This is a genomic window from Streptomyces sp. NPDC002057 (assembly GCF_040296665.1).
Taxonomy (GTDB): Bacteria; Actinomycetota; Actinomycetes; order Streptomycetales; family Streptomycetaceae; genus Streptomyces.
The window spans coordinates 57,037-114,000 of the sequence record NZ_JBEOXR010000001.1 but is presented as its reverse complement, the minus strand read 5'-3'; the positions used below and the strand labels follow the sequence as shown (position 1 = coordinate 114,000).

Annotated in this window: 53 protein-coding genes (2 of these 53 cut by a window edge); 26 read left to right on the top strand and 27 right to left on the bottom strand. The window is 69.6% G+C overall.

What is annotated here, in order from left to right:
• The 5 genes from ABT129_RS00515 to ABT129_RS00495 form a co-directional block, all read left to right on the top strand.
• Positions 1–200, top strand: partial view of a Jag family protein gene (locus ABT129_RS00515; protein ID WP_351894748.1) — the end only. The gene continues 313 nt to the left of window position 1, outside the view; 200 of the gene's 513 nt are visible here — the last part of the coding sequence; its start codon lies off the left edge, out of view; the stop codon is at positions 198–200.
• A 117-nt stretch (positions 201–317) separates the two neighbouring features.
• Positions 318–1,034: a 16S rRNA (guanine(527)-N(7))-methyltransferase RsmG gene (rsmG, locus tag ABT129_RS00510; protein WP_351894746.1), complete on the top strand. Its 717-nt coding sequence runs from the start codon at positions 318–320 to the stop codon at positions 1,032–1,034.
• A 236-nt stretch (positions 1,035–1,270) separates the two neighbouring features.
• Positions 1,271–2,353, top strand: a complete 1,083-nt coding sequence (locus ABT129_RS00505; protein WP_351894743.1) for a ParA family protein — start codon at positions 1,271–1,273, stop codon at positions 2,351–2,353.
• Complete coding sequence (locus ABT129_RS00500) at positions 2,350–3,444, top strand: ParB/RepB/Spo0J family partition protein (RefSeq protein ID WP_351894741.1); 1,095 nt, start codon at positions 2,350–2,352, stop codon at positions 3,442–3,444. Before ABT129_RS00505 ends, ABT129_RS00500 begins: the two co-directional genes overlap by 4 nt.
• Before the next feature lie 159 nt (positions 3,445–3,603).
• Positions 3,604–4,221 carry a GNAT family N-acetyltransferase gene (locus ABT129_RS00495; RefSeq protein ID WP_351894739.1) on the top strand — a complete coding sequence of 206 codons (618 nt, stop codon included), beginning with the start codon at positions 3,604–3,606 and terminating at the stop codon, positions 4,219–4,221.
• A gap of 97 nt (positions 4,222–4,318) precedes the next feature.
• Here the strand turns inward: ABT129_RS00495 and trxA are convergent, their stop codons facing one another.
• The 7 genes from trxA to ABT129_RS00460 all read right to left on the bottom strand — a co-directional run bounded on the left by trxA (position 4,319) and on the right by ABT129_RS00460 (position 14,050).
• The gene (gene trxA, locus ABT129_RS00490; protein WP_351894736.1) at positions 4,319–4,651 is read right to left on the bottom strand and encodes a thioredoxin; all 333 of its coding nucleotides are present in this window, start codon (positions 4,649–4,651) and stop codon (positions 4,319–4,321) included.
• Positions 4,652–4,700: 49 nt separating this feature from the next.
• Complete coding sequence (trxB, locus tag ABT129_RS00485; RefSeq protein WP_351894734.1) at positions 4,701–5,666, bottom strand: thioredoxin-disulfide reductase; 966 nt, start codon at positions 5,664–5,666, stop codon at positions 4,701–4,703.
• 139 nt (positions 5,667–5,805) lie between these two features.
• Entirely contained in the window at positions 5,806–6,744 is a 939-nt protein-coding gene (locus tag ABT129_RS00480; RefSeq protein ID WP_351894732.1) for an RsmA family anti-sigma factor, read from the bottom strand.
• Positions 6,741–7,451, bottom strand: coding sequence for an RNA polymerase sigma factor SigM (gene sigM / locus ABT129_RS00475; RefSeq protein ID WP_351894730.1), 711 nt, complete (start codon positions 7,449–7,451; stop codon positions 6,741–6,743). The genes ABT129_RS00480 and sigM overlap by 4 nt, the downstream gene beginning before the upstream one ends.
• A 109-nt stretch (positions 7,452–7,560) precedes the next feature.
• Positions 7,561–9,285, bottom strand: a complete 1,725-nt coding sequence (locus ABT129_RS00470; RefSeq protein ID WP_351894728.1) for a protein kinase family protein — start codon at positions 9,283–9,285, stop codon at positions 7,561–7,563.
• Between the two features lie 118 nt (positions 9,286–9,403).
• Positions 9,404–11,641 (bottom strand): murein biosynthesis integral membrane protein MurJ, encoded by a 2,238-nt coding sequence (gene murJ, locus ABT129_RS00465; protein ID WP_351894725.1) that lies wholly within the window; start codon positions 11,639–11,641, stop codon positions 9,404–9,406.
• Between the two features lie 45 nt (positions 11,642–11,686).
• Entirely contained in the window at positions 11,687–14,050 is a 2,364-nt protein-coding gene (locus tag ABT129_RS00460) for a DUF6049 family protein (protein WP_351894723.1), read from the bottom strand.
• Between the two features lie 213 nt (positions 14,051–14,263).
• On the opposite strand from ABT129_RS00460, the gene ABT129_RS00455 reads away from it, so the two are divergent.
• The gene (locus ABT129_RS00455) at positions 14,264–15,730 is read left to right on the top strand and encodes a CCA tRNA nucleotidyltransferase (protein WP_351894721.1); all 1,467 of its coding nucleotides are present in this window, start codon (positions 14,264–14,266) and stop codon (positions 15,728–15,730) included.
• A gap of 81 nt (positions 15,731–15,811) precedes the next feature.
• On the opposite strand, the gene ABT129_RS00450 is transcribed toward ABT129_RS00455, so the two are convergent.
• The 3 genes from ABT129_RS00450 to ABT129_RS00440 form a co-directional block, all read right to left on the bottom strand.
• A complete protein-coding gene (locus tag ABT129_RS00450; RefSeq protein ID WP_351894719.1) occupies positions 15,812–17,071 on the bottom strand; it encodes an MFS transporter in 1,260 nt (419 codons plus the stop codon).
• A 75-nt stretch (positions 17,072–17,146) separates the two neighbouring features.
• Positions 17,147–18,229: an inositol-3-phosphate synthase gene (locus tag ABT129_RS00445; protein ID WP_351894717.1), complete on the bottom strand. Its 1,083-nt coding sequence runs from the start codon at positions 18,227–18,229 to the stop codon at positions 17,147–17,149.
• Positions 18,230–18,277: 48 nt separating this feature from the next.
• Positions 18,278–18,958 carry a PadR family transcriptional regulator gene (locus ABT129_RS00440; protein WP_189804943.1) on the bottom strand — a complete coding sequence of 227 codons (681 nt, stop codon included), beginning with the start codon at positions 18,956–18,958 and terminating at the stop codon, positions 18,278–18,280.
• A 372-nt stretch (positions 18,959–19,330) separates the two neighbouring features.
• Here ABT129_RS00440 and ABT129_RS00435 point away from each other — a divergent pair, with 372 nt between their 5' ends.
• Positions 19,331–22,096, top strand: coding sequence for a transglycosylase domain-containing protein (locus ABT129_RS00435; RefSeq protein WP_351894714.1), 2,766 nt, complete (start codon positions 19,331–19,333; stop codon positions 22,094–22,096).
• A 111-nt stretch (positions 22,097–22,207) separates the two neighbouring features.
• The gene (locus ABT129_RS00430) at positions 22,208–23,722 is read left to right on the top strand and encodes a glycosyltransferase family 87 protein (RefSeq protein ID WP_351894712.1); all 1,515 of its coding nucleotides are present in this window, start codon (positions 22,208–22,210) and stop codon (positions 23,720–23,722) included.
• A 16-nt stretch (positions 23,723–23,738) separates the two neighbouring features.
• Here the strand turns inward: ABT129_RS00430 and ABT129_RS00425 are convergent, their stop codons facing one another.
• From ABT129_RS00425 to ABT129_RS00415, 3 genes are all read right to left on the bottom strand, one after another.
• Complete coding sequence (locus tag ABT129_RS00425) at positions 23,739–24,770, bottom strand: alanine racemase (protein ID WP_351894710.1); 1,032 nt, start codon at positions 24,768–24,770, stop codon at positions 23,739–23,741.
• Positions 24,771–24,852: 82 nt separating this feature from the next.
• Positions 24,853–25,971 (bottom strand): lipid II:glycine glycyltransferase FemX, encoded by a 1,119-nt coding sequence (locus ABT129_RS00420; RefSeq protein WP_351894708.1) that lies wholly within the window; start codon positions 25,969–25,971, stop codon positions 24,853–24,855.
• Positions 25,972–26,112: 141 nt separating this feature from the next.
• Positions 26,113–26,430, bottom strand: a complete 318-nt coding sequence (locus ABT129_RS00415; RefSeq protein WP_351894706.1) for a hypothetical protein — start codon at positions 26,428–26,430, stop codon at positions 26,113–26,115.
• Positions 26,431–26,714: 284 nt separating this feature from the next.
• Between ABT129_RS00415 and rpsF the strand changes: the two genes are divergently transcribed.
• The 4 genes from rpsF to rplI all read left to right on the top strand — a co-directional run bounded on the left by rpsF (position 26,715) and on the right by rplI (position 28,439).
• Positions 26,715–27,005 carry a 30S ribosomal protein S6 gene (rpsF, locus tag ABT129_RS00410; RefSeq protein WP_015034882.1) on the top strand — a complete coding sequence of 97 codons (291 nt, stop codon included), beginning with the start codon at positions 26,715–26,717 and terminating at the stop codon, positions 27,003–27,005.
• Between the two features lie 74 nt (positions 27,006–27,079).
• Entirely contained in the window at positions 27,080–27,679 is a 600-nt protein-coding gene (locus ABT129_RS00405) for a single-stranded DNA-binding protein (protein WP_351894703.1), read from the top strand.
• 58 nt (positions 27,680–27,737) lie between these two features.
• Complete coding sequence (gene rpsR / locus ABT129_RS00400; protein WP_003956534.1) at positions 27,738–27,974, top strand: 30S ribosomal protein S18; 237 nt, start codon at positions 27,738–27,740, stop codon at positions 27,972–27,974.
• 18 nt (positions 27,975–27,992) lie between these two features.
• Positions 27,993–28,439, top strand: a complete 447-nt coding sequence (rplI, locus tag ABT129_RS00395; protein WP_351894701.1) for a 50S ribosomal protein L9 — start codon at positions 27,993–27,995, stop codon at positions 28,437–28,439.
• 113 nt (positions 28,440–28,552) lie between these two features.
• On the opposite strand, the gene ABT129_RS00390 is transcribed toward rplI, so the two are convergent.
• Entirely contained in the window at positions 28,553–29,890 is a 1,338-nt protein-coding gene (locus ABT129_RS00390; protein WP_351894699.1) for an MATE family efflux transporter, read from the bottom strand.
• Between the two features lie 423 nt (positions 29,891–30,313).
• Here ABT129_RS00390 and dnaB point away from each other — a divergent pair, with 423 nt between their 5' ends.
• The gene (dnaB, locus tag ABT129_RS00385; RefSeq protein ID WP_116159964.1) at positions 30,314–31,795 is read left to right on the top strand and encodes a replicative DNA helicase; all 1,482 of its coding nucleotides are present in this window, start codon (positions 30,314–30,316) and stop codon (positions 31,793–31,795) included.
• 27 nt (positions 31,796–31,822) lie between these two features.
• On the opposite strand, the gene ABT129_RS00380 is transcribed toward dnaB, so the two are convergent.
• Positions 31,823–32,386: a dihydrofolate reductase family protein gene (locus tag ABT129_RS00380; protein ID WP_351894695.1), complete on the bottom strand. Its 564-nt coding sequence runs from the start codon at positions 32,384–32,386 to the stop codon at positions 31,823–31,825.
• Positions 32,387–32,561: 175 nt separating this feature from the next.
• Between ABT129_RS00380 and ABT129_RS00375 the strand changes: the two genes are divergently transcribed.
• Both ABT129_RS00375 and ABT129_RS00370 read left to right on the top strand, forming a co-directional pair.
• Positions 32,562–33,362 (top strand): SDR family oxidoreductase, encoded by an 801-nt coding sequence (locus tag ABT129_RS00375; protein WP_351894694.1) that lies wholly within the window; start codon positions 32,562–32,564, stop codon positions 33,360–33,362.
• Positions 33,363–33,421: 59 nt separating this feature from the next.
• Entirely contained in the window at positions 33,422–34,804 is a 1,383-nt protein-coding gene (locus ABT129_RS00370) for a serine hydrolase domain-containing protein (protein WP_351894692.1), read from the top strand.
• A gap of 65 nt (positions 34,805–34,869) precedes the next feature.
• Here ABT129_RS00370 and ABT129_RS00365 read toward each other — a convergent pair whose 3' ends face one another.
• The 3 genes from ABT129_RS00365 to ABT129_RS00355 all read right to left on the bottom strand — a co-directional run bounded on the left by ABT129_RS00365 (position 34,870) and on the right by ABT129_RS00355 (position 36,806).
• Positions 34,870–35,322 carry a GNAT family N-acetyltransferase gene (locus ABT129_RS00365; protein WP_351894690.1) on the bottom strand — a complete coding sequence of 151 codons (453 nt, stop codon included), beginning with the start codon at positions 35,320–35,322 and terminating at the stop codon, positions 34,870–34,872.
• A gap of 37 nt (positions 35,323–35,359) precedes the next feature.
• On the bottom strand, positions 35,360–35,824 hold the full coding sequence (locus ABT129_RS00360) for a MarR family winged helix-turn-helix transcriptional regulator (RefSeq protein ID WP_351894688.1): 465 nt from the start codon (positions 35,822–35,824) through the stop codon (positions 35,360–35,362).
• 118 nt (positions 35,825–35,942) lie between these two features.
• The gene (locus ABT129_RS00355; RefSeq protein WP_351894685.1) at positions 35,943–36,806 is read right to left on the bottom strand and encodes a GNAT family N-acetyltransferase; all 864 of its coding nucleotides are present in this window, start codon (positions 36,804–36,806) and stop codon (positions 35,943–35,945) included.
• Between the two features lie 99 nt (positions 36,807–36,905).
• Here ABT129_RS00355 and ABT129_RS00350 point away from each other — a divergent pair, with 99 nt between their 5' ends.
• A complete protein-coding gene (locus ABT129_RS00350) occupies positions 36,906–37,559 on the top strand; it encodes an HAD family hydrolase (RefSeq protein ID WP_351894682.1) in 654 nt (217 codons plus the stop codon).
• Between the two features lie 105 nt (positions 37,560–37,664).
• Positions 37,665–38,903, top strand: a complete 1,239-nt coding sequence (locus tag ABT129_RS00345; RefSeq protein ID WP_502981594.1) for a globin domain-containing protein — start codon at positions 37,665–37,667, stop codon at positions 38,901–38,903.
• Here ABT129_RS00345 and ABT129_RS00340 read toward each other — a convergent pair.
• From ABT129_RS00340 to ABT129_RS00320, 5 genes are all read right to left on the bottom strand, one after another.
• Complete coding sequence (locus ABT129_RS00340) at positions 38,846–39,325, bottom strand: NUDIX domain-containing protein (protein ID WP_351895267.1); 480 nt, start codon at positions 39,323–39,325, stop codon at positions 38,846–38,848. The two genes, ABT129_RS00345 and ABT129_RS00340, sit on opposite strands and share 58 nt — an antisense overlap.
• Before the next feature lie 111 nt (positions 39,326–39,436).
• Entirely contained in the window at positions 39,437–40,333 is an 897-nt protein-coding gene (locus ABT129_RS00335) for a LysR family transcriptional regulator (RefSeq protein ID WP_351894679.1), read from the bottom strand.
• 234 nt (positions 40,334–40,567) lie between these two features.
• Entirely contained in the window at positions 40,568–41,776 is a 1,209-nt protein-coding gene (locus ABT129_RS00330) for a cystathionine gamma-lyase (protein ID WP_351894677.1), read from the bottom strand.
• Positions 41,698–42,189 carry a low molecular weight protein-tyrosine-phosphatase gene (locus ABT129_RS00325; protein WP_351895265.1) on the bottom strand — a complete coding sequence of 164 codons (492 nt, stop codon included), beginning with the start codon at positions 42,187–42,189 and terminating at the stop codon, positions 41,698–41,700. Before ABT129_RS00325 ends, ABT129_RS00330 begins: the two co-directional genes overlap by 79 nt.
• Positions 42,190–42,198: 9 nt before the next feature.
• Positions 42,199–42,576: a phage holin family protein gene (locus ABT129_RS00320; protein ID WP_351894676.1), complete on the bottom strand. Its 378-nt coding sequence runs from the start codon at positions 42,574–42,576 to the stop codon at positions 42,199–42,201.
• A 51-nt stretch (positions 42,577–42,627) separates the two neighbouring features.
• On the opposite strand from ABT129_RS00320, the gene ABT129_RS00315 reads away from it, so the two are divergent.
• The 4 genes from ABT129_RS00315 to ABT129_RS00300 all read left to right on the top strand — a co-directional run bounded on the left by ABT129_RS00315 (position 42,628) and on the right by ABT129_RS00300 (position 44,888).
• A complete protein-coding gene (locus ABT129_RS00315; RefSeq protein ID WP_351894673.1) occupies positions 42,628–42,945 on the top strand; it encodes a cupin domain-containing protein in 318 nt (105 codons plus the stop codon).
• A 134-nt stretch (positions 42,946–43,079) separates the two neighbouring features.
• Positions 43,080–43,298: a DUF5326 family protein gene (locus ABT129_RS00310; protein WP_351894671.1), complete on the top strand. Its 219-nt coding sequence runs from the start codon at positions 43,080–43,082 to the stop codon at positions 43,296–43,298.
• 237 nt (positions 43,299–43,535) lie between these two features.
• Positions 43,536–44,306, top strand: coding sequence for an IclR family transcriptional regulator (locus tag ABT129_RS00305; protein WP_351894669.1), 771 nt, complete (start codon positions 43,536–43,538; stop codon positions 44,304–44,306).
• 138 nt (positions 44,307–44,444) lie between these two features.
• On the top strand, positions 44,445–44,888 hold the full coding sequence (locus ABT129_RS00300; protein WP_030317990.1) for an SsgA family sporulation/cell division regulator: 444 nt from the start codon (positions 44,445–44,447) through the stop codon (positions 44,886–44,888).
• Positions 44,889–45,191: 303 nt separating this feature from the next.
• On the opposite strand, the gene ABT129_RS00295 is transcribed toward ABT129_RS00300, so the two are convergent.
• Positions 45,192–46,565: a YibE/F family protein gene (locus ABT129_RS00295; protein ID WP_351894667.1), complete on the bottom strand. Its 1,374-nt coding sequence runs from the start codon at positions 46,563–46,565 to the stop codon at positions 45,192–45,194.
• Between the two features lie 211 nt (positions 46,566–46,776).
• Between ABT129_RS00295 and thiC the strand changes: the two genes are divergently transcribed.
• Positions 46,777–48,594, top strand: a complete 1,818-nt coding sequence (thiC, locus tag ABT129_RS00290) for a phosphomethylpyrimidine synthase ThiC (RefSeq protein WP_351894664.1) — start codon at positions 46,777–46,779, stop codon at positions 48,592–48,594.
• A 146-nt stretch (positions 48,595–48,740) separates the two neighbouring features.
• On the opposite strand, the gene ABT129_RS00285 is transcribed toward thiC, so the two are convergent.
• The 3 genes from ABT129_RS00285 to ABT129_RS00275 form a co-directional block, all read right to left on the bottom strand.
• Complete coding sequence (locus ABT129_RS00285) at positions 48,741–49,466, bottom strand: hypothetical protein (RefSeq protein ID WP_351894662.1); 726 nt, start codon at positions 49,464–49,466, stop codon at positions 48,741–48,743.
• A gap of 160 nt (positions 49,467–49,626) precedes the next feature.
• The gene (locus ABT129_RS00280) at positions 49,627–50,913 is read right to left on the bottom strand and encodes a metallophosphoesterase (RefSeq protein WP_502981617.1); all 1,287 of its coding nucleotides are present in this window, start codon (positions 50,911–50,913) and stop codon (positions 49,627–49,629) included.
• Between the two features lie 565 nt (positions 50,914–51,478).
• Positions 51,479–52,585 carry a LacI family DNA-binding transcriptional regulator gene (locus tag ABT129_RS00275; protein WP_351894659.1) on the bottom strand — a complete coding sequence of 369 codons (1,107 nt, stop codon included), beginning with the start codon at positions 52,583–52,585 and terminating at the stop codon, positions 51,479–51,481.
• 391 nt (positions 52,586–52,976) lie between these two features.
• Here ABT129_RS00275 and hisC point away from each other — a divergent pair, with 391 nt between their 5' ends.
• The 4 genes from hisC to cydD all read left to right on the top strand — a co-directional run.
• A complete protein-coding gene (hisC, locus tag ABT129_RS00270; RefSeq protein WP_351894657.1) occupies positions 52,977–54,074 on the top strand; it encodes a histidinol-phosphate transaminase in 1,098 nt (365 codons plus the stop codon).
• 249 nt (positions 54,075–54,323) lie between these two features.
• Positions 54,324–55,832, top strand: coding sequence for a cytochrome ubiquinol oxidase subunit I (locus ABT129_RS00265; RefSeq protein ID WP_351894655.1), 1,509 nt, complete (start codon positions 54,324–54,326; stop codon positions 55,830–55,832).
• Positions 55,833–55,850: 18 nt separating this feature from the next.
• Complete coding sequence (cydB, locus tag ABT129_RS00260; RefSeq protein WP_351894652.1) at positions 55,851–56,852, top strand: cytochrome d ubiquinol oxidase subunit II; 1,002 nt, start codon at positions 55,851–55,853, stop codon at positions 56,850–56,852.
• A 29-nt stretch (positions 56,853–56,881) separates the two neighbouring features.
• Positions 56,882–56,964: the beginning of a thiol reductant ABC exporter subunit CydD gene (gene cydD / locus ABT129_RS00255; protein ID WP_351894650.1), read on the top strand. It continues 3,616 nt past the right edge of the window; the window shows 83 of its 3,699 coding nt (coding positions 1–83); the start codon lies at positions 56,882–56,884; the stop codon falls past the right edge of the window.

The following is a 56,964-nucleotide window of genomic DNA, read 5'->3' as shown; positions in this document are numbered from 1 at the left end:
GTGCCCAGAAGCGCACCGAGCTCGCCGAGCTGGGCGCCAAGGCCGCGGTCGAGGTGAAGTCCACCGGCCAGCCGGTCAAGCTGGACCCGATGACGCCGTTCGAGCGCAAGGTCGTGCACGACGCGATCGCCGCCGCCGGTCTGCGCAGCGAGTCCGAGGGCGAGGAGCCGCAGCGCTTCGTCGTCGTGCTCCCGGCCTGAAGCCTCACGTAGTGTCGGCCCCGTCTGTTCGCAGGCGGGGCCGATCTTTGTCAGCCTGATAGTCAGCCACCACAGTGCGCTTGCACGCGACGCGTGCGGTACGGAAGGACGGTTCCCGTGACGGAGGCAGCGGAGCTCCCCGAAGCTCCGGAGCAGGCGCGGACAGTCTTCGGTGAGTACTTCCCGGAGGCCGTGCGGTACGCCGAGCTCCTCGCGGACGCGGGTGTGAAGCGTGGCCTGATCGGCCCGCGCGAGGTCCCGCGACTGTGGGAGCGCCACCTGCTGAACTGTGCCGTCCTCTCGGAGGTCGTCCCCGAGGGCGTCACCGTCTGCGACGTGGGCTCGGGCGCCGGTCTTCCCGGTATCCCCCTGGCCCTGGTCAGGCGCGATCTGAAGATCACGCTCCTGGAGCCGCTTCTCCGCCGGACGAACTTCCTCCAGGAGGTCGTCGAACTGCTCGGCCTCGACCATGTGACCGTCGTCCGTGGACGCGCCGAGGAGATGCTCGGCAAGATCACGCCCGTGCATGTGGTCACCGCTCGCGCGGTGGCACCGCTCGACCGGCTGGCGGGCTGGGGAGTCCCCCTGCTCCGTCCGTACGGAGAGATGCTGGCGCTCAAGGGCGACACCGCGGAGGAGGAGATCACCGGTGCTCGCGCCGCGCTCTCCCGGCTCGGTGTGGTGGAGACCTCGGTGCTGCAGGTGGGCGAGGGGATCGTCGACCCGCTGTCCACCGTCGTACGGGTGGAGGTCGGTGAGAGCCCGGGTGGCGTGCGGTTCGCCGCCAAGCGAGCCAAGGCCGCCCGGACGAGCAAGACCCGTCGACGCCGCTGAGCGTCGCATACGTACCATTTCGGAGTGTCGAACGGTCCCGGCCGGGCGGCGGGGGCATGGTGTTTCACGTGAAACGTCGCTCACTGCTGCAGGGGATCATCAGCCGCGGTCGCGCGGCTGCCACGCCCCGGGACCGTCGACCCCGTGTGAATCCACCCGCGAGGGTTACGGAGATGTCCACAGAGGTGGATTCACCCACAGAACCACCGGCCTCGCTGGTTCGCGACCCTGAAAGCATGGCAGGCTCTCCCCATCGCGAGCCTGAAGCCGAGGAGAGTGAATCCTTGCGGTCCGACGCCAACATCGCGGGACCGATGACCGATCCGGTCCCCGGTCCCCGAACCGAATCGGTCGGGGAGGATGTTTCACGTGAAACACCGCCCCCGATGGACGACACCCCCATGGGTCGTGCTGCCCAGCTGGCAGTAGAGGCCCTGGGTCGTGCCGGTGAGGGACTTCCCCGCCCGGCTCAGACTCGCGTGATGGTGGTCGCCAATCAGAAGGGCGGCGTGGGCAAGACGACCACGACGGTCAACCTTGCCGCCTCCCTCGCCCTGCACGGTGCCCGAGTCCTGGTCATCGACCTGGACCCGCAGGGCAACGCCTCCACGGCGCTCGGCATCGACCACCACGCCGAGGTCCCCTCGATCTACGACGTCCTCGTGGACAGCCGGCCGCTCTCCGAAGTGGTGCAGCCTGTCATGGACGTCGAGGGCCTCTTCTGCGCCCCCGCCACCATCGACCTCGCCGGTGCGGAGATCGAGCTTGTCTCGCTGGTGGCCCGTGAGAGCCGCCTGCAGCGCGCGATCCAGGCCTACGAGCAGCCGCTCGACTACATCCTGATCGACTGCCCGCCCTCTCTGGGTCTCCTCACGGTCAACGCCATGGTGGCCGGAGCCGAGGTACTGATCCCGATCCAGTGCGAGTACTACGCGCTGGAGGGGCTCGGACAGCTCCTGCGGAACGTCGACCTGGTACGGGGGCACCTCAACCCCGCGCTCCACGTCTCGACGATCCTGCTCACCATGTACGACGGACGGACGAGGCTCGCCTCCCAGGTCGCCGACGAGGTGCGCACCCACTTCGCCGAGGAGGTGCTGCGGACCAGCATCCCGAGGTCCGTCCGTATCTCCGAGGCGCCCAGCTACGGGCAGACGGTCCTCACCTACGACCCGGGCTCCAGCGGTGCCCTGTCGTATCTCGAAGCGGCCCGAGAGATCGCCCTGCGGGGGGCCGCCGTGCACTACGACCCGCAGCACGCCCATGTAGGGCACCCGAACAACCAGCACCAGCGCAGCATGTCGGAGGGGACCCAATGAGCGAGCGACGTAGGGGACTGGGGCGTGGGCTCGGTGCGCTGATCCCCGCTGCGCCCCAGGAACGGCAGGCCTCGGCGGTCGGCGTAGGGGCGGGCTCGGCCTCTTCCGGCGCGGTGCCTCCCATGGGCTCCGACCGTGGGGTGGCCGCGGCGAAGCTGGCGACGCTCCCACAGAGCGCGCAGTCCCCGGAGTCCGCGCCGTCGCGGACCGAGGCCGCGATCCTGCCGGAGCCCCCGGTCGGGGCGTATTTCACGGAGCTTCCGCTCGCGGCCATCGTGCCCAACCGGCACCAGCCCCGAGAGATCTTCGACGAGGACGCCCTGGCGGAGCTCGTCGCCTCGATCAAGGAGGTCGGCCTGCTCCAGCCCGTGGTGGTGCGCAAGATCGATGACGAGCGCTACGAGCTCGTCATGGGCGAGCGTCGCCTGCGGGCCTCCAAGGAGGCGGAGCTCCAGCGGATCCCCGCGATCGTCCGGGAGACGGACGACGAGAAGATGCTCCTGGACGCGCTCCTGGAGAACCTCCACCGTGCCCAGCTGAACGCGATCGAAGAGGCTCACGCCTACGAGCAGCTGCTCAAGGACTTCGGCTGCACCCATGACCAGCTCGCGGAGCGGATCGGGCGCTCCCGCCCGCAGATCACCAACACGCTGCGTCTCCTGCACCTCTCGCCGTCCGTGCAGCAGCGGGTCGCCGCCGGAGTGCTGTCCGCCGGCCACGCCCGGGCCCTGCTCGGTGTGGACGACTCGGAGGCTCAGGACAAGCTGGCCTACCGGATCGTCTCGGAAGGCCTCTCGGTGCGTTCCGTCGAGGAGATCGTGAGGCTCATGGGCTCCGAGGAGCCCGCCGGTGCGGTCAAGCCGAAGGGCCCGCGTGCGGGCGGACGTGTCTCGCCCGCGCTCACGGACCTCGCTTCCCGGCTCTCCGACCGCTTCGAGACCCGGGTGAAGGTGGACCTGGGGCAGAAGAAGGGCAAGATCGTCGTCGAGTTCGCCTCGATGGAAGATCTGGAGCGGATCCTCTCGACCCTGGCGCCCGGCGAGGGACGGGTCATGGACCAGAAGAACGCTGAAGAGGACACGGAAGTCTGACCCCTTCCGCTCCTGAGGCCGCCGAGGGCGGGCCGTGCTCCGGTCTTCACCGGAACGCGGTCCGCCCTTTGCCTGTGAGCGGTGTCGTCCCGATGGGCCGATCGATACGATTCCATGAGGCGTATCCGTGCTCGGTGGCGAGGGAAGTGAGGAGCGGCTGTGGGGCGTCGGCTCGTACCGCTCACGCTGGACAACCTGCCGGACCTGCCCAAGCGGTGTCGCTCCTGTGTCTTCTGGGAGCTGGACCCGGTCAGCGGGGAAGCGGCGGTGAAGGCAGGGCGTTCGGAGCCGGAGAAGGAGGCCTGGATCTCGGGCGTCCTGCTGGAGTGGGGTTCGTGCGGCCGCGTGGTCTATGTGGACGACGTGCCGGTCGGCTATGTCCTCTACGCTCCCCCGGCCTATGTACCGCGCTCGACGGCCTTCCCGACGAGCCCCGTGGCCGCCGATGCCGCGCAGTTGATGACGGCGTGGATCATGCCCGGCTATCAGGGGCAGGGGCTCGGCCGGATGGTCGTGCAGACCGTCGCCAAGGACTTGCTGCGGAGAGGGTTCAAGGCCATCGAAGCGTTCGGAGACGCCCGGTGGAAGGAGCCGGCCTGTGTGCTGCCGGCCGACCATCTGCTCGCGGTGGGCTTCAAGACGGTGCGTCCGCACCCGGCTTATCCGCGGCTGCGCCTTGAGCTCCGGACGACGCTCTCCTGGAAGGAGGACGTCGAGCTGGCCCTGGACCGGCTCCTCGGTGCTGTGCAGAAGGAGCCCGCCCTGCGGCCGCTCTGATGTCCGGACACAAGAACGGCCCGCCCCGTGGAGGGGCGGGCCGTTTCTGTTTCACGTGAAACGCTGCTGCTGTTTCACGTGAAACATGAGGGGATCGTCAGGCCTTGGTCGGCTCGACGAAGCCCTCCAGGTCGCGGAGGATGGCGGCCTTCGGCTTGGCACCGACGATCGTCTTCACGACCTCGCCGCCCTGGTAGACGTTCAGCGTCGGGATGGACATGACGCCGTACTTGGCAGCCGTGGCCGGGTTCTCGTCGATGTTGAGCTTCACGACCTCGATCTCGCCGTGCTCCGCGGCGATGGCCTCGAGCGACGGGGCGATCTGGCGGCACGGGCCGCACCACGCCGCCCAGAAGTCCACCAGGACGGGCTTGTCGCTCTTGAGGACGTCGTCTTCGAAGGAAGCGTCGGTCACAGTCTTCAGGGCCACAGCGGCCTCCTTGATCTCGCGGGGTGTGTGGGGTGAGGAGAGACGTGGGTCAGACCGCGGGGGTCTCGGCCAGCTTCTCGCTGTCGGCGAGGGCGGCCAGGAAGCGCTCGGCGTCGAGCGCGGCGGAGCAGCCGGTACCGGCGGCCGTGATGGCCTGGCGGTAGGTGTGGTCGACGACGTCGCCGGCGCCGAAGACACCCGTGAGGTTGGTGCGCGTCGACGGGGCGGCCACCTGGAGGTAGCCCTCCTCGTCGAGGTCCAGCTGTCCCTTGAAGAGCTCGGTCCGCGGGTCGTGGCCCACGGCGATGAAGAGGCCGGTGACGGGCAGCTGACGGGTCTCGCCGGTCTTCGTGTCGCGCAGGGTCAGGCCGCTGAGCTTCTGCTCACCGTGGATCTCGGTGACCTCGCTGTCCCAGGCGAAGGAGATCTTCGGGTCGGCGAAGGCGCGCTCCTGCATGGCCTTCGAGGCGCGCAGGCTGTCCCGGCGGTGGACGATCGTGACGGACTTCGCGAAGCGCGAGAGGAAGGTGGCCTCCTCGATCGCGGTGTCGCCGCCGCCGACGACGGCGATGTCCTGGTCCTTGAAGAAGAACCCGTCGCAGGTGGCGCACCAGGAGACGCCGCGGCCGGAGAGCGTGTCCTCGTTCGGGAGGCCGAGCTTGCGGTGCTGGGAGCCCGTGGTGACGATGACGGCCTTGGCGCGGTGCACGGTGCCGGCGGTGTCGGTGACGGTCTTGATGTCACCGGTCAGGTCGACCGAGATGATGTCGTCGGGGACCAGCTCGGCGCCGAAGCGCTCCGCCTGGGCACGCATGTTGTCCATCAGGTCCGGGCCCATGATGCCGTCACGGAAGCCGGGGAAGTTCTCGACCTCGGTCGTGTTCATCAGGGCGCCACCGGCGGTGACGGCACCCTCGAAGACCAGGGGGTTCAGCGACGCTCGGGCGGTGTAGAGCGCAGCGGTGTAACCCGCGGGCCCGGAGCCGATGATGATCACGTTACGGACGTCGCTCACGGGTTACTTCCTCGTCTCTGCAGACTGCCACTGCCTACGGGGGCGGTCGTCTCGGTCACTCTCACCCCACCCAACGGATCCTAAGGGGCGTACATTCCCGAAACCGCCGCGCGGCGCCGTGACCGGACGGGGAGAGGGGTCAGGAGCGTGGGTAGGTCTCACTGAACAGGAGAGTGGCGGCCGGGCTTCCGCTGCCCGTGCCCTTGTCCGCGCAGGAGGCGTCGAGCACATAGGCCTGGACCCGGGTGGCGTCCGCCGGATCGGTCAGGACGAGCAGAAAGGCGGGCGTTCCCCGGTACTCGCCGCGCTCGTGAGCGAGCACCGCGTCGGTGCGGCCCGTACCGGCGAGGACACAGCTGGGGACGGCGGCAGCGTCTCTGTTCCGCTGGGTGGGCGTGCTCGCCTCGGCGGACATCGACTCCGGTCCGATTCCCTGGGGCGTTCTGGCGGTGCCTCCCTCGGTGAGGAGGGCCTGGACCCGGTCCTCGACCGGTGCACCGGAGAAGGGGCTGAGGGCCGCCCCGGCGGCGGTGTCGGCCTTCTGGACATCGGCAGTGCCACCGTCTGTGGTCAGGATCCCCGCCTGGCTCAGGTAGAGGCTCGTTCCGAGCACCACCGCGCCGAAGGCGGCACCGAGAGTGGAGAGCAGAGCGATCCTGCGGCGGCGAGGCCTCCGGGCCCGACCGGGGCCCGAAGCGGCGCTGGACCGACCGGCAGGGCGATCCGCGACCGGCTTGGGAGGGGTGCTGAGAGTCTTTTCGGACGGGGTGCGCGATGTTTCACGTGAAACAGGGGTGTCGCTCTCCGGCGTGGTGGCGGCGAGGAGGGCTTCGGCGGCGAGAGCGGCGTCGATCCGGCCGGCGATCTCCGTGGGCATGCGGGGCGGCCCGGGGAGGGTGCCGAGGAGGCCACGGATCTCCTCCAGCGAGGACCGGACGTCCGCGCAGAGGGAACAGCCGTCCACGTGCCGACGGACGTCGGCGGAGCGGGTCGGCGAGAGGAGCCCCTCGGTCAGATCGGAGATTTCCGAGACGTCCGGGTGCTGTGTGGTGTTGGCCTTGCCGGCCGTGGAAGTCACGTGCGCCCACCTCCGCCCTTCACAGCAGCTGGATCAGTCGGTCCGGTATCCGTCGGTCCCGGCACCGGTGGGACGGATGCCCCCGGCGTCCGGTTCCTTCCCCCATCGGAGCCCTCGTTACCCACGGTGTCGGCGCGCAGATGAGTGACCATCGGAAGCAGTCGCGCCCGCCCGCGCGCGCAGCGGCTCTTCACGGTGCCGGTGGGAACGCCGAGGATACGGGCCGCCTCCGCGACCCGGTATCCCTGCATGTCCACCAGGACGAGGGCGGCGCGCTGATCGGCGGGGATCTCGGCGAGGGCGGCGAGGACCTCGCGGTGGAGGTCCTGGCGCTCCACGGGTGCTTCGGCCGACTCGTGGGGATCGAGGAGCTGCTCGAAGCGGTCGTTGTCATCGACGGGCGAGGTCCTGCGGGAGGCCGTCTTGCGCGCACGGTCGAGGCAGGCGTTCACCGTGATGCGGTGGAGCCAGGTTGTGACGGCCGACTGGCCGCGGAAGGTGTGGGCAGCCCGGAAGGCCGAGATGAGGGCGTCCTGGACGGCGTCAGCGGCTTCCTCGCGGTCCCCCAGCGTTCGCAGGGCGACGGCCCAGAGCCGGTCGCGGTGTCGCCGCACGAGCTCACCGAAGGCGTCCGGGTCCCCGGCGACATGACGGGCCAGAAGGTCGTCGTCCGTCGCGGTCCGGGGATCGTCAGCCGCTGGTGCCACGGTTCCCCTCCTCGCTAGGCAGCCGTGCAGGCATTCAATCCGGTCCGTGCCCGGAAGTAAATGAGCGCCGAGCTGGGCTCGGCGCTCATCAAGGGGGTGTGCGCAGGCGCTAGGGGGTGGTCCCCTGGAACGACAGGTTCGTGATCGCCTGCTTGAAGCCGGCCCCGAAGTACTGGTCACCGTTGGAGTACGGCACCGAGGTCATCCAGAGGAGCACGTAGCGGGTCTTGACCGGTGTCGTGGTCTCCGGCTTCGCCGTGGAGCCCGAGGTCTCGACCGTGGCGATCTTCTTCATGGAGTCCAGGCCACCGGAGGGCGACAACGAGTCCGCCGCGTACAGGGTGATCGCGGTGTTCGGCCCGCTGTAGCGGAGCCCTATGGAGGCGGACGAGACGTTCTGCTCGCTCCCGAGGTCGTAGACGATCCCGACACCCTGCTTGTACGGCGCCAGGACGGGGCCGCCGACGAAGGTCTTGGTGCGCCAGTACGAGGCGCTGTCGCTGTCGTAGGTGTTGCCGACACCGTCGGGGTTCTGCGGCAGACCGTCGGGGGCGTACTCCTCGGCGGACCGGATCGTGAGCGGCTTGGGCGGCTCGGGCTTCTCGTCGTCGACCGTCGGCGCGATGTCGGTCGGCTTGGTCGTGTTGTCCTTGCCGAGAAGACGGTCCGCGATCTGCCAGCTGCCGAGGCCGAGGGCGGCGATGAGCAGGGCCGAGACGGTCCACTTCAGCACCTTGCCGGTGCGGCTCTGCAGCGGAGGCGGCGGGACGACCACCGGCTGGGTGACCGCCGGGCGCGGCTGGGGACGCCCGTACGTGCCCTGCTGGTAGGTCGTGCGCTGGTACTCGGGCGGCGCGGCGAACTCCGGCTCGGGCGGCTTCACCCGGGGCATCGCGGCCACGGCCTTGGCCAGCTCGTCGGGAGTGGTGCAGGGCGGCTCCTGGCGCGAGGCGGTGGCCCCGTCGTTCGCCAGGGCGCGCATGGCGATCTCCGAGAGGCCCCGGTGGACGCCGGCTCGTACCTGGTCGGGCGGGAGCAGCCCGACTCCCTTGGGGAGCCCGGAGAGGCCGTAGGCGTCGCTGTCGTACGGCCAGCGCTGGGTGAGCGAGGCGTACAGGAGTGCGCCGATGGCCTCGGTGTCGCTGCGCTGCGGACGTTCGGCGGTGATGCCGCGCAGGGCGGCGTTCACGGCCAGGCCGCGGATCCGGTACTGGCCGGTGGAGCTGCGCAGGACGGCGCTCGGCGTGAGCCGGAGGTGGGCGAGGCCTTCGCGGTGCGCGGCGGCCATGGCCTGGGAGACCTGGCTGACGAGCTGATAGGCGTCGTGGGGCTCCAGCGGACCGGCCGCGAGCAGCGTGGTCAGTTCGGTGGAGTCGGGCAGCCACTCGTGCACGACGTACACGAGGTCGTTCTCCTCGACGGCATCGAGGACCTGCACGAAGCGCGGGTCACCGAGGAGTGCCGAGGAGCGCGCCGCGGCCAGGACCGAACGGGCCCTGGGATGGTCGGCGGGCAGCAGGTGGACCCCGACGGCACGCCGAAGTTTCTCGTCGACGGCCCGCCAGCTGCTGAAGCCGTCCAGACGGGTGACGCACTCCTCCAGCCGGTACCGCCTGGCCAGCTTGTGACCGCTGTGCAGCTCCGGAGCCGTGATGGAGGGCTGTTCGCCGCTCTGTCGTTCGACCGCCTTCTTCTCCGTGGCCTCGGCGGACGTGTCCGCCGCCTTCTGCTTGTCCGCCACCCCGTCGGTCGCGGCCGTGTCCGCCTTGGCGGTCAGCGGGTCGTCACCGCTGTTGTCGGCCACGTCGACGGCAGCCGTGCTACGTTCCGCCACCGTCGTTCCTGCCTCCCCATCCGTTGCGCCACATCCAACAGCCAAGCCAATTGTGCCCACAGTCGGACGCTATGCACGACACGCGGTTCCCCCCGATGGTTGTGCGGGGTCCGTCGGTTCAGCGTCCCAGACGTCCGCGCACCATGCCGACCAGGGTGTTCAGCTCCGTGATCCGCATGCGCTTGGCCGCGACGAAGAAGACACCGAGGAGGACCGCTCCGCCGACGAGCAGGGCGACGAGCGAGCCCAACGCCCCCTCGCCGAGGAGCTTCAGCAGGCCGAAGCCGACCGCGCCGGAGACGATCGCTGCGGGCACGGAGGCCATGCAGAGGCGCGCGTAGGTCCGCAGGACGTGGGTGCCGTCCAGGTCGCCGCCCAGCACCTTGCGGAGGCGGCGCCACGCGATGCCGACCCCGACGGCGTAGGCGAGCCCGTACGAGGCGGCCATGCCGACGACGGCCCACTGGGCGGGCAGGACGACGTAACAGATCGTCGAGGCGGCCGCGTTGACGGCGGCGACGATGACGGTGTTGTAGAAGGGCGTCCGGGTGTCCTCGTAGGCGTAGAAGCCGCGGAGGACGACGTACTGGACGGAGTAGGGGATCAGTCCGAGGCCGAAGGCCATCAGGATGAAGCCCATGCCCTGGGCTGCTTCGATGCCGCTGGAGGCGTAGAGCAGGGTGCACATCGGGACGCCGAGCGCCAGGAAGGCGAAGGAGACCGGGACGATCGCGACCGCCGAGTTGCGCAGCCCCTGCGAGATGTCGTCCCGGACGGCGCCCGGGTCGTTGTCGTGGGCGGCGCGGGAGATCCGCGGCAGCAGCGCGGCCATGACGGAGACCGTGATGATGGCCTGCGGCATGCCCCAGATCAGCTGGGCGTTCGAGTAGGCGAGGAAGCCGGCACCGTTCTTCCCGGACTCCTCACCGGCGGCCGTGGCGAGCTGGGTGACGACCAGGACGCCCGCCTGGTTGGCGAGGACGAAGAGCACGGTCCACTTGGCGAGCTTGACCGTCTTGCCGAGCCCGTGGCCCTTCCAGTCGAAGCGGGGGCGGAAGCGGAAGCCGGTCTCACGCAGGTACGGGATCATCGCCAGGGCCTGGACGACGAGTCCGAGCAGGGTGCCGATGCCGAGCAGGCGGATGCCGTCCTCCGGGATGGTCTGCACACCCATCTGGGACTCGGCGGAGGTGCCGTAGACCCAGATGAACAGGCCGAAGGTGACGATCATGACGATGTTGTTGAGGACCGGGGTCCACATCATCGCGCCGAACTTGCCGCGGGCGTTGAGGATCTGACCCATCACCACGTGCACACCCATGAAGAAGATCGTGGGCAGGCAGTAGCGGGCGAAGGTGACGGCCACGCTGTTGGCCGCGGCGTCGTCGGCGATGGTGTTCGACATCAGCCGGATCAGCACGGGCGCCGCGAAGACGGCGAGGACCACGATCGCGCCGAGCGCCACCATGACCAGGGTGAGCAGACGGTTGGCGTAGGCCTCGCCGCCGTCCTCGTCGTTCTTCATCGAGCGGACGAGCTGCGGCACGAAGACCGAGTTGAGACCGCCGCCGACGGTGAGGATGTAGATCATCGTCGGCAGGGTGTAGGCGATGGTGAAGGTGTCACCGAGCAGCGCCGCGCCGAGGGCGCCGGTGATCACCAGGCTGCGGACGAAGCCGGTGAGCCGGGAGACCAGGGTGCCGGCCGCCATCACCGCGCTCGACTTCAGCAGCCCGGAGGCGCGGCCGGACTTCTTCGGGGCGGGGGCGGGCATCGGGTCCGGCTCCGGGGCGGGCGGGGGTACCTGGCCGGGCGTCTGCTGGTCCCGGTACAGGTGGGCGAAGGCGTCCGTCTCGGGCTGCTCCTCGCCGGCGCGGGTGACGAGGTCGTCGACGCCGGTGAACTGGACCGTGCGCGCGTCGTCGCCGTACGGCAGGTGGCGCGAGGGGCCGTCGGGCTCCGGCGCCGGGGTCTGGGCCCACACCCGCGGGTCGGGAGCGTGCTGGGGCGTCGCGGGCTGCTGGTAGAGCGGCTGCGGGTCCGGGTAGGTGCCGGGCGGGGGCGGCGGGTGCGCGGCGCGGTCGTAGAGCGCCTCGGTCACCGGGTCCTGCGCGGAGAGGTCCTGGGCCCGGTACGGGTCATGGGTGTAGGCGTCCTGGACGTAGGGGTCCTGGGCGTACGGGTTCTGCGTGTAGGGGTCCTGGGCGTAGGGGGCCTGCCCGTGCGGACCTGGGGCGCCCTGCTGCGGGGGCGGCACCGGCGGGTAGCCGGAGCCGGAGGGTGCCGCGGGCGTCCCACCGGGCGGGGCGGTGCCGCCCGCGCCCTGGCCGCGGTCACCGTCGTACGGCGCGTTCATGGTTACCCCACCTCATCGTCCCCGGCCGACCGGCCACGACATCGCTCAACGGTCCACTTTCTCACCCGCGCCCGACGGGTCGCCGCTTTCGGGCCCGGTGTCCGGTGTCGGGTCACTCGGCTGCTCGGGTTCGCCGCCGTCGGGCTCCTCCGTGGGCACCCCGGCCTCCGTCCCCGGCTCCGCGTCCGTCTCCGTCTCGTCCGCCTCGGTCTCCGCCTCCGCCGCCTCGGCCTCGGCGTTCCGGGCGGCCACCCGCTTGCGAGCGCTGTACATCCGCACACCGGCCAGGACGAGGAGGAGGACTCCGCCCGCGATCACGAGCATCACCGTGGCGGTGATCTCGGAGACCTTCACGGTGAAGGTCATCGGCTGACCGTACGGGGTGCCGTCCTCGGTGTAGAGCTGGGCCGTCATCGGCACCTGGCCGTTGACGGTGGCGGAGGCGTTGAACTTCACCGACTGGCTGTGGCCGCCGCTGATCTTCACGGGCAGCTCGGCGCTCGCCTCGTCGTTCAGGTTCAGCCGGCTCTTGTTGCTGGAGGTGAGCCGCAGCACGAGGTGCACGTCCTGCAGCAGCTTGTTCTGGACGGTCACGGGGATCGTCGCGCTGCGGCCGGAGAGCGTGAGGTCGGACTTGTCGACCAGCTGGACGCCCTCGGTGAGGGTCTGCAGGTACTCCAGGACGTTGATCCGGTAGAGCGCGGCGGCTCTGGCCTGCCCCCGCCACGAGGTCGACATCTCGCGGTTGATCGCGTTGCCGAACGGGGTGACGACCCGGTCCTCGGAGGAGAGGATGACCTTGAAGTCGTCCAGCTCGTCCCGGGTGGTCTTCATGTCACGGAAGGCCTGGACCGGAAGCTCCCGGTCGCGCAGCTTCTTCGGGTAGCGCGAGCTGCTGGGCACCGCGGTGGAGGCGTCCGGGTCCGGCTTGGCCTTGGCGGCCGCCAGGAGGTCGATCGGCTGGCTCCAGCGGCGTCCGGAGAGGCCGTGCAGGGCGGCCGCCATGGTCTGCGCCTGGGCGACCGTGGGCACCCGCTGGGGAGCCACCACGATGCTGCGCTGGTCCTCGGGCTGCTCCAGGGTGACCGCGAGGGACTGCGAGAGGAACTCCTGGACCGCGAGCGTCGAGTTCTCCGCACGGACCATGTCGCCCTCGAAGGCGGTGGACAGGAGCGCGTCGCTCACCACGGCCGTGGTGTTGCCGTTCCCCAGCGGACGTGCCGCCGTGGGCGTGTAGGCGAGGTCGTCGCGGACGCTGTCGCTGCGGGCGATCACCTTGTCGGCGCCGGCCGAGGTCGCCACCGCCACGATGGAGGGGTCGACGGCCCCGTCGGCGGGCCAGGCGAAGTCGGTGGCGGGCTGGACGTGCAGGACGGTCTCGACCGTCATCGCGGCGAGGGCGGTCGCCGACTGGAGGTGTCCGAGCGAGCCGGGCACGTCCTTGCCGCGGTGGGCCAGGGAGGCGACGTCGGGGTCCGCGAAGGGCAGGGCCACGATCTTGCGGCCCTCGATCGCCTTCATCAGCGAGTTCAGCCAGTTCTCGGCGACGACCTGGTTCGGTCCGGGGACGTGCAGGGTGCCGTCCTTGACGCGGTAGCCGTTCGCCATGGCGTCGACGGAGGCGAGCAGATCCGGGTCGACCACCCAGGTCACCGGAAGGTCCTTGCCCAGCGAGACCATCTGGTCGAGCCGTCCGCCCGGCTTCAGCTCGGCCGCCAGGGCGTCGTCCTCGAAGACCGGGGTCTGCTGGTCGTCGGTCGCCGTCTCCGCCGAGATGTGCGACGAGGAGATCAGCGGCCAGAGGTAGGTGAGCTGGGTCTTCTTCTCGGTGGCCTCGGGCTGGTACGGCACGAAGGTGCGCTCGATGCCGAGCACCCGGTCGTAGCGCCGGTCCGAGGTCTGCCCGGTCAGGGAGACGCCCAGCTGGTAGACGCCCGCCTCGTCGAGTCCGAGTTCGGAGACCGGTACGGAGAGGGAGAAGTCGGCACTGAGGCCGGCGCCGAGCCGGGGGATCTCGACGGCCGGCGCCTCGTCGAGGGGCGCCGGGTCGCTGTCGCTCCGGTAGCCGGAGCGGCCCGTCACCTGCTCGATCTCGCTGCGGCTCGTCATCCGCGGCCCGACGCGCAGATCCACGGTCGCGTCGGTGATGGTCTTCTTGCCGCGGTTGGTCACCGTCCCGGTGACGGTGACGGTGTCCCCCTCGACCGGTGCGCTCGGAGCCAGCGTGTCGAGAGACACATCGACGGTCTTCGATCCGGTGGCGTCCTCGGCGGCCGACGCCGGGGACGTGGCCGGGGCCTGGAGCAGCCCGGCGAGGAGCGGCGCGCCGACGGCGATGGTGATCGTGCGCCGCAGCCATCGGCGGGCAGGTGAGGGACCGGTTCCCTGGATGTCTGCCGCCTCGGCCACGCGTTCGCCCGTCCTCGTCGTTGTCGGTGATACCAGCGGGGTGGGTGCTTCCCGGTTGCTGTGTCCAGGCATGGTAACGAGGCACGCTGGGAGCAAGTGCCGGGGACTGCTCCAGGCGATCTTCGACCGGTGGTCGTATGGCGGCTCCCGACGCCCGGCCCACGGGAAAAACGGGGACGTCGCCGCGAGCCGGGGCACGTACCCTTTTCTGTTGTGCCGAACGCCAACGAAGACACCCCGACTGCACTGAGCCAGGTGCAACGCCGCGCGGTCAGTGAACTGCTGCGCGTGTCCCCTGTCGCCGACGACCTCGCCCGCCGTTTCCAGGAGGCCGGGTTCAGCCTTGCGCTGGTCGGTGGCTCGGTGCGGGACGCCTTGCTCGGCCGGCTCGGCAACGACCTGGACTTCACCACCGACGCCCGCCCCGAGGACGTTCTGAAGATCGTCCGTCCGTGGGCCGACGCCGTGTGGGAGGTCGGCATCGCCTTCGGAACGGTCGGCTGCCAGAAGGACGCCCGCGTCGGAGACGTCGATCAGCGCTTCCAGGTCGAGGTCACCACGTACCGCTCGGAGGCGTACGACCGGACCTCTCGCAAGCCCGAGGTCTCCTACGGCGACTCCATCGACCAGGACCTCGTCCGGCGCGACTTCACCGTCAACGCCATGGCCGTGGCGCTCCCCGAGAAGGAGTTCATCGACCCGTACGGCGGTCTTGAAGACCTCGCCGCCCGGGTGCTGCGCACGCCGGGTACGCCGGAGGAGTCCTTCTCGGACGACCCGCTGCGCATGATGCGCGCCGCGCGTTTCGCCGCTCAGCTGGACTTCGAGGTCGCCCCCGAGGTCGTCACGGCGATGAAGGAGATGTCCGGGCGGATCGAGATCGTCTCCGCGGAGCGGGTCCGTGACGAGCTCAACAAGCTGCTGCTCTCGGCCCACCCGCGGAAGGGCCTCGGGCTCCTCGTGGACACCGGTCTCGCCGATCACGTGCTCCCCGAGCTGCCCGCGCTGCGCCTGGAGAGTGACGAGCACCACCGCCACAAGGACGTCTACGAGCACTCGCTGACCGTGCTCGACCAGGCGATCGACCTGGAGGAGGACGGCCCGGACCTGGTTCTGCGCATCGCCGCCCTGCTCCATGACATCGGCAAGCCGCGGACCCGCCGCTTCGAGAAGGACGGCCGGGTCTCCTTCCACCATCACGAGGTGGTGGGCGCGAAGATGACCAAGAAGCGCATGACCGCGCTCAAGTACTCCAACGAGATGATCAAGGACGTCTCGCAGCTCGTGGAACTGCACCTCCGCTTCCACGGCTACGGGACCGGGGAGTGGACCGATTCGGCCGTGCGCCGCTACGTCCGCGACGCCGGGCCGATGCTCTCGCGTCTGCACAAGCTGACCCGCTCCGACTGCACCACGCGCAACAAGCGCAAGGCGAGCGCGCTCTCCCGTGCCTACGACGGGCTGGAGGACCGCATCGCCCAGCTCCAGGAGCAGGAGGAGCTGGACTCGATCCGTCCCGACCTCGACGGCAACCAGATCCAGGAGATCCTGGGCATCGGTCCCGGCCCTGCTATCGGACAGGCGTACAAGTTCCTGCTGGAGCTCCGGCTGGAGAACGGGCCGATGGAGCACGACCAGGCCGTGGGCGCGCTCAAGGAGTGGTGGGACGCGCAGAGCTGAGCCGGTTCCGGGCGCGGCGGTGTTTCACGTGAAACACCGGTGCCCGCGACAGCGACGAGGGGTGGTGTTTCACGTGAAACATCACCCCTCGGTGCGTTCGCCTCGCAGTGCCAGCGCGATCCCCGCGTAGATCACGGCGACCAGCACGATCAGCAGGGCGGAGCGACCGTCGGGCGGCAGCATCAGCGCCGCGACCCCCGCCGCGGCCACGAAGGCGACGTTGAACAGCACGTCGTAGAGCGCGAAGACCCGGCCTCGGTAGGCATCGTCCACGGACGTCTGCACCACGGTGTCGGTCGCGATCTTGGCCCCCTGGGTGGTGAGGCCGAGGACGAAGGCGGCGACGAGGAAGGGCGTGGGGGCGAAGGTCAGCCCGAGTGTCGGTTCGAGCACGGCCGCGGTGGCCGCGCACACCGTCATCCAGCCGAAGGGGCCGAACCGCGCCACCGCCCAGGGGGAGAGCAGGGCCGCGGCGAAGAAGCCCGCGCCCGAGGCGGCGACGGCGAGCCCGAGGAGCCCGAGGCCTTCGGACTCCGTGGAGCTCCAGGCGTAGCGGCAGAGCATGAGCACGGTGACGAGCAGAGCGCCGTAACAGAAGCGCATGAGGCCCACGACGGCGAGAGCGCGGGCTGCGGGCCGTCGCTCGGCGAGGTGGCGCACTCCTGAGGCCAGGCCCCGAGCCGTGGAGGCCAGGGCTGAGCGGAGGCGCTGCGGCACGAGTTCCGGGTCGGGCCCGAGGAGCTCTCGGGACATCCGCAGCGAGGCGAGGGCGGCGCAGAGGTAGAGCACGGCACCGAAGGCCACCACGGCCGCGTCGGACGAGCCGACGATCAGCTGGATGCCGAACGCGAGGCCCCCGCCCAGGGTCGCGGCGAGGGTGCCTGCGGTGGGGGAGAGCGAGTTCGCCACGACGAGCCGCTCGGCGTCGACGACCCGTGGGAGCGAGGCGGAGAGCCCCGCGAGGACGAAGCGGTTGACGGCGGTGACGGAGAGCGCGGAGGCGTAGAAGAGCCACTCGGGGACGGAGGCGAGGACGAGCAGGGCGGTCCCGCCGGCGAGCAGGGCGCGCAGGAGGTTGCCGTACAGGAAGACCTGGCGTCGCTGCCATCGGTCCAGCAGCACGCCGGCGAACGGCCCGACGAGCGAGTACGGGAGCAGGAGGACCGCCATGGCGGAGGCGATGGCGGTGGGCGAGGTCTGTTTCTCGGGGGAGAAGACGACGTACGTGGCGAGGGCCACCTGGTAGACGCCGTCGGCGCACTGCGACAGCAGCCGCACGGCGAGCAGGCGGCGGAAGTTCGTCAGGCGCAGGAGTACGCGCAGATCACGTACGACGGACATGCCCGCAAGACTCACATACGAAGAGGGCCCCCGGGCAGCGGCTCGGGGACCCTCGATCGACAAGCGTGGTGAGCTTTAGCGCTCGACCTCACCCTTGATGAACTTCTCGACGTTGGCCAGGGCCTCGTCGTCGAAGTACTGCACCGGCGGGGACTTCATGAAGTACGAGGACGCGGAGAGGATCGGGCCGCCGATGCCGCGGTCCTTGGCGATCTTCGCGGCGCGCAGGGCGTCGATGATGACACCCGCCGAGTTCGGGGAGTCCCACACCTCGAGCTTGTACTCCAGGTTCAGCGGAACGTCGCCGAAGGCGCGGCCCTCGAGGCGCACGTACGCCCACTTGCGGTCGTCCAGCCAGGCCACGTAGTCCGACGGACCGATGTGGACGTTCTTCTCGCCCAGCTCGCGGTCGGGGATCTGCGAGGTGACGGCCTGGGTCTTGGAGATCTTCTTGGACTCCAGGCGGTCGCGCTCCAGCATGTTCTTGAAGTCCATGTTGCCGCCGACGTTGAGCTGCATCGTGCGCTCAAGACGGACACCACGGTCCTCGAACAGCTTCGCCATCACGCGGTGCGTGATGGTCGCGCCGACCTGCGACTTGATGTCGTCGCCGACGATCGGGACGCCCGCCTCGGTGAACTTGTCCGCCCACTCCTTGGTGCCGGCGATGAAGACCGGAAGAGCGTTGACGAACGCGACCTTGGCGTCGATGGCGGCCTGCGCGTAGAACTTCGCGGCAGCCTCGGAACCCACCGGCAGGTAGCAGACGAGAACGTCGACCTGACGGTCCTTGAGGACCTGGACGACGTCGACCGGCTCCTCGGCGGACTCCTCGATGGTCTGGCGGTAGTACTTGCCGAGACCGTCGAGCGTGTGACCGCGCTGGACCGTGACGCCGCTGTTCGGGACGTCGCAGATCTTGATGGTGTTGTTCTCGCTGGCGCCGATGGCGTCCGAGAGGTCGAGGCCGACCTTCTTCGCGTCGACGTCGAAGGCGGCGACGAACTCGACGTCACCGACGTGGTACTCGCCGAACTGGACGTGCATGAGGCCGGGCACCTTGGCCGCCGGGTCGGCGTCCTTGTAGTACTCGACGCCCTGAACCAGCGAGGCGGCGCAGTTGCCCACGCCGACGATGGCTACGCGAACCGAACCCATTCCGGTTGCTCCCTGTGTAATCGTGGAAGCCCTGCTGTGTGCAGGGTTTCACTTGGCGGTGTCGTCGGACGGATCCGGCCGGGTACTGCCCCCGTGCCGGGGCAGGCCGCCCGTCTCTCCAGAATCGTTGTCGTGCAGAGCGGGGGCATCGGGGCCGGATCGCTGATCCCGCCCCGCCCGCTCGCTCTCGATGAGCTCGTTCAGCCAGCGCACTTCGCGCTCCACGGACTCCATTCCGTGGCGCTGCAGCTCAAGTGTGTAGTCGTCGAGGCGCTCGCGGGTCCGTGCCAGGGAGGCGCGCATCTTCTCCAGACGCTCCTCCAGCCGGCTGCGGCGCCCTTCGAGGACGCGCATCCGCACCTCGCGCTCGGTCTGACCGAAGAAGGCGAAGCGTGCTGCGAAGTGCTCGTCCTCCCAGGCGTCCGGGCCGGTGTGGGAGAGGAGCTCCTCGAAGTGCTCCTTCCCCGCGGGTGTCAACCGGTAGACGATCTTGGCTCGGCGTCCTGCGAGTGAAGCGGCGAGGGCCTCCTCGGGTGCGCTGCCCGGTTCCTCGATCAACCAGCCGTTGGCGACCAGCGTCTTGAGGCAGGGGTACAGCGTTCCGTAGCTGAAGGCCCGGAAGACGCCCAGCGAGGTGTTGAGCCGTTTCCGCAGCTCGTACCCGTGCATCGGAGCCTCGCGCAGCAGGCCGAGAACGGCGAACTCGAGGATGCCGGAGCGTCTGCTCATTCGTCGCCTCCTCCTCCGCCTTCGGGGCCCTTATGCCGTGCTGATGTATCGACTCGATACATCAGCACGATAGAACGGCCCGAGTGTCTCGACAAGTGGGACCGCCGTGACCGGCGTCACATCGTCAATTCACAGTGATCGAGTTGCCTGATTTGGGGTGAAGTCCGGCCGTAGGTGGGTTTTGGCCGTGCGTAGGCTGTGCGGCATGCAGAAGACCGGGAACCGAGCGATGCCGTGGGGCGTCAGTGCTCCGGGTGACCGGCTGCGATACGGAGGGGCCTCCGATGGGGTTCCGGCCGTGCGCATTTCGGGGGGACCGGAACTCAACTGCCGCTTCCAGGCGTATGTGCCTGCCCGAGGAGTAGTCGTTCGATGAGCGAGCATCGTCGCAAAATGCCGCCGCAGCAGCCGCCGACGGGCGGTCGCGCGGCGGCACGGCGCGCTGCCCAACAGCCGGTGGGCCGCAGGTCGGCCCCGGCCCAGGACGTCGGTACGGGGGCCCCTTCGGCCTCGTACGGGCCCACTTCCTCCCATGGGGAGGAGCCGCGCCCCTACGGGGGTCGTGCGGAGGCGCGGAGGGCCGCCCAGCGCGGCAGCCGCCGGAAGGGGGCCGAGAACGGCCCCGGGGGCCCCGGTGGCCCCGGTGGCGGACGCCGTGGAGGTGGCGGCGGAGGCCGTGGCGGCGGTGCGGGGCGCGGCCCCGGCCCCGGAGGCCGCCCGCCCGGCAAGAAGCGGATGATCGACTACCCGCGCTACGGCAAGTACGGCTGGCGCCGCTGGATGCCGTCGTGGCGGCTCGTGACGGGCACGTTCCTGTTCTTCGCCGCCAGCCTGATGGGCGCGGCCGCGATCGCGTACTCGCAGGTCGAGATCCCCAACGAGGCTCTGACCGCGAAGTCGCAGAACAACATCTACTACTGGGCCGACGGCTCCCGCATGGTCGCGACGGGCAGCGGTACGAACCGCCAGATCGTCCCGTTCGCGAAGATCCCGAAGTCCATGCAGAACGCGGTGATCTCGGCGGAGAACAAGACCTTCTGGGACGACTCCGGAATCGACCCCATGGGCATCGGCCGCGCCGTGTGGAACATGGCGAAGGGCGGCGAGACCCAGGGCGGTTCGACGATCACCCAGCAGTACGTCAAGAACAACCGTCTTGACGACCAGTCGCAGACCGTCAGCCGGAAGGTGAAGGAACTCTTCATCTCCATGAAGGTCGGCAGCGAGGTCGACAAAGACGTGATCATGGCGGGCTACCTGAACACCTCGTACTACGGCCGCGGCGCGTACGGGATCCAGGCGGCGGCCCGCGCCTACTTCAACAAGGACGCGGAGGAGCTCGACCCCAGCCAGTCGGCGCTGCTCGCCGCGGTGCTGAAGGGCGCGACCTACTACGACCCCGCCGGCTACCCCGAGATCGACTCCGCCGCCACACGGGAGAAGAACACGGAGCGGGCCACCAAGCGGTGGAAGTGGATCCTCGACGAGATGCAGAACGACGGGCATCTCCCGGCCGCCGAGCGCGCGAAGTACCAGACCTTCCCCAAGGTCGAGAAGCAGAAGAAGAGCGCCAACCTGGGCGGTCAGATCGGCTACCTGGTCAGCACCGCCAAGGCCAACATCAACGCGCAGTTCGGCATCACCGAGCAGGACCTGGAGCGCGGCGGCTACGAGATCCACACCACCTTCGACAAGAACAAGGTGGTCACGCTCGAGAAGTCGGTCAACAAGATCCTGGACGAGTACATCGATCCGAAGAAGCGTCCGGAGACGGACAAGCACGTCCAGTTCGGCGGCGCCTCCGTCGACACGGAGACCGGGAAGATCGTCGCCATCTACGGCGGCGTCGACGCGACCAAGCACTTCCAGAGCAACGCCGACAACACCGGCGCCCAGGTCGGATCGACGTTCAAGCCCTTCGTGCTCGCCGCCGCGATGAAGGACGGGGTCCGCGACCCCGAGCTGGGGGCCACCCAGGACTCGACCACGCGCAAGCTCGTCGACCCGGACAAGAGCCGCTACTCCGGCAAGAACAAGCTGGCGGTCCGGAAGTACAACGGCGAGATCTGGCACAACGAGAAGGGCGAGGAGTGGCGCCAGGCCAATGACGACAACGCGAGCTACGGGGACATCACCCTGCGCCGCGCCATGGTCCGGTCCGCCAACTCGCCGTTCGTGCAGCTCGGCATGGACGTCGGCATCGACAAGGTCCGCGAGGCCGCGGTCGCCGCGGGTCTGCGTCCCGACTCCCTCGTGCAGGGAGAGGTGCCGTCGTTCTCGCTCGGTGTCTCCAGCCCGAGCGCCATCCGCATGGCCGGTGCCTACGCGACCTTCGCCAACGAGGGGAAGCAGAACGACCCCTACTCGGTGGAGTCCGTCAAGAAGGACGGCGTCGTCATCAAGGAGCACGAGTCGAAGGAGAAGGCCCCCTTCTCTCCCGCCATCGCCAACAACGTCACCGACGTCCTCCGGTCCGTCGTGGAGGACGACGAGGGCACCGGCAAGAAGGCGCGGATCCCGGGTCGGGCCGTGGCCGGCAAGACCGGTACGACCGACGACAACAAGTCGGCCTGGTTCGTCGGCTACACCCCGCAGCTGGCGACCGCGATCGACATGTACCGCTTCGACGACGACGAGTCGAAGAAGGGCCGCGAGTTCCTGAAGATGTACGGCACGGGTGACCAGCCGAAGATCCACGGCTCGTCGTTCCCGTCCCGTATCTGGCACGACTACATGACCCAGGCCGTGGCGGAGTACCCGAAGAAGGACTTCCCGAAGCCGGACAAGCTGGAGGGCGCCGTGCCCGTCTTCGGCGGTGGGGCCACCAGCCCGACGCCGAGCCCGACGGCCACTCCCACGCCCACCGAGACCACGATGCCCCCGACGACTCCCCCGGCCACGACGACGGCGCCGCCGACGACGACTCCCCCGCCGACCAGGACGACGAAGCCGGGCAAGCCGACGTGTGACGTCTGGGACTGGGACTGCAACAACACCGGGGAACCGGGCGACCCCGGAGGCAACACGGGGCAGCCCACCACCACGCCGCCCACCATGCCCACCTCGCCGACCGGCACACCGACGGACGACGAGAACGGAAACGGCAACAGACCCGGTGGCGGGGCCTGGAACCCCTGATCCTCCGCCGGGGCACTTTTCGAGGGCCGCCGCGTCCGCCCGTACCTTCCGTACGGGCCGGCCGCGGCGGCCCTCGCCGTTTTCCCGGAGACGTACGGCAGGATGTCCCCCATGCCGAGCCTCCAGAAGACGAGCGCGCCGCAGGACCGGCCGCAGGGCCGCTCGCAGACGGTCATCCCCACCCACCGGGACAAGGTGGCCGCAGCGGGCAGCGAACTGATCGGCGGCCCCTACGGGCGCCGGGCGCTCACCGGCACCGGGCAGCTGACGCCGGTGCGGGTGATCGCCCTCGTGGCCATCGGCATGTTCGCGCTCGGCATGGTGCAGAAGCTGCCCTGCTACAACTGGGCCTGGTTCCGGGGCACGACCTCCCAGTACACCCACGCCTGTTACTCGGACATCCCGCACCTCTTCTCCGGGCGGGGCTTCGCGGACGGCCTGGTGCCCTACTTCGACCGGCTGGGCGGCGACATACCGTTCCTGGAGTACCCCGTTCTGACGGGTCTGTTCATGGAGGTCGCGGCCTGGCTGACGCCGGGCGGCGGCGACACGATGCAGCGCGAGCAGTCGTACTGGCTGGCCAACGCGGGTCTGCTGATGGTCTGCGCGGCCGTTCTCGCGGTCTGTGTGAGCCGCACGCACCGCCTCCGTCCCTGGGACGGGCTGCTCGTCGCCCTGGCGCCGTCGGTCGCGCTCACCGCCACGATCAACTGGGACATACTGGCCGTCGCGCTGACCGGCGCCGCGGTTCTGATGTGGTCGCGCGGCCGTCCGCTGGCCTTCGGCATCCTGCTCGGCCTCGCCACCGCCGCCAAGTTCTACCCGATACTGCTCCTCTGCCCGCTCCTGCTGCTCTGCTGGCGGGCCGGGAAGTGGCGGCAGTACGGGGCCGCGGTGCTCGGCGCGGGCGGCGCGTGGCTGGTGGTGAACCTGCCCGTGATGGTGCTGGCACCCGAGGGGTGGAAGCAGTTCTACCTCTTCAGCCGCCACCGCAACGTCGACTTCGGCTCGGTCTGGCTGCTGGTCAGCCAGCGCACGGGCGCCACGATCACGCCGGACCGGGCCAACCTGTACGCGCTGCTCCTGATGCTGGCGGCGGTCGCGGGTCTCGCCTACCTGGCGTTCACGGCGCCCCGCAGGCCCCGCTTCGCCCAGCTGGCCTTCCTGATCGTCGCCGCGTTCGTCCTGACCAACAAGGTCTACTCACCGCAGTACGTCCTGTGGCTGGTCCCGCTGGCGGCGCTCGCCCGGCCGCGCTGGCGCGACTTCCTGATCTGGCAGGCGTGCGAGGTCATGTACTTCGCGGGCGTCTGGATGTACCTGGCGTTCACCGCCAGCGGCAACAAGCAGGGACTGCCGGTCGACGGCTACCAGTTCGCGATCGTCCTGCACCTGGCCGGCACCCTGTACCTGTGCGTGGTGGTCGTACGCGACATCCTGAGGCCCGAGAAGGACCCGGTCCGGCAGGACGGCTCGGACGACCCCTCCGGAGGCGTCCTGGACGGCGCGGAGGACGTCTTCGTCGCGGGCAGGGCCGCCCACCCGGCCCGCCACGCGGCACCGGCCGCGGACGACGGGCAGCGGGTGGAATGGGGCACCCCCGGAGAGCGGGGCTTCCGGGGGTGAGGCGGGTCCGGCCGGCTCAGCGCTCGACGAGCCGGTCGAACTGCGTCGTGGTGTGGCGCAGATGCGCCACGAGCTCGTCGCCGACCCGGGGCTCCTGGGCGTCGGCCGGCACGAACAGGATCGACACCTGCATGTGCGGCGGCTCGGCGAACCAGCGCTGCTTCCCGGCCCAGACGAACGGCGACAGGTTCCGGTTGACGGTGGCGAGACCGGCCCGCGCGACGCCCTTGGCACGGGGCATGACGCCGTGCATCGCCTTGGGGGCCTCCAGGCCCACGCCGTGCGAGGTGCCGCCGGCGACGACGACCAGCCAGCCGTCCGACGCGGCCTTCTGCTGGCGGTAGCCGAACCGGTCGCCCTTGGCGACGCGGGTCACGTCGAGGACCGCGCCCCGGTACTCCGTGGCGTCGTGGTCGCCCAGCCACAGCCGGGTGCCGATCCGGGCCCGGAAGCGGGTCTGGGGGAACTGCTGCTGCAGCCGCGCCTGCTCCTCGGCCCGCAGGTGGCTGACGAACATGGTGTGCAGCGGCAGCCGGGCGGCCCGCAGCCGGTCCATCCAGCCGATGACCTCCTCGACGGCGTCGGTGCCGTCGGGGCGGTCCAGGGGCAGGTGGAGCGCGAAGCCCTCGAGCCGTACGTCCTCGATGGCGGAGTGGAGCTGCGGGAGCTCCTCCTCGCGGACGCCGTGGCGCTTCATCGAACTCATGCACTCGATGACCACGCGGGCGCCCACGAGGGCGTGGACGCCGTCCACGGACGACACGGAGCGGATGACCCGGTCGGGCAGCGGAACCGGTTCCTCACCCCGGCGGAACGGGGTGAGGACCAACAGGTCGCCGCTGAACCAGTCCTTGATCTTCGCGGCCTCGTACGTGGTGCCCACGGCGAGCATGTCGGCGCCGAACCGGGCCGCCTCGTCCGCGAGGCGCTCGTGGCCGAAGCCGTACCCGTTGCCCTTGCAGACCGGGATCACACCGGGGAACTGATCGATGACGGTCTTCTGGTGCGCGCGCCAGCGAGCGGTGTCGACGTAGAGGGAGAGCGCCATGGCCGGCCCGGAACCTTTCTGGTGGCAGCGGTGTATCAAAGATATGTACGAGATTACGGAAACGTCAGCGACACGGCACGGCTCAGCGGCGGGACATGTAGATGTCGAGCGCCTTGTGCAGCAGCTTGTTGAGCGGGAAGTCCCACTCGCCGACGTACTCGACGGCCTCGCCGCCGGTGCCCACCTTGAACTGGATGAGCCCGAAGAGGTGGTCGGTCTCGTCGAGCGAGTCCGAGATGCCGCGCAGGTCGTAGACGGTCGCGCCCATCGCGTAGGCGTCGCGCAGCATCCGCCACTGCATCGCGTTCGAGGGCCGGACCTCACGGCCGATGTTGTCGGAGGCGCCGTAGGAGTACCAGACGTGCCCACCGACGACGAGCATCGTCGCCGCGGAGAGGTTCACCCCGTTGTGGCGGGCGAAGTAGAGCCGCATGCGGTTGGGGTCCTCGCTGTTGAGGACGGTCCACATGCGCTGGAAGTACGAGAGCGGGCGCGGCCGGAAGTGGTCACGGACGGCCGTGATCTCGTACAGCCGCTGCCACTCGGCCAGGTCCTCGTAGCCGCCCTGGACGACCTCGACGCCGGCCTTCTCGGCCTTCTTGATGTTGCGGCGCCACAGCTGGTTGAAGCCCTTGAGGACGTCGTCGAGCGAGCGGTTCGCGAGCGGGACCTGGAAGACGTAGCGGGGCTGCACGTCGCCGAAGCCGGCGCCGCCGTCCTCGGCCTGCTGCCAGCCCATCTTCCGCAGCCGGTCCGCGACTTCGAAGGCGCGCGGCTCGATGTGGGTGGCCTCGACGTCCTTGAGGCGCTTGACGTCGGGGTCCTGGATGCCGGCCTTGATGGCGGCCGAGTCCCAGCGCCGGATGACGACCGGGGGACCCATCTTCACCGAGAAGGCGCCCTGCTGCTTGAGGTGCGCCAGCATCGGCTGCAGCCAGTCGTCGAGGTTGGGCGCGTGCCAGTTGATGACCGGGCCCTCGGGGAGGTAGGCCAGGTAGCGCTTGATCTTCGGCAGCTGGCGGTAGAGCACCAGACCGGCACCGACGAGCTCGCCGTTCCTGTCGAACCAGCCGAGGTTCTCCGAGCGCCACTCGGTCTTCACATCAGCCCATGCCGGGACCTGGCAGTGGCTCGCCGAGGGCTGGCTCTGGATGAAACCCAGATGCTGCTCACGGCTGATGGTCCTCAGGGTCAGGCTCATGCGGGGCGCTCCTCGGCAGGTGTGTCCCCATCGGTCAGGGGCTCCGGCTCTCGCGCCGAAGCCTACTGTGACCGGGGAGCGCCCTGGATGGGCGTGTACGCCCTGACGTGCCGCTGGGCCCGCCCGGGCGTACCGCGGGGCTCAGCCGCTGATGACGCCGCCGAAGAGCCCGCCGTGCGCCATACCGAGGTAGAAGCCGAACGCCGAGGCGCCGAGTCCGAGGATCAGCAGGAAGCGTTCGCGGGTCGTCACGGAGATGAACTGGCCGTAGGCACCGGTCAGGATGCCGATCAGGCCCGCCCAGGAACTCAGCAGATGCAGGTTGTGGAACTGCGCGGTGACGAAGGCGAGGACGCCCAGCACCAGTGTCACTCCGACCAGGGTGTCCTGGAGCGGATGGGGCTTGCCGTCGGTTGCGAAGAGGGAGTGGCCGGGGTCGGGTCGCATTACCTGTGCCATGGGGCACCTCCTGGCGTGCCTGGCGGAAGGCGGCGCATCGTAGCGCCGCCGACATCCGTTGTGTACAGATTGCGTCCCCTCACCAGTGAATTTCAACCGGAGGGCGATGTCCGGGTACGCTGTACGGTCTGCACCGGTGTCTGCCCTGGTCCGTCATGGATCCGATGGTGTCCCTCGTTCGCCGAGGGGGACTGTCAGTGGTGGCCGATACCGTTGCGTACGCATCACGACCCTCCTGCCACGGAACGACCGTGGCCGCTGAGTCCAAAGGAGGTGGGTTCCACATGCGTCACTACGAAGTGATGGTCATCCTCGACCCCGATCTCGAGGAGCGCGCTGTCTCCCCGCTGATCGAGAACTTCCTCTCCGTCGTCCGTGAGGGCAACGGAAAGGTCGAGAAGGTCGACACCTGGGGCCGTCGTCGTCTGGCCTACGAGATCAAGAAGAAGCCCGAGGGCATCTACTCGGTCATCGACCTGCAGGCCGAGCCTGCGGTCGTCAAGGAGCTCGACCGACAGCTCAACCTGAACGAGTCGGTCCTCCGGACCAAGGTCCTCCGTCCCGAGACCCACTGAGCGTCTAGCTCAGTGGTCATCGGGTCCGAGTAGCAGCAAAGCAGCCAGAAGCAATCCCGCCGAGAGGTACCCCCATGGCAGGCGAGACCGTCATCACGGTCGTCGGCAATCTTGTCGACGACCCCGAGCTGCGCTTCACCCCGTCCGGTGCGGCGGTCGCGAAGTTCCGTATCGCGTCCACCCCCCGCACCTTCGACCGTCAGACCAATGAGTGGAAGGACGGCGAAAGCCTCTTCCTCACCTGCTCGGTCTGGCGTCAGGCGGCGGAGAACGTCGCCGAGTCGCTTCAGCGAGGCATGCGCGTCGTCGTGCAGGGCCGGCTGAAGCAGCGGTCCTACGAGGACCGTGAGGGCGTCAAGCGCACGGTCTACGAGCTGGACGTCGAGGAAGTCGGCCCCAGCCTCAAGAACGCCACGGCCAAGGTCACCAAGACCACCGGTCGAGGCGGCCAGGGCGGCTACGGCAGCGGTGGCGGCGGCGGCCAGCAGGCCGGCGGCGGTGGCAGCTGGGGTGGAAACTCCGGCGGTGGCCAGCAGGGTGGTGGCGGTGCTCCCGCCGACGACCCGTGGGCGACCGGCGGTGCCTCCTCCTCCGGCGGCGGCCAGCAGCAGGGCGGCGGAGGCAGCTGGGGTGGAAACTCCGGCGGCGGCTACTCGGACGAGCCCCCCTTCTAGGGCGCAAGCCCTCGAAGCAGCTCGTACCCCCACTTCTTGATCACACAGGAGAAACACCATGGCGAAGCCGCCTGTGCGCAAGCCTAAGAAGAAGGTCTGCGCGTTCTGCAAGGACAAGACCGTGTACGTGGACTACAAGGACACGAACATGCTGCGGAAGTTCATTTCCGACCGCGGCAAGATCCGTGCCCGCCGCGTCACCGGCAACTGCACGCAGCACCAGCGTGACGTCGCCACGGCCGTCAAGAACAGCCGTGAGATGGCGCTGCTGCCCTACACGTCCACCGCGCGATAAGGAAAGGGTGACCGACTAATGAAGATCATCCTGACCCACGAGGTTTCTGGCCTCGGTGCCGCTGGCGACGTCGTCGACGTCAAGGACGGCTACGCCCGCAACTACCTGGTCCCGCGTGGTTTCGCGATCCGCTGGACCAAGGGTGGCGAGCAGGACGTGGCGCAGATCCGCCGCGCCCGCAAGATCCACGAGATCGCGACCATCGAGCAGGCCAACGAGATCAAGGCCCAGCTCGAGGGTACGAAGGTCCGTCTGGCCGTTCGCTCCGGCGACGCCGGCCGTCTCTTCGGCTCCGTGACCCCGGCCGACATCGCCTCGGCGATCAAGGCCGCGGGTGGCCCCGACGTCGACAAGCGTCGCGTCGAGCTCGGTTCGCCGATCAAGACCCTGGGCTCGCACCAGGTGTCCGTGCGTCTGCACGCCGACGTGGCCGCGAAGCTCGGCGTCGAGATCGTCGCCGCGTAACGCTGCCCCTGGCAGTCTGCGCTCAGCAGTGAGGAAGGGTCGCACCCCTCGGGGTGCGGCCCTTCCGCTGTTTCACGTGAAACGTCGATCGTCGCGCTGTTCCCCGTGGAACATCAGCGTGTGGCGCCTGTCACGATCCAGCGACCGGAGCGGGAACGCAGCCAGAGCGTCGCCATCCGGACCGACATCATCAGCGTCATCGCCCACCAGAGCGCCGTCAGCCCGCCGCCGAGAACCGGGATCAGGAGGGCGACCGGGGCGAAGACGGCGAGGGTCAGCAGCATGGCCCAGGCCAGGTAGGGGCCGTCCCCGGCACCCATCAGGACGCCGTCGAGGACGAAGACGACCCCGGAGATCGGTTGCGAGAGCGCGACGACCAGCAAGGCCGGAAGCAGGGTGTCCTGGACGGTGGTGTCCCCGGTGAAGAGCGGGATGAACAAGGGGCGGGCGATGATCAGCAACGCGCCGAGCACCACACCGGAGACGACGCCCCACTGGACCATGCGCCGGCAGACCTGGCGTGCGCCCTCGGCGTCGTTCGCGCCGAGATAGCGGCCGATGATCGCTTGGCCCGCGATGGCGATCGCGTCGAGGGCGAAGGCCATCAGGCTCCAGAGGGACAGGATGATCTGGTGCGCGGCGACCTCCGCGTCGCCCATGCGGGCCGCGACGGCTGTGGCGATCATCAGGACGGCCCGGAGCGAGAGCGTACGGACGAGGAGCGGGACGCCGGCCTGGGCGGAGGCGCGGATGCCGGTCGCGTCGGGACGGAGAGAGGCTCCGTGGCGGCGGGCGCCCCGCACGACCACGACGAGGTAGGCGACGGCCATGCCGCACTGGGCGATGACCGTGCCCCAGGCGGAGCCCGCGATACCGAAACCGGCTCCGTAGACCAGCCCGATGTTGAGTGCGCCGTTGGCCGCGAAGCCGCCGATGGCCACGTAGAGCGGTGTACGGGTGTCCTGGAGGCCGCGCAGCACCCCGGTGGCGGCCAGGACCACCAGCATCGCCGGAATGCCCAGGACGGAGATCCGGAGGTAGGTCACGGCGTAGGGTGCGGCCGTGTCGGAGGCGCCGAAGACATCGATGAGCCAGGGCGCCGTGGGCAGGGTGAGGGCGACGACGGCGACGCCGAGGAAGAGGGCGAGCCAGATGCCGTCCATGCCCTGCCGGATGGCGGCCTGGAGGTCTCCGGCGCCGACACGGCGGGAGACGGCGGCCGTGGTGGCGTAGGCGAGGAAGACGAAGACGCTGACCGCTGTGGTCAGCAGAGCGGCGGCGATCGCGAGACCCGCGAGTTGGGGGGTGCCGAGATGGCCGACGATGGCGCTGTCGACGATGAGGAAGAGCGGCTCGGCGACGAGAGCACCGAAGGCCGGCAGGGCGAGGGAGACGATCTCGCGGTCGTGCTGTCGGCGGACGGCCTTGGAGGTCGCGGGGGCCTGGGTCATGGGGGCCAATCTAATCTTCCACAGGTAAGAGATGCAATGAGTTAGTGATCCTTACTTGAAGGGGGTAAGCGGCTTCGGGTGTGGGTCGTTTGTTCTGATCTTGGTCCAGGGGGAAAAGTTTTTCTCCCCCACAGCCCGTGGATGGAAAACATGCAGGTCAGGTGCGTGAAGCCGAGGGGCTTATGAGTTTGTCCACATGGCTGTCCCCCGCTCCGTGCACAGGTTCCGGGGAGTTCTCCACAGCATCTGACCCTTCACCCACAGGGCCTGTGGATAACCAGATTGGCTGACGCCCCTCGCGGGCCTACCGTGGTCCGGCGCCCGACGCGCCAGAAGCGGTCGCAAAGCCACTCGTTGATCAGGGCCGTGGCGTAAGAAAGAGTGGCAGGGCGAGGTCCGCGGAGCGGACGGAGGAGGTGCTTGGTGAGCGTTCCCGAGCCCATGGACGACCCTTGGGCCGACAGCGGACCGAGCGACCGACTGCCCACCCGTACCCGGGGCGAAGGCCGCGGCCGTGGCCGCGGGCGGGACGACCAGCACGAGCGGGGCAGCGAAGGCCCGTGGGACGGCGGACTCTCCGGCTTCGAACGCGTTCCCCCGCAGGACCTCGACGCCGAGCAGTCCGTCCTCGGCGGCATGCTGCTCTCCAAGGACGCCATCGCGGACGTCGTGGAGATCATCAAGGGCAACGACTTCTACAAGCCCGCGCACGAGACCGTCTACGCTGCGATCCTCGACCTCTACGCCAAGGGCGAGCCGGCCGACCCGATCACGGTCGGCGCCGAGCTCACCAAGCGGGGCGAGATCACCCGCGTCGGCGGCGCCTCCTACCTGCACACCCTGGTCCAGTCGGTCCCGACCGCGGCCAACGCCTCGTACTACGCGGAGATCGTCCACGAGCGGGCCGTCCTGCGCCGGCTCGTCGAGGCCGGCACCAAGATCACGCAGATGGGATACGCGGCCGACGGAGACGTCGACGAGATCGTGAACTCGGCCCAGGCCGAGATCTACGCCGTCACCGAGCAGCGCACCACCGAGGACTACCTGCCGCTCGGCGACATCATGGAGGGCGCCCTCGACGAGATCGAGGCCATCGGCTCCCGTAGCGGTGAGATGACCGGTGTGCCCACCGGCTTCACCGACCTCGACTCGCTGACCAACGGCCTGCACCCCGGCCAGATGATCATCATCGCGGCTCGTCCCGCCATGGGTAAGTCGACCCTCGCCCTGGACTTCGCCCGGGCGGCGTCGATCAAGCACAACCTGCCCAGCGTCATCTTCTCCCTCGAAATGGGCCGCAACGAGATCGCGATGCGCCTGCTCTCGGCCGAGGCCCGGGTCGCGCTGCACCACATGCGCTCCGGCACGATGACCGACGAGGACTGGACCCGTCTCGCCCGCCGGATGCCGGACGTCTCGCAGGCCCCGCTCTACATCGACGACTCCCCGAACCTGTCGATGATGGAGATCCGCGCGAAGTGCCGCCGGCTCAAGCAGCGCAACGGCCTCAAGCTCGTGATCATCGACTATCTGCAGCTCATGCAGTCGGGCGGCTCGAAGCGGCAGGAGAGCCGGCAGCAAGAGGTCTCCGACATGTCGCGAAACCTCAAGCTCCTCGCCAAGGAGCTGGAGCTGCCCGTGATCGCGCTCTCCCAGCTGAACCGTGGTCCCGAGCAGCGCACCGACAAGAAGCCGATGGTCTCCGACCTCCGCGAGTCCGGCTCGATCGAGCAGGACGCCGACATGGTGATCCTGCTCCACCGCGAGGACGCCTACGAGAAGGAGTCCCCGCGAGCGGGCGAGGCCGACATCATCGTGGGCAAGCACCGTAACGGCCCCACGGCCACGATCACCGTGGCCTTCCAGGGCCACTACTCGCGCTTCGTGGACATGGCCCAGACCTGACGGGGTCCGGGTCACCAGGACGGGCGCTCAGCGTCTCGTCTCGTACCTGGTCAGGATCACGCCGCAGGGAAGCGTCCGCGTCTCCACCAGGTCGAGGTTCACCCAGTTGTCCAGCGCGGTGAAGAACGGCGTGCCGCTGCCCACCAGGACCGGCGCGGTGGCCAGCACGTACTCGTCGATCAGGCCGGCCCGCATGGCCGCCCCGGCGAGCGTCGCTCCGCCGATGTCCATCGGGCCGCCGTCCTCGGCCTTGAGCCGGGTGATCTCGGCGACCGCGTCGCCGGTGACCAGCCGGGTGTTCCAGTCGACCCGGTCGATCGTCGAGGAGAACACCACCTTCGACATGTCCCGCCAGCGGCGCGCGAACTCGATCTCCGCCGGGGTGGCGTCGGGCCGCTGGTCGCCGGTCGGCCAGTAGGAGCTCATCGTCTGCCAGAGCTTGCGTCCGTACAGCGTCAGGTCGGTCGCCTGCAGCTGGTCGGACCAGAACTGGAACAGCTCGTCGCTCGGCACGCTCCAGCCGATGTCGTCGCCGGGCGCGGTGATGTAGCCGTCCAGGGTCAGGTTCATGCCGTAGATCAGTTTCCGCATGGCGCCAGCCTTCCGTGTGTCGCTCTCCTGAGGAGAGACCGACGCGGCGCGGGGAACTCATCGGTGCCCGATCCGGGACCGATCTCGGGTGCCACCGTGCTCGGACGGCGGAGAACCGGCAGGACACAGGAAAAGCGATTGACCCTCCGGTGCCGGTCCTGGACGATCCCAGACCGTGACGGACAGCACCGATCAGAACCAGACCACCCCGGGCCGCCCGCCCACCGCCCGCCCGCTCGCCCTGGTCACCGGCGTGGGCCGCACGGTAGGCATCGGCGCCGGCATCGCCCGCCGACTGGCAGCGTCGGGCTGGGACATCGCCTTCACCTACTGGGCTCCCTACGACGACCGCATGGTCTGGGGCCGGGAGACCGGCGCCACCGAAGCGATCAGCCAAGCTCTGGCCGAACACGGCGCGTCCAGCACGGCGATCGAGGCGGACCTCGCCGACCCGGACGCCCCGGCACGCGTCTTCGACGCGGCCGAACAGCGGCTGGGCACCGTGACCGCGCTGGTGATGTGCCACTGCGAGTCGGTCGACTCCGGTCTGCTCGACACCACCGTCGAGAGTTTCGACCGGCACTTCGCCGTCAACGCGCGCGCCAGCTGGCTGCTCATCCGCGAGTTCGGCCGCCGTTTCGCAGCAGCCCCGGGAACCGGTCGGATCATTGGCCTGACCAGCGATCACACCGTCGGCAACCTGCCCTACGGAGCGAGCAAGGGAGCCCTCGACCGCATCACTCTGGCGGCCGCCCGTGAACTCGCCCACCTCGGCGTGACCGCCAACGTGATCAACCCCGGGCCCGTCGACACCGGATGGATGTCCGAGGAACTCCGGGAGCACTGCGTCCGCGACACCCCGCTCGGCCGCCTGGGAACTCCGCAGGACACCGCGCATCTCGTGGACTTCCTGTGCTCCGGGGAAGGCCAGTGGATCAACGGCCAGTTGCTGATGAGCAACGGCGGCTTCGCGTAGACCGGGCGCTCATGTGCCCACAGCCCCCGGATGCGGGGGCCTTGTGTTGGATGGGTTCCATGACGTCATCTTTCGAAGTTCTTCTGCCCGGTACCGAGCGGGCTCTGCTCCACCGTGTCGCGGTCGCCCAGTCCGAGGGGCGGGCGCCGTCCTTCGTGGGGGCAGTGGTGCGCGACGGCGAGCTCGTGTGGAGCGGTTCGCGCAGCTGTGTGGACGGACACGCGCCGGACGCCGACACACAGTTCAGGATCGGCTCCCTCACCAAGGTGTTCACGGCCGTGCTGGTGATGCGGCTGCGGGACGAGGGGCTCCTCGGGCTCGACGATCCGCTGGAGAGGCACCTCAAGGCCACGGGCGCCGGTGAGGTGACGATCGCTCAACTCCTCGGTCACAGCGGCGGTCTCGCGGCCGAGACGCCCGGCCCGTGGTGGGAGCGTTCGTCCGCCGACCTGCGGCCCGAGCTCTCCGACGTGCTGGGCGAGCGTCCCTTCGTCCAGGCGCCGGGGCGCCGCCACCACTACTCCAACCCGGGTTACACGCTGCTCGGTTCGCTCGTCGAGGCGGTGCGGGGGGTGTCCTGGGAGGAAGCGCTGCGGCGCGAGATCCTGGAGCCGCTCGGCATGGGGCGTACGACGCTGGATCCGGTCGCTCCGCACGCCGGCGGCTGGGCGGTGCACCCGTGGGCCGATGTGATGCTGCCGGAGCCTTCGGAGGATCTGGGGCTGATGGCGCCGGCCGGACAGCTCTGGTCGACGGCGGCGGACCTTGCCCGGTTCGCGGCCTTCCTCGCGGCGGGTGACGACCGGGTGCTCGTCGCGTCCTCCGTGGCGGAGATGAGGGCTCCGGCCTCCGCGACCGGCGAGGGGGAGTGGGAGGGGAGCTACGGACTCGGTCTCCAACTGCTGCGCAGCGACGGCCGGACCCTGATCGGCCACACCGGCTCGCTCCCCGGCTTCGTCGCCGCCCTCTGGGTGAGCGTGGAGGACGGCCTGGCGGCGATCGCCCTCGCGAATGCCACCTCGGGGCCTCTGACAGCGGCTGTGGCGGCCGATCTCGTGCGGATCGTGGCGGAGGCGGAGCCGAAGTTTCCGGAGCCGTGGCGCCCGCTTCCGGAGGCCGAGGTCGACGAGGAGCTGCTCGCCCTGACGGGCCCCTGGTACTGGGGCACGTACGCCTACGGGCTCCGGCTCGGACCCGACCGGGGTGTGGTGCTCGAACCTCTGAGGGGTGCCGGGCGGCGGGCCCGCTTCCGGGCGCTGCCCGAGGGCGGCTGGGTCGGGCTGAACGGCTACTACGCGGGGGAGACGCTTCGGGCGGTGCGGCGGGCCGACGGGAGCGTGAGCCATCTCGATCTCGGCTCGTTCGTCTTCACCAGGGAGCCGTACGCGCCTGCGGACGCGGTGCCGGGCGGAGTGGACGAGGCGGGCTGGCGCGGTCTCTGAGCCGCTCCGGGTTGTTTCACGTGAAACAGCGCGCCGGGCTGCGGCCCGGCGCGCCGCGTTCCGCCTCAGAGGTTCTTCTTGAAGCCCAGGTGGGAGGCCTCGAAGCCGAGACGCTCGTAGAAGCGGTGGGCATCGGTGCGAGTGACGTCGGAGGTCAGCTGGACGAGTCGGCAGCCCTGGCGCCCGGACTCGTCGACGGCCCACTCGATGAGCTGTGTCCCGAGGCCGCTGCCGCGCTCCTCGGCGTGGATGCGGACCCCCTCGATGATCGAACGGGTGGCGCCCCGGCGGGAGAGCCCCGGGACGATCGTCAGCTGGAGGGTGCCGACGACCTTGCCCCCACGGACGGCCACGACGACATGCTGATGAGGGTCGTTCGTGAGGCGCTCGAAGGCGCTGAGGTAGGGACCGAGGTCGTCCGGGGATTCACGCTGCGCGCCGAGGGGGTCGTCGGCGAGCATCGCGACGATGGCTTCGATGTCCTCAGTGACGGCCGGACGTATCTCGAGATCGCTCATGTCCCGCAGCGTACGCCGGGCTGTTTCCGCCCTCGTGTCAGGCGGGAACGCCGGCGCCGACGCCCTCCACGACCTGGACCAGAGGGGCCAGCTCGGGGTTCTTCGCGGCCTCGTCGAGGGCCTCGCGCAGCGCGCTGTCGTTGGTGGGGCGGGCCTCTTCCAGGAGCTTCAGCCCGGCTTCGGTGACATCGGTGTAGATGCCGCGGCGGTCGGTGGCGCAGAGGTACCGGGTGAGGAGGCCGCGGTCTTCGAGCCGGGTGACGAGCCGGGTGGTGGCGCTCTGGCTGAGCACGACGGCGTCGGCGACCTGCTTCATCTGGAGGTGGCCGCCGGGGCCGCTGTGCTGGCGGCTGAGGACGTCGAGCAGCGAGTACTCCCGCACGCTCAGACCGTGTCGGCTCTCCAGGGCACGCTCGATGTGGGACTCGATCCTGCCGTGCAGCAGGGAGAGTGCGCACCAGCGCTGGGAGAGGGCGGTGAGTGCCGGGTCCGTCGCGGTCATGGTCTCGTCTCTCCTCGGTCTCCGCTCGGCAGTGGAGTGGCTCTTGACCCAGGGTAGACGATGCAACGCAATAATGCGCGTGTGCAAGTAAATCTTCGCGAGGGTCGCGGGCCGTGGGCTATCCGGCCGCGACCGTCAGCGGAGCGAAGCGGCGGCGCCAGTCGCCCGGGAGGTCGGGCACGGAGCGGACCATCACCGAGTTGGAGGCGACCGAGTCGATGCCGTTCTCCTTCATCCACCCCAACAGTGCCGTGTGACGCACGTCGATGTCCGTCCGCAGCGGTCGGTCGGTGGCGGCGGCCAGCGAGGCGATCAGGGCCTGGGCGGTGCCCGGGTCCCGGGCGATCAGGGGTCCGACGACATGGGTGTCCATGTTGGGCCAGGCCGCCGCGAAGCCCGTGATCCCGCCGTCCGCCTCCGCGACCCGCAGATGGTCCGCGAACGCGGGGAGGCGCGTGATGATGTGGGTGCGATCGAGGCCGAAGACCTCGTGATCCAGACGCAGGATCGCCTGGAGGTCCTCCGCGGTCGCCGGCCGCACCGGAACGGCCGGGGCGGGCGTGCTGAAGGTGAAGCGCCCGCTCACCATCTCCGCCCGGCTCGTCTCCGTGAATCCCAGCTGCTCGTAGAGGGGCCGGCCGTTCGAGGTGGCGTGCAGGGTGAGCGGAGTGTCCCCGGCCTCCGCCAGGACGTGCCGCATGAGTCGGCGTCCCACCCCTTGGCGTGCGTACCGCTCGGCGACGAGCACCATGCCGATCGCGGCGAGCCCAGGGCCGTAGGACGTGACTACGGAACAGGCGATCAGCCCGGGCCCGGAGGGGTCGTCGATGCCGTAGCCGGTGCCCGCGTTGAGCAGCAGCCCCCATTTGTGCTCCTCACGCGGCCATCCCCGGTTCTCGGAGAGGTCGGAGCAGGCGAGAAGGTCCTCCCAGGTGAGGCGCCGGATGGGGAGCTGTGCGAGGGGGGAGGGGGAAGTCGGCATGCAGTCAGGCTGTCCGACCCGGTGATCGTCCGTCCACCGCTTTACCGGATCTGGCCGATACACGAGGCGGCGTTGATTCCACCCCGTGGCATGGAGACCATGTTTCACGTGAAACACCACAAACAGCGATTGCATCTCTTCGATCTCGACGGCACCCTGATCCGGGGTTCGGCCGCGGCGGTGGAGATCTCCCGGCAGCTGGGTCTCGTCGAGGAGATCGCCGCCCTGGAAGTGGGGTTCCTCCAGGGCCTCACCCCGGACGAGTTCGCCGTCCGGGCCCGGGAGCTGTGGTCCGGGCTCACCCTGGACCATGTCGCGGCGGCTTTCGAGGGTGCGCCCTGGCTGGTGGGCATCCAGGAGGTCTGGGCCGACATCCGGGACCGGGGCGACCGCTGTGCGGTCATCTCCCTCTCTCCCGACTTCTTCGTGGAGCGCCTCCTCGACTGGGGTGCCGACGCGGCGCACGGTTCACGCTGGCCGGCCGTCCCCTTCAGCGAGCCGATCCACCGGCCGGACATCCTCGACGCGCGGGCGAAGGTACGGATCGCGGGACGGCTCTGCGCGGAGTACGGGGTGGACCCGGCCGACTGCGTCGCCTACGGGGACTCGATGTCCGACGCGGAACTCTTCGCGATCGTGCCGCAGACCGTGGCGGTGAACGCGGACCACCATCTCGCCGGGCTCTCCCGTCACAGCTACACCGGAGGAGACCTGCGCGAGGCTTACGCCCTCGTCCAAAACAGCGCAGCTTAGTCAGAAACCCTGCCCTATGGCCCGAGAACGCCGCTTTCCGTCCTGAGCGGCGGTCGCGAGGGTCATGCTGCGACCACGAAGCCGGCCAGCACGAGGGCGAGGCACATGATGGATGCTCCGACCACCGGGCAGGAGTCCCCGACGGAGGGCGGGAACGAGCCGCGAATAGCCGGTGGGCCTTCCGCCGACGCGGTACTCGTCCGCCGCACCATGGCGGAGATCGCACCGGTCGCCGACCGGGTGACCTCGTACTTCTACGCCCTGCTCTTCATCCGGAACCCCGAGCTGCGCGAGATGTTCCCCGTGGCCATGGACACCCAGCGCGACCGGCTCCTCAAAGCCCTGCTCACCGCGGCGGAGCACATGGACGACGCGCCGACGCTCACCGCGTACCTCCAGAACCTGGGCAGGGGCCACCGCAAGTACGGCACCCACTCCGCCCACTACCCGGCCGTCGGCGAGGCCCTCATCGGTGCGCTCGGCCGGTACGCGACGACGAGCTGGGACGAGGAGACCGAAGCGGCCTGGGTCCGCACGTACACGACGATCTCCCAGATCATGATCGACGCGGCGGCGGAGGACGAACGCTCGGCGCCCGCCTGGTGGCAGGCCGAGGTCGTCTCGCACGACCTGCGCACCCAGGACATCGCCGTCGTCACGCTCCGGCCCGACCAGCCGTATCCGTTCCTGGCGGGCCAGTACACGACGCTGGAGACGCCGTGGTGGCCGAGGATCTGGCGCCACTACTCGTTCGCGTCGGCCCCTCGGCCCGACGGACTGCTCTCCCTCCACGTCAAGGCGGTTCCGGCGGGCTGGGTGTCCAACGCCCTCGTTCACCGGGCACGCCCCGGAGACCTTCTGCGACTGGGCCCGCCGGCCGGCTCCATGACGGTCGACCACGCCACGGACACCGGTCTCCTCTGCCTCGGCGGAGGTACCGGGATAGCACCGATCAAGGCCCTGGTGGAGGACGTCGCCGAGCACGGTGACAGACGCCCGGTCGATGTCTTCTACGGAGCCCGCAGCGGCCACGACCTCTACGACATCGACACGATGCTGCGGCTCCAGAAGACCTTTCCGTGGCTCTCCGTCCACGCGGTCACCGAGGAGCAGGGGAGGCTGCCGGAGGCGGTGTGCCGCTACGGCCCCTGGAGCGAACGCGACGCCTATCTCTCGGGTCCGCTGGGCATGGTCCGCCGAGGGGTGGACGCGCTGCGGGGCGCGGGCGTCCCCGCCGAGCGCATCCGGCACGACTTCCTCGCCGAGCTGGCCCCGGCGGCGGCCGATCAGCCCAGGTCGGGGGCGTGCATCGCGCGGACACCCTCGATGTTGCCGTCGAGGTAGTGGCGCAGCGAGAGCGGGACGAGGTGCACGGCGGCGATACCGACCCGGCTGAAGGGGATCCGGACGATCTCGTACTCGCCGACCGGCTCGTCCATCTCGGGGCCGTGCCGCAACGAGGTGTCCATGGAGCCGAGCCGGCACACGAAGAAGTGCTGGACCTTCACCCCGGAGACCCCGCCGTCCACGATGTGCTCGACGGTGTCGACGAAGCAGGGCACCACATCGGTGATCTTGGCGCCGAGCTCCTCGTGGACCTCGCGGTGCAGGGCCTCGACGACGGTGGTGTCGGAGGGTTCCACGCCGCCACCGGGCGTGAGCCAGTAGGGATCCATCCCCGGCTTGGTGCGCTTGATGAGGATGAGGTCGTCCCCGTCGAGCAGGATGGCGCGTGCGGTGCGCTTGATCACGGGCCGTTCGGTCATGGGACGTTCGTTCATGGGAAGAAAATGGCCCGTTCGAGGTGTCCTGAAACGCGTCGGCCGCCTGCGGTAACTCACCGCCCCGCGCGGTGACTCACGCGTTCCCGCGGTGGTTCACCAGTCCCCCGCCACCCGCAGCAGCTCCTCGTGGGCCCGCGCGATGGGCGACAGGGCGAGCGTGCCCGTACGCACGACCAGGAAGTAGGTCCGCAGCGGAGGCACCGGGGGGTCGAGGAGCGCCACCAGCCGGCCCTGTGCCAGCGCCTCCTCGCACAGATAGCGGGGCAGGACGGCGAGCCCGGCGCCCGCGGCGGCGGACTCCAGCACGGCACGCAGATCGGGGGCGATCACGGTGGCGGCGACGGTCGGCTCGGCCTCGAAGACGCTCGCCCAGTAGCGGGCGACGAACGGCAGCGACTCGTGCACCTCGACCACCGGAAGCTGCTCAAGGAGCACCGCGCCCTTCTCCAGAAGCACCTCGGGGGAGAGCCTGGCCGCCCAGCGCTCCGCCGCGACGAGCACGTACTCCTCGTCGCAGAGCGGGGTGGAGGCGAGCAGGCCACCCCGGGGGCGGGCGGTGGCGACGGCCAGGTCGTGATGGCCGGCGGCGAGGCCGTCGAGGATCTCCTCGGTTTTGCCGAGGAACGACGCCCGTACGGCGAGGCCCCGGCCGACCAGCGGGGTGAGCGCGGGCAGGACACGGAGGGCGGTGAACTCCGGAGGCCCGGCGATGTGGAGGGTCCGGACGCCGCTCTCCTCGTCGAGGCCGGTCTCGGCTATCTCGACGAGTGCGTCCAGATGGGGAGCGGCGCGGTGCGCCAGCTCGTCGCCGATCGTGGTCGGCGTGACGCCGCGGGCCTGCCGGAGGAAGAGCGGGCGCCCCAGTTGTCGTTCGAGGGTCCGGATCTGGCTGGTGACGGCGGGCTGCGAGAGCCCCAGGAGCGCGGCGGCGCGGGTGAAGGAGCCGGCCCGGTGCACCGCGACGAACGTGCGCAGCAGGGCCAGATCCATGTCCGCCCCCTCCCGGCCGTGTGGCCGTTCGACTCAGGCGGTCGGCTGACTGCGCCTCAGGACCGTCCAACTATAAATAAGTCGATAGCCCTCTGTCGCTACCGTGATTGGACACTGACGCTCGGTCAACTAGCCTTGCTCAGGCGGTCTCCGCGCGTGGAACCGAGGGCGTTCCGAGCCACGAGGGGGGAGGCTCGGAGCGCCCCGTTCCGCGCGCCCGAGGCCGGAGACCTCTCAGCCGCCGGCCTCGTCGAGCGCCCGCAGCACATCGGCGATCAGGTCCTCCGGATCCTCGGCGCCGACCGAGAAGCGGATGAAGCCCTCCGCGACCGCGTCCCCGCCCCAGCGCCCGCGCCGCTCCGCGGTGGAGCGCACGCCGCCGAAACTGGTGGCGTCGTCCACGATCCTCAGCTCCTCCAGGAACCGCTCGGCCCGCTTCCGGTCGGCGAGTTCGAAGGAGACCACGGGCCCGAAGCGCCGCATCTGCCGGGCGGCCACCGCGTGCGAGGGGTCGCCGGGCAGCCCCGGGTAGCGCAGCCCCGTCACGTCGGTGCGCCCGGCGAGCGTCTGCGCGAGCGCGAGCGCGGTGGAGCACTGGCGGTCGATCCGCAGCTGGAGCGTCGCGAGGGAGCGGTGGGCGAGCCAGGCCTCCATGGGGCCGGGGATGGCCCCGACGACCTTGCGCCAGCGCCGTACCTCCGCCGCCCGCTCGGGATCACGGCAGCTGACGTGGCCGAGCAGGATGTCGCCGTGCCCGGTCATGCCCTTGGTGTCGCTGGCGACGGAGAAGTCCGCGCCCAGTTCGAGGGGCCGCTGACCGAGTGGGGTGGCGAGGGTGTTGTCGACGGCCACGAGCGCTCCCGCCGCGTGCGCCTCGCGCACCAGGCGGCGGATGTCACAGACGTCGAGCCCGGGGTTGGACGGAGTCTCGATCCAGAGGAGACGAGCCCCTTCGAGCACCGCGAGCTGGCCGTCGCCGCCGGTCGGCGCGGTCCTGACCTCGATGCCGAATGCCCTCAGCTGCTCGTGCAGCAACGGCAGGGCCTGGTAGCCGTCGGTGGGCACCACCGCCGCGTCGCCCGCCTTCAGCTGGGAGAAGAGGACGGCGGAGATCGCCGCCATGCCCGAGGCGAAGACCAGCGTCTCGACGCCCTGCTCCCCCGGCGCCTCCAGCTCACCGATGGCCCGTTCCAGATGGGTCCAGGTGGGGTTCTCGTCGCGGCCGTACGCGTATCCGCCGGTCGGCTCGCCCGGGAGATGGAAGTGGGCGGCGAAGACCGGCCCCGGCAGGGTCGGCTCGTACTTCACGGGTTCGGGAAGCCCCGCCCGCACGGCGCGCGTGCCGTCGCCGTATGCGTGGTCGGTCACGGTGTCCTGTCCTCCAGTTCCAGGCGTACGGCGGCGAGCAGTCCCTCGCTCGCCGCCTCCACCATGTCCAGGCATTCCTCGAAGCCCTCACGGCCTCCGTAGTAAGGATCGGGGACGTCGAGTCCGTCCCCCGCGGCCGGGTCGTAGGAGCGCAGCAGTCGTATCCGCGCCGCCTCCTCGGGCGTGCGCGCCAGCTCGCGGAGCTCCCGCAGATGTCCTTCGTCCAGCGCGATCACCAGATCGATGGACGGGAACCACGAGGCCCGGAAACGGCGGGCGGTGTGCGCCGAGGTGTATCCGTTCTCGTCGAGAACGGCGACCGTGCGCGGGTCGGCGGCGTCGCCCTCGTGCCAGCCTCCGGTCCCGGCGCTGTCCACCTCCACCAGCTCACCGAGGCCGGCTTCCTCCACATGACCGCGGAAGACGTGCTCGGCCATCGGCGAGCGGCAGATGTTGCCGGTGCAGACGAAGCAGACGCGGTAGGTCATGGTCCTCACTCAGTCACCGTCGGGGAGCACGACGTTCAGCGCCCACGAGACGACGGAGATGATCAGGCCGCCCAGGACGGCGGTCCAGAAGCCCTCCACGTGGAAGCTGAGGTCGAACTGCTCCGCCAGCCAGGAGGTGAGGAGCAGCATCAAGGCGTTGATCACGAGGGTGATCAGGCCGAGGGTCAGAATGAAGAGCGGCAGCGCCAGGAGACTGACGATCGGCTTGACGAAGAAGTTCACGAGTCCGAAGACCAGGGCGACGAGAATGAGGGTCAGGGCCTGCTTGCCGGTGCTGTCGCCGGTGAGGGTGATGTCCTGGACCAGCCAGATGGCGACTCCCAGGGCACCCGCGTTGGCGAGTGTCTTGACTACGAAATTCATCATGTGTCTGATCGTGGCAGACGTGATCGGGCCGAGGGCAGGGGCTGCAGGGCGATGAAGGCTTTCCGACTGGACGAACTGGAGGCGGAGCGTGCCGCGAACAAGGGCGCGTACCTCCAGTTCCTGCGGGAGCGGAACATGTCGGTGGGCCTCTACGCGCTGGACGCCGGAGAACTCGACCCGCAGCAGCCGCACCACCAGGACGAGGTGTACTTCGTGGTGAGCGGCCGGGCGGCGATCACGGTGGGGACGGAGACGACCCAGGTGGCGCGGGGCAGCGTGGTCTACGTGCCGGCCGGGGTGGAGCACAGGTTCCATCACATCAGCGAGGACCTGCGGGTCATGGTCGTCTTCTCCCCGCCGGAGAGCTGAGCCGGAGCCCCCTAGGGGTCGGATCAGGGGAGAGCGGGGGCCGCAGGGCCCCCACGGGCCCCTTCCGGCCCCTAGCCTTGAGGATGTTCGGCGCGGAGTGTGCGGAACGGATCTTCGAGAGCGAGGTAAGGACGATGGCCGTACAGGAGATTCTCGCGGGGATGCCCTGGTGGGTGAAGTGGGTCGCCATACCCGCGCTCGCGCTGCTCGTCTTCGGCGGGCTGATCACCAGCGTCCTGACCGTCGTGATCGGGCTGCTCTTCAAGGTGCTGCTCTTCGTGGCCCTCGTCGCCGGACTGATCTACGTCGTGCGGAAGTTCGGCTCCTCCGACCGGTCGCGCGAGGACTGGTAGCACAAGCTACTCATCGGTATGAGGGCGACGGAGGGCATTAGCCCGCCCGGGGGAACGCGCTGGTCGAATCAGGGCATGGGCCCAGAGGCTGCCACTAGAGTGGAATCCCTCCGCCGCGTTGGGGACTACAGGCGTAGACCTCCCTACTGACCAGCGGTTTCCCAGGCCCGGCGGGCGCGCGGGGGCGGCCCCCGCGGGCGGATGCTCTGCATCCGTCGGCACGCCTGGGGGTGACCTTTGGCCACGGCTACGCAGACAGCTGCGCCTACCTTGATCGGCTCGGTGCAGCGAGCGCTGAGACTTCTGGAGGCCGTGTCCTCCCATGCGGACGGCGCTCCGGCCAAGCAGCTCGCCCGTGAGACGGGCCTTCCGCTGCCCACCACGTACCACCTGCTCCGCACCCTGACGCACGAGGGCTATCTGGTCCGTGAGAAGGGTGTGTTCGTCCTGGGCGACGCCGCCGTTCGACTGGCCTGCGGCGGAGATGTGCAGAATCGTCGCATCAAGATCGAAGACTCCCTGGCCCGCTGGCGGGACGAGATCGGTGTGCCGGTGTACTTCGCCCTCTACCGCGAGGGCGAGATCGAACTCGTCGCTGTCGCGGACACTCCCTCCGCCCCCGCCGTGGAGGAATGGGCGGACTTTCGCGAGACCGGGCACGCCCACGCGATCGGGCAGTGCCTGTTGAGCCAACTCGATCTGAAATCTCGTCAAGACCACCTCGACCGGCACCCGGTGGAAGCCATCACTCCGTACACGGTGCGTAACCGCCATGTGCTTTTGGATCGTTTGGGCGGTTTGGGGCGAATGGAGCCCCTGGTGGAGCGTCAGGAATATGCGCTCGGCACGGTCTGTGCCGCAATCCCCATCACGGCGGGCTCCACAGCGGCCGCAATGGCCATTTCCCTCCCCCTTCACCAGGAAGAACGGTTGCTCCCAGCAGTCGAGCGACTACGTACAGAGATCGGAAAGCTCTTCAGTTCCCTCGCGTTCTCTATCAGTATCTGAAAAATCACTCCTTGTGATCTGCTAGTGCTTACAGCACGATTGCGTCAAGAGGGCCACGGGGGATCATTCCTGGCCGTTTCGGTCACAGCTTTCAGCAGCTGTGTTTACACAACTGCTTCATCTACTGCGGGGTACACGATGCGAGAGTCGGTTCAGGCTGAGGTCCTGATGAGCTTCCTCGTCTCCGAGGAGCTCTCCTTCAAGATCCCGGTCGAACTGCGGTATGAGACCCGGGATCCCTACGCGGTGCGGATGACCTTCCACCTCCCCGGGGACGCGCCTGTGACCTGGGCGTTCGGCAGGGAGCTGCTGCTCGACGGGATCAACCGGCCGAGTGGGGACGGCGATGTGCACATCGCCCCGACGGAGCCCGAGGGCCTCTCGGACGTCTCCATCCGGCTCCAGGTCGGAGGCGATCGCGCCCTCTTCCGGGCCAGCGCGCCGCCACTGGTCGCGTTCCTCGACCGGACGGACAAGCTGGTTCCGCTCGGTCAGGAGCGGACACTCGGTGACTTCGAGGACAACCTGGAGGCGGCGCTCGGCCGGATCCTGGCCGAGGAGAGCGCGGGACCGGCCGCCTGAGCCGGCGCGCGGCCCGCACAGGCCGTCCCGGCACCCGTCCTCGTACCGCCCGCTCCGGCACGCGTCCTCGTACAGGCCGTACCGGCACCCGTTGCCGTACCGGCACCCGTCCCCGTACCGGCCGCTCCGGCGCCGCGTCCTCGTACAGGCTGCCCCGGCGCGCGCCCTCGTACACACCGTCCCGACGCGCGACGCCCGCCACGCGTCACCGAACGCGCGTCACAGACCACCCGCCATGGACCACCCGTCGTGGGCCACCCGCCACAGACCACCCGTCACCGTCCATCCACCACCCACCGCGCGTCACTTCGCGCGGCGGCGCCGTCCGCCCCGTGCCGCGGGCTTCCGGCTGCCCGTCGCCGTACGACCCTCGGCCTCCGCGCGGTCGGCGGAGACCACCAGGGCCGCGAGGGCCGTGGTGACCGGTACGGAGGCGACCAGACCGATCGATCCGACGAGCGTCCGGACGATCTCCTCGGCCACCAGCTCGCTGTTGGCCACCGTCCCCATGCTGCTCTGCGCGATGGTGAAGAGCAGCAGCAGCGGGAGGGCGGCGCCCGCGTAGGCCAGCACCAGCGTGTTCACGACCGAGGCGATGTGGTCGCGGCCGATCCGGATCGCGGCCCGGTACAGCGCGCGCGGACCCATGTCCGGATCGGCCTGGTGAAGTTCCCAGACCGCCGAGGTCTGGGTGACCGTCACGTCGTCGAGCACACCGAGCGAACCGATGATGATCCCGGCCAGGAGCAGGCCGGACATGTCGATGCTCGGGTACAGCCCGTGGATCAGACCGGTGTTGTCGTCGGTGTTGCCGCTGAGCGAGGCCCATTCGATGAAGACCGAACCGAGCAGCCCGATCAGCAGCAGCGAGATCAGCGTGCCGAGCACCGCGACCGAGGTGCGGGCCGAGAGTCCGTGGCACATGTAGAGGGCGATCAGCATGATCGCGCTCGACCCGATCACCGCGACCACCAGCGGATTCGATCCCTGCAGGATCGCCGGCAGGATGAAGAACGTCAGCACGAGGAAGCTTGCGGCGAGGGCGATGAGCGCCATCACACCCCGCATGCGGCCGACGAGCACGACCACGAGGGCGAAGATCCCGGCGAGCACCGCCATCGGGATCTTCCGGTTCACGTCCGTCACCGAGAACTGCAGGTCGCGCGGGGCGTCGGGGGCGTACGCCACCACCACGCCCTGCCCCTCGTGCAGTTGGCGCGGCGCGTCCGGCTGCACGATCTCGGTGAACGTGCGCCCCTTCTGCGCGCCGGTGGTGACCTCGATCGTCGCCTTCCCGCACTCGCCCTGCTGGGCGTTGACCGCCTCGCGTCCCTCCGGGGTCGAGGTGTCCCCGGTGGGCGGCACCTGTCCGGCGTTCACGGACTTGCAGTCGACCTGCTCGACGGAGACGACCGTGCCCTGTTCGGTCTGCCGGTCGAAGCCGACGCCGGTGCGTTCGTGCGCGGGGGCGCCGCCGGGCCACAGGACCACGAGACCGACGACGACGGCGGTAGCGAAGGGGATCAGGATCGCGGCGATGACCTTGCGCAGATGCCGGGAGACCGGGGCTGCGGGGCCGTGGCCATGGCTGTGGCCGTGCCCCTGGCCGTGCCCGTGCGAAGGGCCGGGACCATGGTCGTGGCCGTGGGGCTCGGGAGTCTGCTGGGGGTGAGTCACCGACCGATCATCGCAAGAACGCCGGGGGCCCACTGTTCAGCACGCCAGGGATGACGCTAGCGTGGTGGCACCTTTGCACACGCGGGAGCTCGGAGCACCGGGCTGAGAGGGCGCTGATCACCGTACGCGCGTACTGATGTACGTACGGGAGGAGGCTGCGCCGACCGCCGAACCTGTTACCGGGTAATGCCGGCGTAGGGAGATCGGTCTCATGACCATTCAGGATGCACGCACGCCTGCCTCCAACCAGGACGGCCAGGACGATCTGGCCGTCACCCCCGTCGACGGCGGGCGCACGCCGGGCTGGCACAAGGGGTACGTCCAGGGTTCGCGCCCCGACCTCCGGGTGCCGGTCCGCCAGGTGCACCTCACCAACGGCAAGGACGTCACGCTGTACGACACGTCCGGCCCGTACACGGACCCCACCGTCGACACCGACGTACGGCGGGGCCTGCCGCCGCTGCGTGAGAACTGGATCATCTCGCGCGGCGACACCGAGGAGTACGCGGGCCGCCCGGTCCGCCCCGAGGACGACGGCATCAAGCACACCTCGCCGCGCGGGGGTGGGCTGAAGAACCTCGACGCGGTGTTCCCCGGCCGCCCGCGCGTGCCGCGCCGGGGCCGCGACGGCCAGGCCGTGACACAGCTCGCGTACGCCCGCCGGGGGGAGATCACCCCGGAGATGGAGTACGTGGCGATCCGGGAGAACGTCTCACCCGAGGTCGTACGGGAGGAGATCGCCGCAGGTCGCGCGGTGCTCCCGGCGAACGTCAACCACCCGGAGATCGAGCCGATGATCATCGGCAAGCGGTTCCTGGTGAAGGTCAACGCCAACATCGGCAACTCCGCCGTCACCTCCTCCATCGAGGAGGAGGTGGAGAAGATGACCTGGGCGACCAAGTGGGGCGCCGACACGGTCATGGACCTGTCCACCGGCCGCAACATCCACACCACGCGCGAGTGGGTGCTGCGCAACTCCCCCGTGCCGATCGGCACCGTGCCGCTCTACCAGGCACTGGAGAAGGTCGACGGCCGGGCCGAGGAGCTGACCTGGGAGATCTACAAGGACACGGTCATCGAGCAGGCCGAGCAGGGCGTGGACTACATGACGGTGCACGCCGGCGTACTCCTGCCGTACGTCCCGCTCACCGCGCGCCGCAAGACCGGCATCGTCTCGCGCGGTGGCTCGATCATGGCCGCCTGGTGTCTCGCCCACCACAAGGAGAACTTCCTCTACACGAACTTCGAGGAGCTCTGCGACATCCTCGCGACGTACGACGTCACGTACTCGCTCGGCGACGGACTGCGCCCCGGCTCGATCGCGGACGCCAACGACGCGGCGCAGTTCGCGGAGCTGCGCACGCTCGGCGAGCTGAACACGATCGCCAAGCGCCACAACGTGCAGACGATGATCGAGGGCCCCGGGCACGTCCCGATGCACAAGATCAAGGAGAACATCGACCTCCAGCAGGAGATCTGCGAGGAGGCGCCGTTCTACACGCTCGGTCCGCTGACGACGGACGTGGCACCCGCGTACGACCACATCACCTCCGGCATCGGCGCGGCGATGATCGCCTGGTGGGGGACGGCGATGCTCTGCTACGTCACGCCCAAGGAGCACCTGGGCCTGCCGAACCGCGACGACGTGAAGACGGGCGTCATCACGTACAAGATCGCGGCCCACGCGGCGGACCTCGCCAAGGGGCACCCGGGCGCGCAGGAGTGGGACGACGCGCTCTCGGACGCGCGGTTCGAGTTCCGCTGGGAGGACCAGTTCAACCTGGCGCTCGACCCGGACACCGCGCGTGAGTTCCACGACGAGACGCTGCCGGCGGAGCCCGCCAAGACCGCGCACTTCTGCTCGATGTGCGGTCCGAAGTTCTGCTCGATGAAGATCAGCAGGAGCATCACCGAGCAGTTCGGCGGCGACGACTCGGCCACGGACGAGGAGATCCAGGCGGGGATGCTCAGCAAGTCGGCGGAGTTCGCGGCCACGGGCAGCCGGCTGTACCTCCCGCTGGCCGACTGAGCCCGACGCCTCGGCCGACTGAGCCCGGCGTGTCGGGCGGTTGAGCCCGGCGTGCAGGCCGGCTGAGCCCGGCGTGTCGGCCCGTTGAGCCCGACGCACCCGACCGGCCCGCGACCTCCTGGAGGAGTCGCGGGCCGGCCCCCTTGTCAGGAGCCGGTCGGGTCCGGTGGGCCGGTGGGTGGCCCGGTGGCGGCGAGGACGTCGCGGAGGAAGGGCAGGATGCCGCGTTCGAGCAGGGCGCGGCGCCAGGCCTCCCGGGCCAGGGACAGCTCGTCGTCCGGTGCGGCTGCGGGTGCCCCGCCTCCGGCGCCGGGTGCGCCGCCCCCGGCGGAGGACGGGCCGCCCGCGGCGGAGAGCGGACCGCCCGCGCTCACCTCGACGGGGCTGTTGCGCAGGGCCGTGACGAGGAGTCCGGCGGCCGCGCAGAGCAGCCCGGCGGCGGCCACGGTCCCGAAGACCAGGCCCGCCGTCAGCAGGGTCGCGCCGAACACCACGGTGGGGGCGAGGGCGTGCAGGACCGCGCCGACCAGCAGGAAGATGACGGCGGCCGCGCCCGCGAGGACGGGCACCATGACGGTGAAGATCGCGACGACGCCCGCGCCCGGACGGTCGGAGGGCACCGGTCTTCGGGTCACGAGGTCGGCGCGGTTCTGTTCGCGGACCTTCACGAAGTGGTCGTACTCGGCCGCGGCGGCGCTGGTGACCAGTGTCGTCGCGTTCAGCGTCATGGCACGGAGCTGGGCGAGCGTGAGCCGGGTTCCGGCTCCGGCGAGATCCGGACGTGCGTGGGCGGTGCTCAGTGCGTCGTCGAGGACCCGCTCGAACTCGGCGCGGTCCTCGGTCAGCAGGTGCGGAGCCACATTCATGTGCATCCCCCGATGCTCCGTAGGCCCGGATCAGCCGTGGGAAACGGTCGGTTGGGCGGAAACGGAGGAGAGCCTGCTACGGATGGACCCGATGGTATTGCGGCGACGCCACGCGCTGACAGGGTGTTTCCTGAATTCGCCTTCCGCGGATGCGCAGCGTGATGCGTCAGCCGTTCAGCGGGAGTTGGACGACCAGTAGCTTTCCGGCCATGGTCACGCCGCCGTCCATGGCGATCGCCAGACCGTCCGCGTAGACGTGCGGTCCGTCGACGATCGGGCCCGAACTGCCCTCGCCCTCCTCCGTGCCGACCTGGCCGAGAAGGTACGGAATCGGGCTGTGACCGTGCACGATCCGGTGGCCGCCGTAGGTGGAGAGCAGCTCTTGGACGGCCTGCGGGCCGCCCTCGTCACGGAAGGCGAAGCGCTTGGTGAACTTCCGGAAGACGTCCCAGACCTCGTCGGCGTCGTTCCGGTTGAGGATCTCGTGGACCGTGTCGTTGACGTCCTCGATGGTCTCGCCGTATTCGAGGTACGCGGTGGTGTCGGAGTGCAGGAGGAGGTGGTCGTCCTCGCGCACCACGGCGTCGAGCCGGGACATCCACTGGAGGTGGACGTCCTGGAGCCGGTCCATGTCGTGCTTCTGGCCGCCGTTGAGCAGCCAGGCCGCCTGGAACGTGGCGGTGCCCGCGCCGGAGTTCACCGGGGTGTCGCCGAAGCGCTTGGCGCCGATGAGCAGCAGTTCGTGGTTGCCCATGAGGGCCTTGCAGTAGCCGCCGGCGGCGGCGGCCTCGGCGGAGAGCCGCATGACGAGGTCGATGACGCCGATGCCGTCGGGGCCGCGGTCGGTGAAGTCGCCGAGGAACCAGAGGCGGGCGTTGCCCGCGGCCCAGCCGCCGTTCTCGTCGATGAGGCCCTGGGCGCGCAGGGCGGCGACGAGTTCGTCGAGGTAGCCGTGGACGTCGCCGACGACGTAGAGCGGTCCCGGTCCCTCGCCGTTGGCGGGGACGGGTTCGGCGGCGGGGGAGGACTCGGAGGTGACCGGGACCTGCACGGTGTCGCCGCGGTTGATGACGGGGAGGTCGCGCTCGGTCGGGGTGTAGCCCTCGGGGATCCCGCCCTCGGGGAAGGCGTTTCCGGGGTGGCCGGTGGCGACGGAGACGATGGAGGAGCCGGTCTCGGCGGCGTACGCGGGGGCGGTACGGCGTCCCAGGTGGAGGGTCGGATCGGCGGGCATCGGCGCGGTGGGCGCGGGTGCGTGGGAGGGCATGGCCGGGGCGTCCTGGGGTGCCTGCGGAGGCGCGGCCGGGGTGGTCGCGGGTGCTTGCGGGGGCACGGCCGCCGCGGGTGCGTGCGGCGGTGCGGCGGGTGCCTGGGCAGGCGCGGCCGGTGCGGCGGGTGCCTGCGTCGGCGTGGCCGGGGTGGTCGCGGGTGCGGTGGCTGCCCGCGCGGCCACGGCCTGCACCGGAACGGCCTCGACGGGCGAGGCCGCGACGGGAGGCAGCGGCTCCGCCGGAGACGCGGGCGCGTGCTCCGGGGGAGCGGTCCCGGCCGGTGGAGGCACCGGCAGAGGCTCCGTGGACGTCGGTTCGGTGGCATGGCCCTGTACGGGCACGCGGGCGTACGGCGGTACGCGGAAGTCACGCAATGTCGCCGTGCGCACCACGGGCTCCTGCCCGGCCCCCTGAGTCATGGACCCCTCCACCACCGTCGCGATGCCCTGCACATGGCGGACCGGCCTGGTCGGGGTGGTCCGCGATGTCGTGCGCCCATCATAGGAATGAGGGTCCTCCTGTGTGACGCACCAGGGGTGGTGAATCCGGGTCTACTCCGGGTTCACCGGTTGTTTCGCCCGAATTGAGAAGGTCCGGTCCAGGGTTGAGGCCGGTTGGGTGGCCGGTTTCGCCGCCCCTGCCCACGGGCAGGGGCGGGGACGGCGGATTCGGTGAGGCCGGTCGGGGGTCGATTCCGCGTGGCCGGGGCCTTCGCCGCGTGGTCTTCGCGGCTCGGTCCCGTGCGGGTCAGTCCTTCGCGGGTGAGCGTGGCGGACTGACCGTCGTGCGGGGCGAACGGCGCTGTGAGGAGGTGCGGACGATGAGTTCGGTCGGTATGACCTGCTCGACCGGTCCGTCGGTGTCGATCCCCTCGATGGCGTCGATGAGGAGTTGGACGACGGCCGTGCCGATCCGGCGTGGCTTGAGCGAGAGCGTCGTGATGGGCGGTTCGGTGCTGGCGTAGACGGTCGACTCGCTGCAGCAGACCAGCAGCAGGTCGTCCGGGACGCGCAGTCCGTAGCGGCGCGCGGCCGCGAGGAGGTCGGTTCCGTTGGGGTCGAAGAGGCCGTACACGGCGTCGGGCCGGTCCGGTCGGGCGAGCAGCCGGTCGGCCGCGACGGCACCCGCGCACGGATCGTGCGCCGGATAGGCCTCGTAGACGGGGTCCTGGCCCACCCGCTCGCACCAGTTCAGGTACGCGGTGGTGGACAGGCGGGTGTAGGTGTCGGTGGTGGTTCCGGTGAGGAGGCCGATGCGGCGGGCGCCGGCGGCGGCGAGGTGGTCGAGCAGATCGAGGACGGCGGCTTCGTGGTCGTTGTCGACCCAGGCGGTGACCGGAAGGGTGCCGGCGGGGCGTCCGTCCGAGACGACGGGCAGGCCCTGGCGGACCAGTTCGGTGACGACCGGGTCGTGGTCGGAGGGGTCGATGACGACGGTGCCGTCGAGGGCGACGTTCGACCAGACGTCATGGCGGGATGTGGCGGGGAGGATGACCAGGGCGTAGCCCCGGGCGAGCGCCGCCGATGTGGCTGCTCTGGCCATCTCCGCGAAGTACGCGAATTCGGTGAAGGTGAAAGGTTCATCCCCGTACGTGGTCACGGTCAGGCCGATGAGTCCCGACTTCCCGGTGCGGAGCGTGCGGGCCGCCGCGGATGGGCGGTAGCCCAGCCTGTCGGCGACCTCGCGCACGTGACGGCGGGTGGCGTCGGGGAGTCGGCCCTTGCCGTTGAGCGCGTCGGAGACAGTCGTGATGGAGACCCCGGCGGCGGCGGCCACGTCCCGGATGCCCGCCCGGCCCTGCCGGCTTCCCCGGGTCTGTGCCCGGCTCACCTGGTGCTTCCCTGCTGCTGTCATGGCGAGCCGATAGTAGGGCGATGAGGGGCGGTTGGGACGGTCGCATATGCGGGCGTTGACAGGCACGTTTCTGCATGGCCGAATGGCCCCAAGAGGCAATGAATCCAAGGTAGTTAGGGTGTTTGCCATAAGACCTGGGGCCGTCGAACGGCGTAGGCCTGGCGAGGGGTCGAGGTCTCGAAGAGGTCTCAACTCACCTCTACGGGGGATGCGCGCCACGGCGCCCGCCACCGGCGCGCGCCACCCAACCGCGCGCTCCCCCGCTGCGAGGGCGCTCCGGGGGCCGTGTCCGCAGTGTGTCCCTCCTGTTGTCCGCAGCCCATTCGCAGGGGAGGGGAATCCTCTTAAGGTGAGGAGCATTGGCGGTACGGACGGTCGAGGAGGCCACACTGTGAGCGAGACCAGCGGGACGAGTACGGGCAGCCCGAAGCTGCGCGCCGAGCTGGACGGCGTCCCCACCTACAAGCCGGGCAGGCCGGCGGCCGCGGGGGGCCCCGTGGCCTTCAAGCTGTCCTCCAACGAGAACCCGTATCCGCCGCTTCCGGGGGTCATGGAGACCACCCTGGCCGCCGCGGCGAACTTCAACCGCTACCCGGACATGGCCTGCACGGGGCTGACCGAGGAGCTGGCCGACCGTTTCGGCGTGCCCGTCTCCCACGTGGCCACCGGCACCGGTTCGGTCGGCGTCGCCCAGTCGCTCCTGCAGTCGACCTCGGGCCCCGGCGACGAGGTCATCTATGCCTGGCGTTCCTTCGAGGCGTACCCGATCATCACGCAGATCAGCGGGGCCACCTCGGTGCAGGTGCCGCTGACCGAGGGCGAGGTCCACGACCTCGACGCGATGGCCGAGGCGATCACCGACCGGACGCGACTGATCTTCGTCTGCAACCCCAACAACCCCACCGGCACCGCGGTGCGCCGGGCCGAGCTGGAGCGCTTCCTCGACCGGGTGCCCTCCGACGTCCTGGTCGTGCTCGACGAGGCGTACCGCGAGTTCGTCCGCGACACCGACATCCCGGACGGCATCGAGATCTACCGTGACCGCCCGAACGTCGCCGTGCTGCGCACGTTCTCCAAGGCGTACGGCCTGGCGGGACTGCGGGTCGGCTTCGCGGTCGCCCACGAGCCGGTGGCGGCGGCGCTGCGCAAGACCGCGGTGCCGTTCGGGGTGAGCCAGCTGGCGCAGGACGCCGCCGTGGCCTCGCTGCGCGCCGAGGACGAGCTGCTCGGGCGGGTCGGCTCGCTGGTCGCCGAGCGCGAGCGGGTCCGCGCGGGGCTGGTGGCCCAGGGCTGGACCGTGCCGGACACCCAGGCGAACTTCGTCTGGCTGCGGCTCGGCGAGCGGACGCTGGACTTCGCGGCGGAGTGCGAGCGGCACGGCGTGATGGTGCGGCCGTTCGCCGGCGAGGGCGTGCGCGTCACGATCGGCGAGACCGAGGCGAACGACCTGTTCCTGAAGGCGGCCGAGGGCTTCCGCAAGGAGGGCTGACCCGGCCCGTCCCGGAGCGACGACCCCCGCGAGCACCCCGCTCGTGGGGGTCTTTGCGTGGCTGGTCCCCGGTGGGTGGTCCGTGGCGGAATCCGTAGGGGGACCCCGGTACAAGATACGGATTTCGTATGAGTAATAATGCTTGTGAATGTGAACGCGTTCACAAGCGTGTCCCGGTTCCTCCCTAAATTTGTGGGATTAACGGGGCAAACTGCCGATGTGACCACGGCGATGTAAGGAGAAAACGACGTGGACCTCGCTCTGGCGCCAGAGACCTTGGCGCGCTGGCAGTTCGGCATCACCACCGTCTACCACTTCCTCTTCGTTCCCCTCACGATCTCCCTCGCCGCACTCACCGCCGGTCTCCAGACCGCCTGGGTGCGCACGGAGAACGAGAAGTACCTCCGGGCGACGAAGTTCTGGGGCAAGCTCTTCCTGATCAACATCGCCATGGGTGTCGTGACCGGCATCGTGCAGGAGTTCCAGTTCGGCATGAACTGGTCCGACTACTCCCGGTTCGTCGGTGACATCTTCGGGGCGCCGCTCGCCTTCGAGGCGCTCATCGCCTTCTTCTTCGAGTCGACCTTCATCGGTCTGTGGATCTTCGGCTGGGACAAGCTCCCGAAGCGGATCCACCTCGCCTGCATCTGGATGGTGTCGATCGGCACGATCCTCTCCGCGTACTTCATCCTCGCGGCCAACTCCTGGATGCAGCACCCGGTGGGCTACCGGATCAACGAGGAGCGAGGCCGGGCGGAGCTCACCGACTTCTGGCTGGTCCTCACCCAGAACACCGCCCTCACCCAGTTCTTCCACACCATGACGGCGGCCTTCCTGGTCGGTGGCGCGTTCATGGTCGGCATCTCCGCCTTCCACCTGGCCCGCAAGAAGCACATCCCGGTGATGCGGACCTCGCTGCGGCTCGGCCTGATCACCCTGATCATCGCGGGCCTCGGCACCGCCATCAGCGGTGACCTGCTCGGCAAGGTCATGTTCAAGCAGCAGCCCATGAAGATGGCCGCCGCCGAGGCGCTCTGGGACGGCGAGGCGCCCGCACCGTTCTCGATCTTCGCGTACGGCGACGTCGACAAGGGTCACAACAAGGTGGCCATCGAGATCCCGGGCCTGCTGTCCTTCCTGGCCAACGACGACTTCAGCTCGTACGTCCCGGGCATCAACGACATCAACAAGGCCGAACAGGAGAAGTTCGGCCCCGGCGACTACCGGCCCAACATCCCCGTCGCCTACTGGGGCTTCCGCTGGATGATCGGCTTCGGCATGGCCTCGCTGACCATCGGCATGCTCGGTCTCTGGCTGACCCGCAAGAAGTTCATGCTGGCACCGGGGCTGCGGACCGGTGAGGACGAGGTGCCGAACCTGGTCCTGTTCAAGCGGAAGGCGCTCAGCCCCCGCCTGGGCAAGTGGTACTGGATCATCGCCCTCTGGACCATGGCGTTCCCGCTCATCGCCAACTCCTGGGGCTGGATCTTCACCGAGATGGGCCGCCAGCCCTGGGTCGTCTACGGCGTGCTGCGCACCCGGGACGCGGTCTCCCCCGGGACGACGACGGGCGAGGTGCTCACCTCGATGATCGTCTTCACGGCGGTCTACGCCGTTCTCGCCGTGATCGAGGTCAAGCTCCTCGTGAAGTACATCAAGGCGGGCCCGCCGGAGCTCACCGAGAACGACCTCAACCCGCCCACCAAGATCGGCGGGGACTCTCGTGACCCCGACCGCCCCATGGCCTTCTCGTACTGAGGCTCAGGAGATCGAGGCATGGAACTCCACGACGTCTGGTTCGTACTCATCGCGATCCTCTGGATCGGCTACTTCTTCCTCGAAGGCTTCGACTTCGGGGTCGGCATCCTCACCAAGCTGCTCGCCCGTGACCGGGTCGAGAAGCGGGTCCTCATCAACACCATCGGACCCGTCTGGGACGGCAACGAGGTGTGGCTGCTCACCGCCGGCGGCGCGACCTTCGCCGCCTTCCCCGAGTGGTACGCGACGCTCTTCTCCGGCTTCTACCTGCCGCTGCTGATCATCCTGGTCTGTCTGATCGTCCGGGGTGTCGCCTTCGAGTACCGGGCGAAGCGGCCCGAGGAGCAGTGGCAGCGCAACTGGGAGCAGGCCATCTTCTGGACCTCGCTGATCCCCGCGTTCCTCTGGGGCGTGGCCTTCGGCAACATCGTCCGGGGCGTGAAGATCGACGCGGACATGGAGTTCGTCGGCACCTTCTGGGAGCTGCTCAACCCGTACGCGCTCCTCGGCGGCCTGGTCACGCTCACGCTCTTCACCTTCCACGGCGCGGTCTTCGCCTCGCTCAAGACCGTGGGCGACATCCGCACCCGGGCCCGGGCGCTCGCGCTCAAGCTGGGCCTGGTGACGGCCGTGCTGGCGCTCGGCTTCCTGATCTGGACCCAGATCGACACCGGGGACAGCTGGAGCTTCGCGGCGATGCTGATCGCGGTGGTGGCCCTGGTCGGTGCGATCGGCGCGATCAAGGTGGGTCGTGAGGGCTGGTCCTTCGCTCTCTCGGGCATCACCATCGCCGCAGCCGTGGCGATGCTCTTCCTCGCGCTCTTCCCGGACGTCATGCCGTCTTCGCTCAACCCGGAGTGGAGTCTTACCGTGACGAACGCGTCGTCCAGCCCGTACACGCTCAAGATCATGACCTGGTGCGCGGCGATCGCGACCCCGCTGGTGCTGCTCTACCAGAGCTGGACCTACTGGGTCTTCCGCAAGCGGATCGGTACGCAGCACATCGCCGACGCTCACTAGCCGGCCCTTCCCAGGGGAGCATGTTTCACGTGAAACCGATCGATCCGCGCCTGCTCCGGTACGCCCGGGCCACCCGAGTCTTCCTGATCGCGGTGGTCGGACTCGGCCTCGT

Coding starts and splice junctions, on each gene's coding strand:
- ABT129_RS00505 (WP_351894743.1), top strand. CDS start 1,271: ATGGCAGGCTCTCCCCATCGCGAGCCTGAAGCCGAGGAGAGTGAATCC.
- ABT129_RS00500 (WP_351894741.1), top strand. CDS start 2,350: ATGAGCGAGCGACGTAGGGGACTGGGGCGTGGGCTCGGTGCGCTGATC.
- murJ (WP_351894725.1), bottom strand. CDS start 11,641: ATGAACGCGCCGTACGACGGTGACCGCGGCCAGGGCGCGGGCGGCACC.
- ABT129_RS00450 (WP_351894719.1), bottom strand. CDS start 17,071: ATGTCCGTCGTACGTGATCTGCGCGTACTCCTGCGCCTGACGAACTTC.
- ABT129_RS00445 (WP_351894717.1), bottom strand. CDS start 18,229: ATGGGTTCGGTTCGCGTAGCCATCGTCGGCGTGGGCAACTGCGCCGCC.
- ABT129_RS00440 (WP_189804943.1), bottom strand. CDS start 18,958: ATGAGCAGACGCTCCGGCATCCTCGAGTTCGCCGTTCTCGGCCTGCTG.
- ABT129_RS00435 (WP_351894714.1), top strand. CDS start 19,331: ATGAGCGAGCATCGTCGCAAAATGCCGCCGCAGCAGCCGCCGACGGGC.
- ABT129_RS00430 (WP_351894712.1), top strand. CDS start 22,208: ATGCCGAGCCTCCAGAAGACGAGCGCGCCGCAGGACCGGCCGCAGGGC.
- ABT129_RS00425 (WP_351894710.1), bottom strand. CDS start 24,770: ATGGCGCTCTCCCTCTACGTCGACACCGCTCGCTGGCGCGCGCACCAG.
- ABT129_RS00420 (WP_351894708.1), bottom strand. CDS start 25,971: ATGAGCCTGACCCTGAGGACCATCAGCCGTGAGCAGCATCTGGGTTTC.
- ABT129_RS00415 (WP_351894706.1), bottom strand. CDS start 26,430: ATGGCACAGGTAATGCGACCCGACCCCGGCCACTCCCTCTTCGCAACC.
- rpsF (WP_015034882.1), top strand. CDS start 26,715: ATGCGTCACTACGAAGTGATGGTCATCCTCGACCCCGATCTCGAGGAG.
- ABT129_RS00405 (WP_351894703.1), top strand. CDS start 27,080: ATGGCAGGCGAGACCGTCATCACGGTCGTCGGCAATCTTGTCGACGAC.
- rpsR (WP_003956534.1), top strand. CDS start 27,738: ATGGCGAAGCCGCCTGTGCGCAAGCCTAAGAAGAAGGTCTGCGCGTTC.
- rplI (WP_351894701.1), top strand. CDS start 27,993: ATGAAGATCATCCTGACCCACGAGGTTTCTGGCCTCGGTGCCGCTGGC.
- ABT129_RS00390 (WP_351894699.1), bottom strand. CDS start 29,890: ATGACCCAGGCCCCCGCGACCTCCAAGGCCGTCCGCCGACAGCACGAC.
- ABT129_RS00380 (WP_351894695.1), bottom strand. CDS start 32,386: ATGCGGAAACTGATCTACGGCATGAACCTGACCCTGGACGGCTACATC.
- ABT129_RS00370 (WP_351894692.1), top strand. CDS start 33,422: ATGACGTCATCTTTCGAAGTTCTTCTGCCCGGTACCGAGCGGGCTCTG.
- ABT129_RS00365 (WP_351894690.1), bottom strand. CDS start 35,322: ATGAGCGATCTCGAGATACGTCCGGCCGTCACTGAGGACATCGAAGCC.
- ABT129_RS00360 (WP_351894688.1), bottom strand. CDS start 35,824: ATGACCGCGACGGACCCGGCACTCACCGCCCTCTCCCAGCGCTGGTGC.
- ABT129_RS00355 (WP_351894685.1), bottom strand. CDS start 36,806: ATGCCGACTTCCCCCTCCCCCCTCGCACAGCTCCCCATCCGGCGCCTC.
- ABT129_RS00350 (WP_351894682.1), top strand. CDS start 36,906: ATGTTTCACGTGAAACACCACAAACAGCGATTGCATCTCTTCGATCTC.
- ABT129_RS00345 (WP_502981594.1), top strand. CDS start 37,665: ATGATGGATGCTCCGACCACCGGGCAGGAGTCCCCGACGGAGGGCGGG.
- ABT129_RS00340 (WP_351895267.1), bottom strand. CDS start 39,325: ATGACCGAACGGCCCGTGATCAAGCGCACCGCACGCGCCATCCTGCTC.
- ABT129_RS00335 (WP_351894679.1), bottom strand. CDS start 40,333: ATGGATCTGGCCCTGCTGCGCACGTTCGTCGCGGTGCACCGGGCCGGC.
- ABT129_RS00330 (WP_351894677.1), bottom strand. CDS start 41,776: ATGCCTGGACATGGTGGAGGCGGCGAGCGAGGGACTGCTCGCCGCCGT.
- ABT129_RS00325 (WP_351895265.1), bottom strand. CDS start 42,189: ATGACCTACCGCGTCTGCTTCGTCTGCACCGGCAACATCTGCCGCTCG.
- ABT129_RS00320 (WP_351894676.1), bottom strand. CDS start 42,576: ATGATGAATTTCGTAGTCAAGACACTCGCCAACGCGGGTGCCCTGGGA.
- ABT129_RS00315 (WP_351894673.1), top strand. CDS start 42,628: ATGAAGGCTTTCCGACTGGACGAACTGGAGGCGGAGCGTGCCGCGAAC.
- ABT129_RS00310 (WP_351894671.1), top strand. CDS start 43,080: ATGGCCGTACAGGAGATTCTCGCGGGGATGCCCTGGTGGGTGAAGTGG.
- ABT129_RS00300 (WP_030317990.1), top strand. CDS start 44,445: ATGCGAGAGTCGGTTCAGGCTGAGGTCCTGATGAGCTTCCTCGTCTCC.
- thiC (WP_351894664.1), top strand. CDS start 46,777: ATGACCATTCAGGATGCACGCACGCCTGCCTCCAACCAGGACGGCCAG.
- ABT129_RS00285 (WP_351894662.1), bottom strand. CDS start 49,466: ATGCACATGAATGTGGCTCCGCACCTGCTGACCGAGGACCGCGCCGAG.
- ABT129_RS00275 (WP_351894659.1), bottom strand. CDS start 52,585: ATGACAGCAGCAGGGAAGCACCAGGTGAGCCGGGCACAGACCCGGGGA.
- cydB (WP_351894652.1), top strand. CDS start 55,851: ATGGAACTCCACGACGTCTGGTTCGTACTCATCGCGATCCTCTGGATC.